Origin of the sequence: Ruegeria sp. HU-ET01832 (genome assembly GCF_040371315.1) — a bacterium.
Classification (GTDB): Bacteria; Pseudomonadota; Alphaproteobacteria; order Rhodobacterales; family Rhodobacteraceae; genus Ruegeria; species Ruegeria lacuscaerulensis_A.
This window is the reverse complement of the sequence record NZ_BAABWL010000001.1, coordinates 1-55757: the sequence shown is the minus strand read 5'-3', so window position 1 is coordinate 55757 and position 55757 is coordinate 1. Positions and strand designations below refer to the sequence as shown.

The following is a 55757-nucleotide window of genomic DNA, read 5'->3' as shown; positions in this document are numbered from 1 at the left end:
TTTTCTTCCTGGTCGATGACGCTTTCCGCGTGGGCGAATACGTCGATGTGGGCGGCACCACCGGCACGGTCGAAAAGATCTCGATCCGGTCCATGCAGCTGCGTCACCACCGGGGCCCAGTCCACACCATCCCCTATGGTGAGATCCAGAAGCTGACCAACTACAGCCGTGACTGGGTCATCATGAAGCTGAAATTCACCGTGCCTTTCGACACTGATCCCAACAAGGTCAAGAAGATCTTCAAGAAGATCGGAGCCGAGATGATGGCCGACGAAACCCATAAAGACGGGTTCCTGCAGCCCTTCAAATCACAAGGCGTATTCGATTTCGACGATGTGGGCATGATCATCAGGGGCAAGTTTATGGCCAAACCCGGCAAGCAGTTCACGCTGCGCAAAGAGATATTCAACCGGGTGAAAGCCTCGTTCAAGGAAAACGGCATCGACTTTGCCCGCCGTGAGGTGCGTGTTGCCATTCCGGGCCTGGAAGACGCCGACCAGCTGACTGAAGAGCAGAAGGCCGCCGTTGGTGCTGCGGCTGCCGACGCAGCGAACCAACAGCAGAACCCGGCCTAAGCCAAAACCTGACTGCAAAATAGGCGGAACCGGCCTCTGGTCGGTTCCGTTTTACTTTGGCGCGTAACGCCTGCGCTGACTTGACCCTTCCCACGGGCGCATCCTTGCCCTACAAGGCGCGCAATCTCGGCCCACTTGGACACAGGACAGAAGATGCAAGAGCCCGCAATCACACCCGATCTGATCGCCGCACACGGGCTGAAGCCCGACGAATATGACATGATCCTTGAGATCATCGGGCGCGAGCCGACCTTCACCGAACTGGGCATCTTCTCGGCCATGTGGAACGAGCATTGTTCGTACAAGTCGTCAAAGAAATGGCTGCGCACCCTACCCACCTCTGGTCCGCAGGTGATCTGCGGTCCGGGTGAGAATGCGGGTGTGGTCGATATCGGCGACGGTCAGGCCGTGGTGTTTAAGATGGAAAGCCACAACCACCCGTCGTATATCGAACCCTACCAAGGTGCGGCGACCGGCGTGGGCGGCATCCTGCGCGACGTCTTCACCATGGGCGCGCGGCCCATCGCGTCGATGAACGCGCTGTCCTTTGGCGAACCTGCCCACCACAAGACCCGCCAGCTTGTGAATGGCGTGGTTGAAGGTATCGGCGGTTATGGCAACTGCTTCGGTGTGCCCTGCGTGGGCGGTGAAGTTCGCTTTCACCCGGCCTATAACGGCAATTGCCTTGTGAACGCCTTTGCTGCCGGTCTCGCCGATAGCGACAAGATTTTCTACTCGGCCGCTTCGGGCGTCGGTATGCCCGTCGTTTATCTGGGTGCCAAAACCGGCCGTGATGGCGTGGGCGGCGCGACCATGGCTTCGGCCGAATTTGACGACACAATCGAGGAAAAACGCCCCACCGTTCAGGTCGGCGACCCCTTCACCGAGAAACGCTTGATGGAGGCGACGCTGGAGCTGATGCAGACCGGCGCAGTGATCTCGATTCAGGATATGGGTGCTGCGGGCTTGACCTGTTCCGCCGTTGAGATGGGCGACAAGGGCGGCCTTGGCGTGCGTCTGGACCTTGAGAACGTGCCCCAGCGCGAAGAGAACATGACCGCCTACGAGATGATGTTGTCTGAGTCTCAGGAAAGGATGCTGATGGTCCTAAAGCCCGAACTTGAAGCCGAAGCCCGTGCCGTGTTCGAGAAATGGGATCTGGACTTTGCCATCGTCGGCGAAACGATTGCCGAAGACCGTTTCCTCATCATCCACAATGGTGAGGTCAAAGCCGATCTGGTACTGTCTAAACTCTCTTCGACCGCACCGGAATATGACCGCCCATGGGTTGAAACACCTGCCGCTGATGAACTGGCCGAAGTGCCGCAGATCGATCCGATTGACGGTCTGCGCGCCCTGCTCGCCTCGCCCAACTATGCAGGCAAGCAATGGGTCTACGAACAGTACGACACAATGGTGATGGCCGACACCGCCCGCACCCCCGGCCTCGGCGCGGGCATGGTTCGCGTGCATGGAACTGACAAGGCACTAGCCTTCACCAGCGACGTGACGCCGCGTTACGTGCGCGCCAACCCGATTGAGGGCGGCAAGCAGGCAGTGGCCGAAGCCTATCGCAATCTGACGTCCGTCGGTGCCACTCCGCTGGCGACCACCGACAACCTGAATTTCGGCAACCCCGAAAAGCCCGAGATCATGGGCCAGTTCGTCGGCGCGATTAAAGGCATTGGCGAGGCTGTCGCCGCGCTGGATATGCCGATCGTATCGGGCAACGTCTCGCTCTATAACGAGACCGACGGTCAGGCGATCCTGCCTACCCCCACCATCGGCGCAGTTGGCCTGCTAAACCACACTGATGAGATCATCGGCAATGAGGTTCGCGAAGGCCATGTTGCGCTGGTCATCGGCGAAACCAAAGGCCATCTGGGTCAATCCGCCCTGCTGGCTGAGGTGTTCAACCGCGAAGACGGTGACGCGCCCCATGTCGATCTGGACGCCGAAAAACGCAACGGCGACTTTATCCGCGCCAACCGCGAGATGATCAAAGCCTGCACCGATCTGAGCGACGGCGGCCTTGCACTGGCGGCGTTCGAGCTGGCCGAGGCGGCTGGCGTGGGCGTCTGCCTCGACGATGCCTCGACCGAGTTCCTGTTCGGCGAGGATCAAGCGCGCTATCTGGTCGCCTGCAACTTTGATCAGGCCGAGGCACTGATGATCGCCGCCGGTCAAGCAGGTGTTCCGCTGGTCTCGGTTGGTCGTTTCACCGGCGAGACAGTCAAGATCGGAGGATCTGAGGCCGCTCTGAACGAATTGACCGCCACCTTCCGCAGCAGCTTTGCCGAAGCCGTGGCCTGATATCGCCTTCGCAAACCAAGATGAAACCCGCGCTTGGACCGGCGCGGGTTTTGTCGTTTCAGGACCACTTGCGCGCCCCGCTTTGGCGCTCTACATCTTGAGAAAGACCTTCAGGAGTGACCTACATGCCGATGAGCGCCCACGAAATCGAACACCTGCTGCGCGAAGCCTTTCCCGATGCGGAAATTCAGGTCGGCGGCAGCGACGGCGTGCATATGTCCGCCATGGTCGTGGACGAAAGCTTTCGCGGCAAAAACCGGGTTCAACAACAGCGAGCGGTCTATGCGGCCTTGAAAGGTAAGATGGACGGCCCAGATGGAGAGTTGCACGCGCTGGCGCTGACTACAAAAGTGCCGGAGTAACATGGAGCATTTGATCGCACTCACAATTGCGATTTCTGTCTTTGTCCTGCTAATCGGACTGTTAGCGTGGAACCACACAAAGACCGGCCGCAAAACAGGACGAGGATCTCTGCCTGCGCAGGACAAACACATTCTGCACTCGTCTTACAATTCGCATGACGGTGCAATTCGTTCAACGCAGACCCATATTCCAAAAGACCCACAAGACTTCGCCAAAGCGATGATGCCGAAGAGCAAAGGAAACGCGAAATGACTGACGTGAAAACCCAGATCGACGAAACCGTCAAAGCCAACGATGTGGTGCTTTATATGAAGGGCACCAAGGAAATGCCTCAATGTGGGTTTTCGTCCCGCGTGGCTGGTGTGCTGAACTATATGGGCGTCGACTATGCCGACGTGAACGTTCTAGCGGATGAAGAGGTCCGTCAGGGCATCAAGGATTATTCCGACTGGCCGACCGTGCCGCAGCTTTACGTCAAAGGCGAATTTGTCGGCGGTTGCGACATCATCACCGAGATGACTCTGTCAGGCGAGTTGGACACGCTGTTTGATGACAACGGCGTCGGTTACAACAAAGAAGCCGCCGACAAGATCCGCGAAGCAAACGCCTGATCACCGGCTGGAGCAATTCTCTAGTATAACCTGCTCGCTGGCGGCATCCCCTGTCGCCAGAAAGCTGACCGTTGCATCCCAACCTTTGGACCGCAGAATATAGGTGCCACCGTTGCCTTCGGATCTGTATTGGATTCCCGATCCACTGATACTTTGCTCTAGCGCGATCAGTTGATTGTCGACCAGCATGGCTGCAGCGCTCGAGCCGTCCGAGGCGTTAAAGAACACCACCTCAAGCGGAACGGCATTGTCGCAGTTGAAGGTAACAGGGAGAACGTCGAGTTCCGCCCAAGCGGTGCTTCCCAACACCGTCGCCACGAAAACAGCAGATATCCGACGCAACATCATCCCGCAGTCTTTTCTTCCACAACCGAGGCAAGCGCTTCGGCCCGCGCCGCTAATTCAGCTAGCGTGTCTGTCACGGAAGGCGGCACAACCGCTACCTCGACCCTTTCGGGTTCAGGCTGTGGCTTGTTGCGCAAAGCCTGAATTTCGGCCTCGGCCTCGGCCAATTTTGCTTGCAGGGAACTAATCTGATCTTCCGACGCGGCCGTTTTGTCAGCAAGCATGAGGCCGGCCATCAGCAGCATTCTGGACTCGGGCATTCGTCCTATTTGATCAGAAAGAACTTGTGCTTCGTCGTCCAACATCTTAGCGGCGGCTTGCAGGAACACTTCTTCCCCGTCCTGACATGAGACGTCAAAACCCCGCCCACCGATTTGAATGGTTACCTCGGGCATTACTCCACCTCTCCTTCAGCCAGCTTGGCTTGCGACAAAAGCGGCTCTAGTCGCGCCAGCACAGCATGCGCTTCGGCCGCGTCCGTGGCCTGAGCGGCTCGGGTCGCTTCCAGTTCGGCTACTGTTGCGCGGTTTAGAAGTTCGGCATCCGGCAAACCGCCCTCGGACGCAGCGCGCAGTTCATCGACCGAATTGCGCAACTGTTCATTAGCCTTGCGCATACGCTGCAGATCGTCATCCAATCGGGACATAGCCGCGCCATGACTGCTGCGTTCAGCGCGCAACATCTCAAGCTCGGCACTTAACTCAGCGACCCGCTCGCTATCAGCCAGTTCCGATTTCAAACGCGCATTCTCGGCCTTCAAGCCCTCTGCCACGCTTGCAGTCGCCTTCAACCGATCGTTCTCCGCCTTCAAAACTGCAAGCTCGTCCTGATCTTCTAAAGCCGCCTTTGCGTCCGCAAGCTCTGCGCGGGCGGCTTCCACCGCGGCCAGTTTCGCGGTTGCTTCAGCCAATTGCTCGCGCAAAGCTCCATTTTCTGGGTGTTCAGCAGGCACCGAACGCAAGCTCTCCATATCGGCGCGCATTGCGTCGACTTCCTGTTCATGACGTTGCTTGAGGGCTCTAAGACGCTCTTCCAATTGCGCATTTGCTACACGTTCGTCATCCAGCGCGGCACGCAACGTTTCATCTTGCGCGCGCGGAGGTTCTGACATTGCACCCATGGCGTCCACGCTTGCACCGATACGTTCCATCGCGACAACAATACGGCGCTGTAATTCTTCGATCTGGCTCATGCCCCTGCCACCTCTTTATCAAGGTTCCGTGTGCTGCGGTTCATCCGAATCAACTTAATTCACGAATTGGTCTAGTCTAACCGAATGGCGCGGAAAATACCCACTGTTTGCTTTCAAATACTTGAGCCGCGTTCTTGAAGCAGTTCACCCTTGTAACCCCCGGTTCTGCTTGCACTTTGAGGACTGAGTGGTATTCAGCGCGCAATCTGCCTGTAATCCAAAGGAATAACGCCCGTGGACCTGACTGCGCTGCGCAATGCAAACCCCGAACATTGGGACAAGGCTGCGGCCATCCGCACATTGACCCTTGATGCCGTCGCCGCCGCCAATTCCGGCCATTCCGGCATGCCGATGGGCATGGCCGACGTCGCGACCGTGCTGTTCGAAAAGCACCTGAAATTTGACGCCTCAGCGCCGAACTGGCCCGACCGCGACCGGTTTATCCTGTCTGCAGGTCACGGCTCGATGCTGATCTATTCCTTGCTCTATCTTACAGGCCACGCTGACGTCACTCTGGACGAGATCAAGAACTTCCGCCAGCTGGGCGCAAAAACTGCGGGCCACCCCGAGAACTTCTTGGTCAATGGCATCGAGACCACCACCGGCCCACTGGGTCAGGGCATCTCGAACGCTGTAGGCTTTGCAATGGCCGAGGAAATCCAGCGCGCGCAATACGGTAAGAAGGTCGTTGACCACTATACCTATGTGATCGCGGGCGACGGCTGCCTGATGGAAGGGGTCAGCCAAGAAGCCATCACCCTTGCCGGACGTCACGAGCTGAGCAAGCTGATTGTTTTCTGGGACAACAACAACATCACCATCGACGGCACCGTGGACATCGCAGACCGCACCGATCAGGTGCGCCGTTTCGCGGCCTCAGGCTGGCATGTGATCGAGATTGACGGACACGATCCGCAGGCCATCGACGCGGCCATCGTGCAGGCGAAAAAGTCGAACAAGCCGACCATGATTGCCTGCGAAAGCCACATCGCATTGGGTCACGCAGCGCAGGACACTTCGAAAGGCCACGGTGCGCTGACCGATCAGGATCAGTTGAAAGCCGCCAAAGACGGCTATGGCTGGCCGCATGGCGCGTTTGAAATCCCCGCCGATGTGAAATCCGCATGGGAAGCCATCGGTGCACGCGGTGCCGCAGAGCGCGCGGCATGGGAAGAACGTTTCGCACAAATCTCGGAACGCAAGCAGGCAGAGTTCAACCGCGCCTACGCATTTGAAGCGCCCAAGAAACTGGCCGGCGCGATCCGCGCGTTCAAGAAACAAGCCTCAGAAGACCAACCGAAACTGGCCACCCGCGCCTCATCGGAGAAAGTTCTGAACGTCGTCAACCCGATCATGACCGAGACCGTGGGCGGTTCGGCCGACCTGACGGGCTCGAACAACACCAAATCTGCTGATATGGGCGTGTTCCTGCCGGAAAATCGCAAGGGCCGTTACATCCATTACGGTATCCGCGAACACGGCATGGCCGCTGCGATGAACGGCATGGCGCTACATGGTGGCATCCGCCCGTATGGCGGCACGTTCATGGCCTTCACCGACTATGCGCGTCCGTCGATGCGCCTGGCAGCGTTGATGAAAATCCCTTCGGTCTTCGTGATGACTCACGATTCGATCGGTCTGGGCGAAGACGGCCCGACCCACCAGCCGGTCGAACATCTGGCCATCAGCCGCGCGACGCCCAACACCTATGTGTTCCGCCCCGCCGACACGGTTGAAACAGCAGAAGCCTGGGAACTGGCGCTGACCTTCAAGGCAAGCCCCTCGGTCTTGTCGCTGACTCGTCAGGGCGTACCGACCGTGCGCAAGGATCACAAAACCAAGAACCTGTCCGCGCAAGGCGCCTATGTTCTGGCCGAGGCCGAGGGCAAACGTCAGGCCATCCTGATTGCCACCGGCTCTGAAGTGTCGCTGGCGATGGAAGCCAAGGCGATGCTTGAAGCCGAAGGTATCGGCACCCGCGTCGTCTCCATGCCCTGTATGGAGTTGTTCGCCGAGCAGGACGAAGCCTATCGCAAGCGCGTGCTGCCCGCTGGTGCCGTACGCGTCGGCATCGAGGCCGCTGTGCGCGCTGGTGGCTGGGATCGCTGGCTGCTGGGCGAGCGTGGCCGTGAAGCCAAAGCCGGGTTCATCGGCATGTCGGGCTTTGGTGCGTCTGCCCCTGCAGGTGAGCTGTATAAGCATTTCGGCATCACTGCCGAGGCCACCGTTGCCAAAGTCAAGGAACTGCTGGGTTAATTCCCGACGTCATTCCAAAGGAAACAGGCGGTCCGCATGGGCCGCCTTTTTTTTGCGCCCCACCCTCGCAGACTGGTGAGGCGTCGTGATCCCACCTGCCCTATTTCGTAGGCCGTAACGTCTTAAGTGCTGGAGGCAATGCAGTTACAGGGAATTATAGAAATGAAGAAACACGCCGTCCTGAGCGCCGTAGCAGTGATCCTGGCTGCCCCAGCATTCGCGGGGGATTTCGCCAGCAAGGAAGAAATTCAAAAAACGATGGCCGACCACACCTATGCAGGCGGTATGCTGTCAGGCGCGTTTACCGAGTATTATGCAGCCGACGGTACCATCAAAGGCGAAGGCTATTCGGGCAAGTGGGAAGCTACAGATAATGGGATGTGCTTTCAGTATGGCGATGATCCCAAAAACTGCTGGGACCTGAAAATTGACGGTGCCGCCGTTACCCTGGTCAAAGATGGTAAGATTGACGGGTCTGGCGTCGTGGTAAAAGGCAACACTAACGGGTTCTAACTCCAATCCGCGCCGCCGAAACTGCGGCGCGGATTTTATTTTTCAGTGGGATTTTAACAGTTTCGTCGCCGGGGGGATTAGTACCATCCCCCAAGCCAGTCCGAATACTCCGTCCATGGCGGCCTTGGCGATCCACTCCACGGCACCCTCGTATTGAGCAGAAACCATATGGCCCACCGCATAGGCCCAGTCGTGAATGTGGTGGCCCAGCCAGCCAAAGCCCAAAACCTCGAGCCCGTGGATGATGATCGACCCGCCGACCCACAGCATTGCGGCGGTCCCAACGATTGAAAGCAGCTTCATCACAATCGGCATGGCTTTGACCAAGCCTCGCCCGGTTCCGCGCCCGATCGGCGTTGGTGCGTTCTGCGCCAGAAACAGGCCCACATCGTCCATTTTCACGATCAACGCGACCGAGCCATAGACCGCAACCGTCACGCCGATCCCGACAACAGCCAGCGTCGCCGCCTGCATCCAAATGTTCGGCGCCTCAATGGCGGCCAGCGCGATGGTCATGATCTCGGCCGACAAGATGAAATCGGTCTTTATTGCACCTTTGACTTTCTGCTCTTCCAGATGGCTTGGATCTCGGATTCTCATATCCTCGTCGATGGCATGGCTACCATGGGGGAAGAGGACATGGAAAATCTTCTCGGCCCCCTCGAAACATAGATAAGACCCGCCCAGCATCAGCAAAGGCGTGATCAGCCAAGGCGCGAAATTAGCCAGCAACAGCGCAACGGGCAGCAGCAGCACGATCTTGTTGAAAACCGAGCCGCGCGCGATGCGCCAGATGATCGGCAACTCGCGCGCCGGGGCGAAACCTTGCACGTATTTCGGCGTCACGGCTGCATCGTCAATGATTACACCCGCCGTTTTGGCCCCCGCCTTGCCAGCCGCTGCAACAACATCATCAACCGACGATGCCGCAACTTTTGCAATTCCGGCAACATCGTCCAGCAATGCCAAAAGACCGCTCATGCCTAGTTCCTTCCTGTAACCAGCCGCAGATGGACCCTACCTGATCTTTCAGCTAGCGCAAGCGTTAGCGATACCGGCCAAGGTTTGCGCTAACACGTTAAAAATATGTCACTTTTACTCTTTTGAGAACGCGCTAGGGCCGCTATATCGCCTGCAACGCAAGCGCATTTTGGAGACGTCATATGACCATCAAGGTCGGCATCAATGGTTTTGGCCGTATCGGCCGCTGCACCCTGTCGCATATCGCGGCATCGGCCCGCAACGACATCGAAGTGATCAAGGTCAACGCAACCGGCCCGCTGGAAACCACGGCGCATCTGCTGAAATATGACAGCGTCCACGGGCGCTTCCCCCGCGACGTCTCGATCGAGGGCAACACCATGGATCTGGGCCGCGGCCCCATGGAGATGTTCTCTACCTACGACATGAACGAGCTGGACTGGGAAGGCTGCGACGTCGTTCTGGAGTGCACCGGCAAGTTCAATGACGGCCTCAAGGCCAAGACGCACCTTGAGCGTGGGGCGCAAAAGGTTCTGCTGTCCGCACCGGGCAAGAATGTAGATAAAACCATCGTCTATGGCGTGAATCACAACAGTCTGGCTGCTGACGATAAAATGGTCTCGAACGGGTCTTGCACCACGAACTGCCTTGCTCCGCTTGCCAAGGTTCTGGACGAAGGCGTCGGGATCGAACATGGCATCATGACCACGATCCACGCCTATACTGGCGACCAGCCCACGCTGGACCGTCGCCACAGCGACCTGTACCGCGCTCGCGCTGCCGCTATGTCAATGATCCCGACTTCAACCGGTGCTGCCAAGGCGCTGGGTGAGGTTCTGCCGAAACTCAAAGGTCGTCTGGATGGCTCAGCAATCCGGGTTCCGACCCCGAATGTATCCGCTGTTGACCTAACATTCCGCGCCGGTCGCGATGTGACTGTGGATGAGGTGAACGCGATTGTCCGTGAAGCCTCGCAAGGTCACATGCAGCGCGTTCTGGGTTACGAACCTGCTCCACTGGTTTCGACAGATTTCAACCATACCGAGGAAAGTTCGATCTTCGCTCCGGACCAGACCCGCGTCGTCAATGACCGCATGGTGCGCGTTCTGGCATGGTACGACAACGAATGGGCCTTCTCAGTTCGCATGGCCGATGTTGCCGTGGCAATGGGCCGCCTTAACTAAGACCCGTTTGAATTCTTGAACCTTTTTGCCCGCTCAGGTTATCTGGGCGGGTGTTTCTGTTCGGGGCCTTGATGACCAATCAAATCGCTATCTGGCTGGGTTTTTTGATTCTGGGCATCATGATTGCCGATGTCGCCGTCTATGGAACCGAGCATCTGCTTTTCCTGGGCAAAAAACTCTACGACTTTCTGGATTGGATCGCATTCTGGCGATGAAATAGGTTTTGCTTGACTTTTTGACTGTTTTAGCTTTGTTAGCGCTAACCTTTTATTGGACGACACGCGACGGAGCGGATCATGACACTCAAGCTTGCAATCAATGGATTTGGACGGATCGGACGTGGCGTCTTGCGCGCCGTGATGGAAAGTGGCCGGACAGACGTTGAAATCGTCGCGATCAATGATCTGGCCAAACCCGAGATGAACGCCCACATGTTTGAATTCGACAGCGTCCATGGCCGGTATTTCAAACCTGTGAAGCTCACCGAAGCTGGCTTGGATGTGGGCGCTGGCCCTATTCGCCTGACAAGCGAGCGAGAGCCTGAAAAACTGGACTGGTCAGATATTGATGTCGTGTTGGAGTGCACTGGAGTGTTTCGCACGCGCGAAGCCGCAGCTCGTCATCTTGAAAACGGGGCAAGCAAGGTGCTGATTTCAGCCCCCGCACGCGGGGATGGCGGCGTCAAAACCGTAGTTTACGGAGTGAATGATCACGAACTGACAGCCGATGATATTATCGTGTCAAATGCATCATGCACGACCAACTGCCTGTCGCCAGTTGCAGCCGCGTTGGACGATGGCCTGGGAATTGTGCATGGCAACATGACAACCGTCCATGCTTATACCGCCAGCCAACCCGTCCATGATACCGCCGGCAAAGACCCCTACCTTTCTCGCGCTGCGGCATTATCGATGATTCCTACGACAACCGGCGCAGCCGCCGCAGTGGGCTTGGTGCTTCCACAACTTCAGGGGAAACTAACGGGACAAGCCATTAGGGTTCCTACCCCGAATGTTTCGGTTGTTGATCTTGTTGCCGAGGTTTCACGCCCGACGACCGAGGATGAGGTAAATGCCTTGTTTGTCGCTGCTGCCGAGAAGATCCCGGGTGTTCTGGCGGCTGAGAAACGCCCCTTGATATCGGTCGACTTCAATCACGATTCCCACAGCTCGACCGTGTCACTTGCAGAAACAAAGGTAACCGACGGGACATTGGTCCGGGTTCTGGCTTGGTATGATAACGAATGGGGTTTCTCCAACCGCATGCTGGATACTGCAATGGCAATGGGTGCGTCAGCTTAAGCGGTTCTGTAAGGCTGTAGCAACGCGGGGCGTAACGAATTTGGATACGTCCCCGCCCAGCCGCGCAATTTCCTTGACCAGCTTGGACGCGATCGCCTGATGGCGCGCCTCGGCCATCAGAAAGACCGTTTCGATTGAATCATCCAGCGCGCGATTCATTCCAACCATTTGAAATTCGTACTCAAAATCAGCCACGGCCCGCAATCCGCGAACTATGGTTTGCGCTCCAACGTCGCGTGCGCAATCGATCAGCAGGTTTTCGAAGGGATGCGCGACAATCACTGTACCGGTCTGTTCGGATAGTTGGGCGCACTCGGCTTCGATCATGGCGACGCGCTCTTCCAAAGAAAACAACGGGCCCTTGTCTCGGTTGATAGCCACACCAATTACAAGCTTGTCGACCATCGCAGCAGCGCGGCGAATAATGTCGATATGGCCCAGTGTGATCGGATCAAAAGTTCCGGGATATAATGCGACCCGCATCGCGCCCTCCTGCGCAATAAAATTTCGGCGCAAGCAAACACAACTCTGCCGCGGGTGCAATAGGGCGCTTTGGCCCTGTCTGAAATTAGTGGCCCATGATCATTGTCTGGAGCGCCTCTTTCTCCATCGCCAATTCCGAAAGCTGTGCTTTGACCACATCCCCAAGTGTTACGATACCTATCAGCTTGCCATCTTCGACGACAGGCATATGGCGGAAACGCCCTTCGGTCATGCGGCTGAGGACATCCTGAACCGAGTCCTGACGCGTCGCAGTTACAAGATCGCTGGTCATGTAAGCGCTGACCGGTTTCGCCAGACAACCACTTCCACTTGCAGCCAACTCTCGCACAATATCACGTTCCGACAAAATTCCAGATGCCGTTTCCCCCCCGTCTTCAGAGACCACAACCGTCCCGATCCGCTTTTCTGCAAGGATTTTTGCCGCATCGGACACAGTGAGATCGGGCGTAACCGTTTCGACCCCTTCCGTAGCCTTTGATTTCAGAATGGCCTGAACCAGCATGTGCGAAACCTCCGAAATAACTCGCTGTTTTACAAAGCGTTGCCGGAATGCCCATATGTGTCAAGGTGAAGCTTCAGCTTCCAGACGCACGACTTCCTCGCGGATTCCGGCAGTCAAAGCCTGTGCGAACCGGTTCAAGCGTTCATTTCGTTGATCACCCTGATGTCGGATTAGAAAATACCTGCGGGTCAGACTAAGCTGATCCGTCAGGATTTTCCGAAGGTTTGGATGGAATGGCAGCGCAAAATCGTGCCCCACACAAACCCCTGACCCGAGCGATGCTTGCCCCAGCTGAACCGATATCGAATTCGATGCAAGGGCAACTCGTTCAACCCCGATATCGACCAGATAGTCGAGTTCCCGGTCAAAAATCATATCCGGGATATAGCCAATAAATCGATGCCTTCTAAGAGCTTCCAGGTTCTCAATTTTGGCTTGCGTATTCAGGTATTCCTGACTGGCAACCAGATGTAGCCGGTAGTCCGTGATCTTTTGCACCAGAAACCGGCCAGCCGTGGGCGCGCTGACCGTTATGGCCATATCCGCCTCACGGCGGGACAGGTTAATCACACGGGGCAAAGACAGAATCTGAATATCCAATTCGGGATTTGCGTCGCAGATTTTCGCGCAGACTTGTGGCAAAAGATACGTAGCGCAGCCATCCGGAGCACCGATCCTGATTTGGCCACTCAGTGTCTTTGATGATCCCGAGACAGAACCGGATGCGGCCCGCATGGCTTCTTCGGCCTTCAAGCCGTGATCAAGCAAGCGTTCCCCGATTGGCGTCAGAACATAACCTTGCTGCGACTTGGTAAACAAAGGCGCATCCAGCGATGCCTCAAGCCGTGCGACTCTGCGCCCTACCGTCGCCGGGTCGATCTTAAGACGCCGACCTGCGGCTGACAGGCTTTCCTCACGCGCGACGGCCAAAAACACCCGCATGTCATCCCAGTTTGGAACCACCGCTCCTCCTTTTGCATTTTTGCAAAATATTTTTGAATTATTGCCTCTATTCACGCGATTTATGCAAGCCTATTCTGCGCCCAAACAACCCGGAGGAATTCGCAATGACCGAACTGTCCCATTTCATCAACGGTGAGAATGTCGCCGGCACATCCGGTCGCTTTGACGATGTGTTCAACCCGGCCACGGGTGAAGTGCAATACAAATGCCCGATGGCCAGCGCTGCCGAAACCACAGCCGCCATCGAAAGCGCAGCTGCAGCGCAACCCGCTTGGGGCGCTACCAACCCGCAAAAACGCGCGCGCGTGATGATGGCCATGGTTGGGCTGATCAACCGTGACATGGACAAGCTGGCCGAAGTCCTAAGCCGCGAGCACGGCAAGACCATTCCGGACGCCAAGGGCGACCTGCAACGCGGTTTGGAAGTGATCGAGTACTGTGTCGGTGCCCCACATATGCTGAAGGGTGAGTACACAGACAGCGCCGGCCCCGGAATTGACATCTATTCGATGCGTCAGCCCCTTGGCGTCGTGGCATCGATCATGCCGTTCAATTTCCCGGCCATGATGCCTTTGTGGCACGTAGGCCCCGCGCTGGCGTGCGGCAACGCCATTGTTCTGAAACCTTCAGAACGTGATCCGTCGGTCCCGTTGATGCTGGCCGAGCTGTTCATCGAAGCAGGTCTTCCGAAAGGTGTGTTCCAGGTTGTGAATGGCGACAAAGAAGCAGTCGACACCCTTCTGGACAGCGAGATCATCCAAGGTGTTTCGTTTGTGGGTTCGACTCCGATTGCGCAGTATATCTACAGCCGCGCCTCTGCGAATGGTAAGCGGGCGCAGTGTTTCGGTGGGGCCAAGAACCACATGATCGTCATGCCCGATGCCGATATGGATAAAGCTGCCGACGCGCTTGTTGGCGCCGGTTTCGGTGCCGCTGGCGAACGCTGCATGGCCGTTTCGGTTGCTGTTCCGGTCGGTGACGACACTGCAGACGCGCTTGTCGAAAAGCTAATCCCGCGCATCGAGAAACTGAAGGTCGGTCCATATACGGCAGGTGACGACGTGGATATGGGCCCCGTCGTGACGGCCGCCGCAAAAGAACGCATTCTGGGTCTGATCAACTCTGGCGTGGAACAAGGTGCCAAGTTGGTCGTCGACAACCGTGATTTCAGCCTGCAAGGCTATGAAGATGGCTTTTTTGTTGGCCCGCACCTGTTCGATCACGTGACGCCGGAAATGGATATCTACAAGCAAGAGATCTTCGGCCCGGTTTTGTCCACCGTGCGTGCAGGTTCGTACGAAGAGGCGATTGGTCTGGCAATGGACCACGAATATGGCAACGGTACTGCGATCTTCACGCGTGATGGTGACACTGCACGTGACTTTGCCAGCCGGATCAACATCGGCATGGTCGGCGTCAACGTTCCGATCCCGGTGCCGTTGGCCTATCACACCTTTGGCGGTTGGAAGAAATCCATGTTCGGTGATCTGAACCAGCACGGCCCTGATAGCTTCAAATTCTACACCCGCACCAAAACCGTCACGGCCCGCTGGCCGTCGGGCATCAAAGAAGGTGGCGAGTTTAACTTCAAAGCGATGGACTAAGTCACCTGCCTACGAAACCGGCCCCAAGCGGGCCGGTTTTTTAACGCTTCACGATAAATTCAGACCTCTATATCTGGAAAAAACCGATCAACAGGAATATTTTCTACACAAACTATTTTTTGAGCAGTTCCTGATCCGGAGGCAAAATTGTCGAAATCCAGAATGACCCGTCGCTCTGCGGTGCTGGGCGTAGCGTCCCTAGTGGCCACACCTGCTTTGGTGCGCGCGCAAAGTTTGGATGCGTTCCCGCAAAACGAAGATGCAATCAGCACTCAGCTTCCGGTTCGCAGAAACGTCTCATCTTTCTCACAACAAAACTGGCAGGATCACTTCGATGAACTCGGTGTGGGTGCGTTGTTGGCAGATATCACAAGCCGCGCGGTGCACTACTGGGGGCCTGATGGGACTTACAAACTGTACCCCAGTTCGGTTCCCATGAGCGAAGAATTGACCAAGCGCGGCTATACCGAAGTCGTACGCAAGCGCGAAAATCCAAGCTGGACGCCTACCGATTCGATGCGCGAGCGTGATCCTGATCTCCCTATTCGAATGGAAGGCGGAGAACCGGGGAACCCACTTGGAACGCGCGCTATGTATTTGGGTTGGCCCGCCTATCTGGTGCATGGCACCCATGATACGCGAAAGATTGGTCGACAAAGTTCTTCTGGTTGTATTGGCCTATACAATCAGCATGTCGAAGAATTGTACCCTCTGGTCCAGGTCGGAACCCAAGTCCGTCTGGTCTGACAAAAAGCCCCGGACCTTCAAGGACCGGGGCTTTTTGTTAATGCTTGGTTTTATTATTCAGGCAGGATCACAGCATCGACGACGTGGATCACACCGTTGCTGGTTTCGATGTCTGCCTGGATGACTTCGGCATCATTCACCTTGACGCCACGCTTGGCATTCACGCTCAGACGGTCACCCTGTACGGTTAGAACCTTGGCGCGTTTTCCGGCAATGTCACCAGACATGACCTTGGCAGGAACAACGTGGTAAGTCAGAATTTCAACCAGTTGGTCCTTATTCTCGGGCAGAAGCAGTGTTTCGACCGTACCCTCAGGCAAAGCTGCGAAAGCTTCGTCAGTCGGAGCGAAGACAGTAAACGGACCGTCACCTTTCAACGTTTCAACAAGACCTGCGGCCTGAACGGCGGCAACGAGGGTTTCGAACGACCCGGCCGAAACGGCGGTATCCACAATGTCAGCGGCTTGTGCCTTGACGGGCAAAGTCAGTGCAAGTGCGGCGGCAGCGCCCATCAGTGTTTGGCGGAACATGGCTGTATCTCCTCTCCAGCGTGTTATGGAAAGGGGTACGGGGCCTCAGCCACAGCGGATCACTTTGAGTTCAATTTTCTTTGATCTGCACCCAGATACTTTGCGCACGACCATCGCCCAGGAACGGCAAAGCCTCGACCGCATCGGGGCGATCCTGTTGCAGGTAATACCCCGGCCAAAGCATTGAAAACGCGCCAGATTGTAGCAAAGCGTGCAGCATGTACTGCTCGCCCCAACCCGGGCAGTCATAGAAGAATCGCTTGGGATATTCATAAGGTAGAAAAACATCATGCACGTGAATCACCACACCGGGTTTCAGTGCAGGGATGATGCGGCAAAACAAATGCGCGACGTCATTGCTCATGCGGACTACATGGCTGGAATCGATGAACAGAACGTCGCCCGCCTCCAACTGATCGAACAGCGCGGGATCCACTTCTTCCAGCCGTCTCTGCTCGAAATGATCTACCACATGGGCGATATCAGCACGCGGATAGGGATCAATCGCGGTGATCTGCGTCTCAAGCCCGCCGTCGATGATTGCCTGCCGGGTAACGCGCGTGGAGTTTCCGCAGCCAACCTCGATCACACGCCGGGGTTTGAATCGGCGGATCATCAAATACAGCGCGTCGGCATCGGGACTATCGTAGTAACCGTTACCGATCCGATACCCCGTCTGATTGCGCTCGGGGTCCTTGAGGGCCGCAAGCGCATCCGCATGTCCGGTGTATTCTGCGATGAGGGGCGCGATATCAAACCCCTCCATTCCAGGTGACAACGCATAAGCAGGACGGGTCAAGCCACCTTCCTGTTCAAATGCCTCAAGCCGGGCGCGCTCGTCGTCTTCTGGTCCTTTGTCGACCAATTTAACTCCAAGCTCCGAAAGCGTGTCGTTGATCTTTGGGAATTTCCTGGGTTTCACGCGAACGCTCCGGGGTTTGGACAGTTGACTGAAGGGTTCTTATCGCCGGCGCCGGGGGCTTCGCAAGCCAAACACTTGGCAAGGCGGTCATTTCCGTATTCACTGTTTGGAATAACCGACGAGGGCGACCATGCAGCAGGAATACACGCTGGGCATTGAAGAAGAGTATCTTCTGGTCAATCGGGACACGTTCGAGCTTTCCGAAGCGCCCGAAGCTTTGATGGAGGCCTGTCAGTCCGATTTCCAAGGTCAGGTCAGCCCCGAATTCCTGCAATGTCAGATCGAGGTCGGCACCCGCCCCCATGCGACCATTGCCGGCGCGCGTGAGGACCTGAAACGCTTACGGTCTTGCGTGGCCAAACGTGCAGCGGACTACAACCTCGCCCCGGTGGCGGTATCGTGTCATCCGTTTGCCGATTGGAAAAAGCAAAGCCATACGCGAAAAGATCGCTATGACGCCCTGCACCATGCACTTGGCGGCGTAGCGCGACGAATGCTGATTTGTGGAATGCATGTCCATATCGGAATTGATGACCCTGCCCTGCGCGCCGACCTTATGCCGCAGCTTTCGTATTTTCTGCCCCACCTTTTGGCCCTTTCGACCTCATCCCCCTATTGGAACGGCGAGGATACGGGGCTGTCGTCCTACCGCCTGACAGTCTTCGACAACCTACCCCGAACTGGCTTGCCCCCGACCTTGGCCAGTTGGGCCGACTATGAGCGCACCACGGGCATTTTGGTCGAACTAGGTGTGATCGAGGATACGTCGAAAATCTGGTGGGACCTGCGCCCATCACACCGCTTCCCAACGCTTGAGACCCGCATAATGGACGTGCAGCCTCGGCTGGAACACGCCTTGTCTTTGGCTGCGATGGTCCAGGCGCTGACCCGGATGCTATGCCGGTTGAAAGCCAGAAACTTACGCTGGCGCAACTATGACCAGTTCCTGATCGGAGAAAACCGTTGGCGCGCACAGCGCTATGGCGTCGGCGAGGGCATGATCGACTTTGGCGACCGCTCGATCAAGCCCATGCCCGAATTGATGGGCGAACTGATGGGACTACTGGCCGAAGACACCGAGGCACTTGGTACAATGACCGAACTGGCGCGGTTGCAACAAATCGCGCAGAACGGAACATCGGCCACACGTCAGCGACGCGTTTATGCCGAGGCATCCGCCCGTGGCGAAGATCCTGGAAAAGCGGTTGTCCAACACCTGATCGAGGAATTTCACCACGACCTTTAATCCCCAAGAGACAGATGCTGGGAATTGCTGGCCGTGAAAAATTTCTGTAAGGATTAGGAAATAAACACTCGTTCAATTCATCCGTCGGCGTGGGAGGGAAGCCATGGATTTCGCTTTGACCGAAGAGCAGACTGCGATCTTCGACATGGCCTATGAGTTCGGGCAGGAGAACATCGCCCCCTATGCTCGACAGTGGGAGGCCGAAGGCACCATCCCCAAAGACCTGTGGCCCCGTGTCGGAGAGCTTGGGTTCGGCGGCCTCTACGTCTCTGAAGACAGCGGTGGTTCTGGTCTGTCGCGTCTGGATGCCACCATGGTGTTCGAGGCGTTGTCGATGGCCTGCCCGTCCGTTGCAGCGTTTTTGTCGATTCACAACATGTGCGCCAAAATGCTGGACAGTTTCGCCGGGGATGCGCTGAAAGCGCGTATCATGCCCGATGTTCTCAGCCTGAATACCGTTCTCAGCTATTGCCTGACCGAACCGGGCTCGGGCTCGGATGCTGCTGCGTTGAAAACCCGCGCGGACCGCAGCAATGAAGGATACACCCTGAACGGGACCAAGGCATTTATCTCGGGCGGCGGGTATTCCGATGCTTATGTCTGCATGGTGCGCACCGGACAGAACGGCCCCAAGGGAATCTCAACGGTCTATGTCGAAGACGGTGCGCCCGGCCTGTCCTTCGGCGCCTTGGAGCAGAAGATGGGATGGAAAAGCCAACCCACAGCACAAGTGCAGTTCGATGATTGCAAAATCCCGGCCGAGAACCTTGTCGGCGTCGAAGGCGATGGATTCAAATACGCGATGATGGGGCTGGATGGCGGACGGCTGAACATCGCCTCATGCTCGTTAGGGGCCGCGCAAGCGGGGCTGAATATGACGTTGCAATATATGTCCGAGCGGCAGGCGTTCGGTCAGTCCATCGACCAGTTTCAGGCGCTGCAATTCCGTCTGGCCGATATGGAGATCGAGTTACAGGCAGCCCGAACGTTCTTACGGCAGGCGGCCTGGAAACTGGATCAGGGCACGCCGGATGCCACCAAGTTCTGCGCCATGGCCAAGAAATTCGTAACCGAGACCGGATCAAATGTTGTGGATCAATGCCTGCAACTGCATGGCGGCTATGGCTATCTGGCAGATTACGGGATCGAGAAACTGGTCCGCGACTTGCGCGTGCATCAGATCCTGGAAGGCACGAATGAAATCATGCGCGTGATCGTGTCGCGCCAGATGCTCGCCAACCGCTGAGGGGGCCATGGCTGAAATCGACATTCGCAACACCGGTCGCGCCGGACGGATCACACTGACCCGGACCAAAGCCCTGAACGCTCTCAGCTATGACATGTGCATGGCCATAGACACTGCTTTGCGCAACTGGCGTGAAGATGACTCGGTTGATCTTATTGTTATGGACGCCGAGGGCGACAAGGCATTCTGCGCTGGCGGCGACATTGCGGAACTGTACGAGACCGGCAAGAACGGTGACTATGCTTACGGCCAGACGTTTTGGCGCGATGAGTACCGCCTGAACGCGCTGATATTTGAATTCCCAAAGCCCGTCGTCAGCTTTCTGCAAGGGTTCACCATGGGCGGTGGCGTTGGCATTGGCTGTCACGGCAGCCACAGGATTGTAGGCGAAAGTAGCCAGATCGCCCTGCCCGAGTGCGGGATCGGATTGGTTCCGGATGTCGGTAGCTCGCTGATGCTGGCGCTCGCACCAGGACGCGTCGGCGAATACCTTGGCATGACCGGTCATCGGATGGGCCCGGATGATGCCATTTTCGCAGGTTTCGCGGATCACTTCATTCCCATGGCGCAATGGTCGGACTTGATCGAACTGTTGGAAGCATCCGGAGACGCCAGCCTTCTGACCACCCACGCCCAAACACCCCCGGACGGCGTGTTGGCCGGATTGCAAACCAAGATCGACGCGCATTTTGACGGCGAAAGGCTGCAAGACATCCTCAATAGCCTCAAAGGCAGCGAAACGGACTTCGCAACCGCCGCGCTTAAATTGATCAACCGGGGTTCGCCGCTGGCTATGGCCTGCTGTATCGAGATCTTGCATCGCTTGCGCACCCCCAGCCTCACCATCCAGAAGGCGCTGGAACACGAGTTCCGCTTTACAAGTCGTGCGATGGAACAAGGTGACTTTCTGGAAGGTATTCGCGCACAGATTATCGACAAAGACCGCACTCCGCGCTGGAGGCACCCCGACCAGAACGTACCCATTGTCGAGGTATCTAGGATGCTTCAACCAATGGGCGCTAAAGCACTGACATTCTAGGAGGATTGAGGAATGAAGATCGGATTTATCGGGCTTGGGAACATGGGGAATCCGATGGCTGCCAATCTGGCGAAAGCCGGTCATGACGTGGTCGGGTTTGATATGGCGGATGTGGATGTTGCAGGCGTGACCCTTGCCTCATCGGGCGCTGAGGCTGCAGGCGGTGCCGACATTGTTATCACCATGCTTCCGAACGGCCAGATCCTGCGGGCCGTGGCGGATGATATTTTGCCAGCGATGAATTCCGGTTCGGTTTGGATTGATTGCTCGACCGTGGATGTCGACAGCGCCCGCGCCGTGGCCGAGCAGGCTGCACAAGTCGGTGTCTTGGCAGTGGACGCACCCGTATCCGGCGGGATCGGAGGGGCTGCGGCCGGTACCTTGACCTTTATGGCAGGTGGCAGTGATGTCGCCTTTGGCAAGGCTGCCCCCCTGTTCGAAATCATGGGACAAAAGGCCGTGCATTGCGGCGGATCAGGCGCAGGTCAAGCCGCCAAAATATGCAATAACATGATTCTGGGCGTGACCATGATTGCCACCTGTGAAGCGTTTGCATTAGCAGACAAGCTGGGTCTGGACCGACAGAAAATGTTTGACGTAGTCAGCACATCCTCGGGATATAGCTGGACAATGAACGCTTATTGCCCCGCACCGGGGGTCGGCCCCTCCAGCCCTTCGGACAATGACTACCAGCCCGGCTTTGCCGCCGAACTGATGCTCAAAGACTTGCGCCTCAGCCAACAGGCCGCGGAAAGTTCAGATGCGGATACGCCACTTGGTCAGGCGGCTACGGCTCTTTATGAGCAATTCGTGGAATCCGAAGACGGTTTGGGCAAGGATTTCTCTGCCATGCTGCCCCGTTTTGAAAAACGAGGAAGAAGTTAACTTTCGCCCGTGGGCGACAAACTGCCCACGGGGTTGACCCGCTCTGATCGGACCGCCATCTATCGGCGTAGATCAGTTCGTGTGCCGGAGGTTTCTATGTCCCGTGTTTTGAAAATAACATTGGTTGCTTCCATGTTTGTCACAGCGCCCGCAGCGGTGATGGCAGGCAATGGTAAAGGCAACGGTAAAAACGCCGACAAGGTCTTTCGCGTGCCCTCGCAACCTGTGATTCAAACCAAAGGCAAGGCTGGGCATTGCCCTCCGGGGTTGGCCAAGAAAAATGTACCCTGTGTTCCACCTGGACAGGCTAAAAAGCTGTATCGCAACGGTGACTTCATCAACAACGATTACCGCTGGATCAATGATCCGTACCGCTATGGCTTGAACCGAGGGTCATATGTCCGCGCCGGGGATTATGTCTACCGGGTCGATCCCGAGACCCGCAAAGTACTGAACTTAATCGGCGCCGTTGCGGATATCCTTAACTAAGTCACACAACCTCTGCGTTAGCTCCCTACTTTTGACGCAATTCAGCGTCATTTCAATTCTCATTATTGCGAGGATTGAATATGCATAGTGACAATTCGATTTTTGAGTTCCGCGGACCGTGGAACGTACCCATTCAGTTAAACCAAAGTCTGATTTTTCTAGTTTTGCTCATAGTGGGGTTCAGTTTTGATCCCGAATCCCTGCCCTATGCGCTTGGTTTTGTGGCCATTTTATTGACCTCAATCCTGTTGCATGAGCTCGGACACGCCTGGGGGTGCTTGATACAGAGTATCCCCGTCAATCGCGTCGTCCTGTATGGCGGTGGCGGGTTTTGCGAACATCGCCGCTCGACCTCATCCTACGAAGACGAATTGATCGTCGCTATGGGGCCGATCGTCAACCTGACCCTGTGGGCATTGTGTTCGTTGTTGGAACCCTTCGTCACCTCGCCCGAACTGGGCTGGGTTCTGGTCGTGACCGCCCAATTGAACCTGTTTTTGGCGGTATTCAACATGTTGCCCCTGATGCCGTTGGACGGTGGCCGTCTGTTTCACGCTGTCCTTAACCGCATGGTCCAACCTGTGACTGCGACACGAATTGCCGGGCTTGTCGGACTGATCGGAGTCGCTCTTTGGTTACCTATGATGGTATTCGCCTACGTAAACTTCGGCTTTGTGTTCCTGTTCTTTCCACCCTTGCTGCGTCATTGGCACATGCTCAGACACGCGCAATACTAGCTTATTCGGCCGCAACCTGTTCCGGGTTCAACATCTGTTTTAGGTACCGACCGGTATGGCTGCGGTCAACAGCGGCCACATCTTCGGGTGTGCCGGTGGCCACGATCTCACCGCCGCCATCACCGCCTTCAGGGCCAATGTCGATGATATGATCGGCGGTTTTCACCACGTCCAGATTATGTTCGATCACTACAACTGTATTGCCCTGATCGACCAGTTCATGCAGCACTTCCAACAGCTTACGGACGTCTTCGAAATGAAGACCCGTGGTCGGCTCGTCCAGAATATACAGCGTCCGCCCGGTCGAGCGTTTGGACAATTCTTTTGACAGCTTCACCCGCTGCGCCTCGCCCCCTGACAGGGTCGTGGCCTGCTGGCCCACCTTGATATAACCCAGCCCAACACGCGCCAGCGCATCCATCTTGTCGCGGATTGAAGGCACGGCCTTAAAGAACTCCTGCGCGTCTTCCACCGTCATATCAAGGACATCGGCAATGGACTTGCCCTTGAACTTGATCTCAAGCGTCTCACGATTGTACCGCGCACCCTTGCAGGTTTCGCAGGTCACGTAGACGTCGGGCAGGAAGTGCATCTCAATCTTGATAACGCCGTCGCCCTGACACGCCTCACACCGGCCACCCTTGACGTTAAAGCTGAACCGACCGGGCTTGTACCCCCGCGCCTTAGCCTCGGGAAGACCGGCGAACCAGTCACGGATCGGGGTGAAAGCCCCGGTGTAAGTCGCTGGATTTGAACGCGGAGTTCGCCCGATGGGCCGCTGGTCAATGTCGATGACCTTGTCCAGATGCTCCAGCCCTTTGATCGTCTCGCAGGGCGCAGGCGTCTGGCGCGCGCCGTTCAACCGCATCGAAGCCGTCTTGAACAGCGTCTCAATCGTCAGGGTCGATTTACCGCCGCCGGACACGCCAGTCACGCAGACGAACTTGCCCAACGGAAATTCTGCCGTGACGTTTTTCAAGTTATTCCCGGTGGCTTTGACGACCTTGAGCTTTTTCTTGTTGCCCTTGCGTCGGTCACCCGGCACAGCAATCTCGCGCGTGCCCGACAGGTACTGGCCCGTCATCGAGGCCGCATCCGCCGCGATATGTTCCGGCGTGCCGTGGCTGACCACCTGCCCGCCATGCACACCCGCGCCAGGGCCGATATCGAACACATAATCGGCCTCGCGGATGGCCTCTTCGTCATGCTCAACGACGATCACCGTATTACCCTGATCGCGCAGGTTCTTGAGCGTCCCCAGCAGCCGGTCATTGTCGCGTTGGTGCAGACCAATCGAAGGTTCGTCCAATACGTAAAGCACCCCCGTCAGGCCCGAGCCGATCTGGCTGGCCAGACGAATACGCTGGCTTTCGCCGCCCGACAGCGTACCACTTGAGCGCGAAAGCGTAAGATATTCCAAACCCACATTATTCAGGAATCCAAGGCGTTCACGGATCTCTTTCAGAATCGCCCGCGCGATCTCATTCTTCTGCACGCTCAGATGGTTCGGCGCGTCCTCGACCCAAGCTAAGGCCTCACGGATCGACATCTGCACGACCTGCCCCACATGCAGACCCGCGATCTTGACGGCGAGCGCTTCGGGCCGCAGGCGGTAGCCTTCGCAAGCCCCGCAAGGACGGTTGTTCTGATAGCGTTCGAACTCTTCACGGATCCACGCGCTGTCGGTTTCGCGATAGCGGCGTTCCATGTTTGGAATCACGCCCTCAAAGCTGCGCGTCACCTGATAGACACGGCCGCCCTCGTCATAACGGAACTGGATTTCCTCATCACCAGAGCCGCGCAGGAACACCTGTTGCACCTTGGCGGGAAGGTCTTTCCACGGGGTGTTCTTGTCGAACTCAAAATGTCGCGCAATGGCTTCGATGGTTTGCAAGAAATAGGGCGACTTACCCTTGCGCCACGGGGCCAAGGCACCGTCATACAGCTTGAGCGTCTGGTCCGGCACCACGAGGCGTTCATCAAAGAACAGCTCGACCCCTAACCCGTCGCAATCGGGGCACGCCCCGAAGGGTGCGTTGAAGGAAAACAGGCGTGGCTCGATCTCGGGGATGGTGAAACCGCTGACCGGACACGCAAAATTCTCACTGAAGGTGATGCGCTCGGCGTCGCCTTCCTTCGGCGCAGTTTCCAGAATCGCGATGCCATCCGCCAAATCCAATGCGGTGCGCAGGCTGTCGGCCAGCCGAGTCTCCATCCCTTCGCGCACGACAAGGCGGTCCACCACCACGTCGATGTCATGGCGGAATTTTTTGTCCAGCGTCGGCGGCGAGTCGAGCTCATAGAACTCTCCATCCACCTTCACACGCTGAAAGCCCTGTTTGCGCAGTTCCAAAAACTCTTTCTTATATTCACCTTTCCGGTCGCGCACGATGGGAGCCAGCAGGTAGCCGCGTGTGCCCTCCTCCATCGTCATGATGCGGTCAACCATATCCTGTACCTGCTGCGCTTCGATCGGCTGGCCTGTGGCGGGGCTATACGGCGTGCCTGCGCGGGCGAACAAAAGGCGCAGATAGTCGTAGATCTCGGTCACGGTACCGACAGTCGAACGCGGGTTCTTCGAGGTCGTCTTCTGTTCGATCGAGATCGCCGGGGACAGCCCGCTGATGTGATCCACATCCGGCTTTTCCATCATGTCCAGAAACTGCCGCGCATAAGCCGACAGGCTTTCGACATAGCGACGCTGACCCTCAGCATAGATCGTATCAAAGGCCAGCGACGACTTACCCGAACCAGACAGCCCCGTGATCACCACAAGCTGATCCCGCGGAATATCCACATCAATGCTTTTGAGGTTATGTTCGCGCGCGCCGCGCACCTCGATATTCTTCAGCTCAGCCATTTTGGCCCCCAAAACGTAAGTGTCCTAGAAATAGGCGAGCGGCGCTGAGTCTCCAACACAAAAGTTAGAACAAAGTGAGAACAAACGAATTATTGCCGAACTCTCCTGACAGAACGAACGCACGGTTTGTAGTGGATGGTTGTTATCTGACTGATCAGGGAAGATTTCGATCAAATAAATGGCGCGGTTGACGGGGCTCGAACCCGCGACCCCCGGCGTGACAGGCCGGTACTCTAACCAACTGAGCTACAACCGCGCATCTATTTTCGTGGCCTTTAACCTGGACCAAGGATGGCAGCGATGGCGCGGTTGACGGGGCTCGAACCCGCGACCCCCGGCGTGACAGGCCGGTACTCTAACCAACTGAGCTACAACCGCCCGCTGCCCGTTCGTTGCTGAACGTTTGGGTGTATTATGGCTACGCTCGGGCAGCGTCAAGCGGCGTTTTGAAGTTTTTTCTGAATTGCGAAATTTAACTGCGAAACCCTGTCGACCTTACTCTGCCTGTTTCAAAGAAAACTGCCGCTTTTTGATCACTGGCGACAAACCAACGGGAGACTCATGATCTCCACAACCTGAACCTGTGTCACCCTCGCCACACAGGCTGAAATTCGGTCTGTTTAGATACACATTCAGGCACCACCTAGATAAAGCGACGACTGCTCATCAGGTCATAGTGTGACCCTTAGCAAACAAAACAAGCAAACGGAGCAGAAACGTGAAAAAACGTATTATTTGCAGCATTTTGGCAGCATCAACAACAATCGGAGCCGCACAGGCCGCGGAAATTTCCGGTGGTTACCTGAATTTGGATTACTCGACATTTACAGACACCGACTTTGGTGATGCCTACAACCTAAACGGCGCTGCAGAATTGGCGTTTAGCCGCGCCTTCAGCGCACAACTCGACCTTGGCGTACAGCGATTCCAAGACCTGAGTGAAACCGCAACCAACTGGACTTTGCACGGCAACTTGCACACCGCCAACAACGCGTCCTTTGGCCTGTTCTACGGCCAGGAGGACCTAGATGATGCGGATTTTGAATTCTACGGGATCGAAGCTGGATTTGATGCTGGACCCGCCGAAATCGAAGGGTACCTGGGACGCCAGGATCTGACCAATGCTTCGGACCTAGATGGCACCTTGTTCGGAATCTCGGCCAAGACCGAGCTGACCGACGCTTGGGAACTGAGCACCAGCTTCGACATCGTCGACAACTTTGGAGGCGCGCTGGACTTCAACCTTTTCGCGATTGGCGCGTCTTACGCGGCGGCTGACAATGCCGAAGTTTATGGCAACCTGGGCGTGGCTCATATCTCGTCCCCGCTTGTTTCAGGCAGCTCAAACGAAGCCTATGTGACTGTCGGCGTTCGCGTAAACTTTGGCAACGACCGTGGCACCACATTCGGTCGTCGCGGAGTGTTGACCCAACTTCCGGGTTTGCCGGGACTGTAAAGCCAAAATGGCACTTGCAGCAGTTTCAAAGTCGCTGTAATACGCCGCCTTACGGGTGATTAGCTCAGTGGTAGAGCGCTTCGTTCACATCGAAGATGTCAGGAGTTCAAATCTCTTATCACCCACCATTTTTTCCTTTTAGCGATTCATAAAAAGGCCCCAGGGCTTTGGTAATCCGAATAGAAAAAGGGCGGAGTTTTCACTCCGCCCTTTCCACAGCACTTTCAATTTAGTGTGTCGTTGCAGAAGCCGCCGAATTATCAGAAGCCTTAGCCGCAGCGGCAGCGGCTTCCTCGGCCGCTTCGTCCCACTCAATCGGCTCTGGTTCGCTGACCAAAGCCTGTTTCAGCACTTCCGAGACATGCGAGACCGGGATGATCTCTAGCCCTTCCTTCACGTTATCCGGAATATCGGCCAGATCCTTTTCGTTTTCCTCGGGGATCAGAACCGTTTTGATGCCACCACGCAGAGCTGCCAGCAGTTTCTCCTTCAAACCACCAATCGGCATCGCATTTCCGCGCAACGAAACTTCGCCGGTCATGGCGATGTCCTTGCGCACCGGAATACCCGTCAGCACGGAAACGATCGATGTGACCATCGCCAGACCTGCCGAAGGCCCATCCTTTGGCGTCGCCCCATCCGGCACGTGGACATGGATATCCAGTGTGTCAAACTTCGGCGGCTTAACACCGATCTGCGGTGAGATTGACCGCACATAGGACGAGGCTGCATCGATGGATTCCTTCATCACATCGCCCAACTTACCAGTGGTCTTCATCCGACCTTTACCCGGCAGTTTCAGCGCCTCGATGTGCAACAAATCGCCGCCAACAGAGGTCCATGCCAGACCAGTGACAACACCGACCTGATCATCCTGCTCGGCCAAGCCGTACCGGAACTTGGGTACGCCTAGGAAATCATCCAGATTGTCTGGCGTCACCGTAACGGATTCAGCCTCTTTCTTGACGATCTTGGTCAGCGACTTCCGGGCAACCTTGGCGATCTCGCGTTCCAGATTCCGCACGCCTGCCTCGCGGGTATAGGTGCGGATAATGGATTGCAGCGCGTCATCGGTCAGCTCAAATTCCTTAGCCTTCAGGCCGTGGTTCTTGACCTGCTTGCTTATCAGGTGCTGCTTGGCGATCTCGGATTTCTCTTCCTCGGTATAGCCAGCCAGTGGAATGATCTCCATCCGATCCAGCAGAGGCCCAGGCATGTTGTAGCTGTTCGACGTGGTCAGGAACATCACGTTGGACAGGTCATATTCGACCTCAAGATAGTGGTCCATGAACGTGCTGTTCTGTTCCGGGTCCAACACTTCAAGCATGGCCGAAGCCGGGTCGCCACGGAAATCCTGCCCCATCTTGTCGATCTCATCGAGCAAGATCAGCGGGTTCGTGGTTTTCGCCTTTTTCAACGCCTGAATGATTTTACCGGGCATCGACCCGATATAGGTCCGACGGTGGCCGCGGATTTCGGATTCGTCGCGCACACCGCCCAACGAGATGCGAATGAACTCGCGCCCCGTGGCTTTGGCGACCGACTTACCCAAAGACGTTTTACCCACACCCGGAGGGCCAACAAGGCACAAGATCGGGCCCTTCAGCTTTTTCGAACGCTGCTGAACCGCAAGGTACTCGACGATCCGTTCCTTGACCTTTTCAAGGCCGTAGTGATCGGCATCCAGAATGTCCTGCGCGCGACCCAGATCCTTTTTGACGCGGGATTTGGTGCCCCACGGCAGCGCCAGAATCCAGTCCAGATAGTTGCGCACCACGGTGGCTTCGGCCGACATGGGCGACATGTTCTTGAGCTTCTTCAGCTCACCTTCGGCCTTTTCGCGCGCTTCTTTCGACAGCTTGGTCTCGGCGATTTTCTCTTCCAGTTCGGCAACTTCATTGCTGCCGTCCTCGCCATCGCCAAGTTCCTTCTGAATGGCTTTCATCTGCTCATTCAGGTAATATTCGCGCTGCGTTTTCTCCATCTGAGATTTGACGCGGGTCTTGATCTTTTTCTCGACCTGAAGAACCGACATCTCGCCCTGCATGAGGCCATAGACCTTTTCCAGCCGCTCACTAACCGAGAGCGTCTCAAGCAGTTCCTGCTTTTGCTCAACCTCAATGCCCAGATGGCCCGAAACCAGGTCGGCCAGCTTGGCAGGCTCGGTGGTTTCACCAACGGCTGTCAGCGCTTCTTCGGGGATGTTCTTGCGGACTTTGGCGTAACGCTCGAACTCATCCGCGACGGTGCGCAGCAGCGCCTCGGTCGTCGTCACGTCACCGGGAATTTCGGTCAGATATTCAGCACGAGCTTCGAAGAAATCTTCGTTTTCCAAAAATTCGGTGATCTGCACCCGCGCCTGACCTTCGACCAGCACTTTCACGGTGCCGTCGGGCAGTTTAAGCAGTTGCAGAACATTGGCCAGCACACCCGACCGGTAAATCCCATCAATCGAGGGATCATCGTCACCTGGGTCAATCTGGCTGGACAGCAAAATCTGCTTGTCGTCCTGCATCACTTCTTCCAGTGCGCGAACAGATTTTTCCCGACCCACGAACAGCGGCACGATCATATGTGGAAAAACCACAATATCGCGCAGCGGAAGCACCGGGTATGAGGAATTCAGAGGCTCTTGCATGCTCAATCCTTATCATTGGCAAGACGGTACTGGTCCCTATAAAGGCAACGCCCGACCGTCTCCTGTTTGGACGCTTAAGGTGGGGTTCAAATACCCCATTTCAACCTCATCGCCGTATGTCGTGATCCAGAATGACCCGAGGTTTTTCGGACTGCAAGGCACCGCGCCGGAATATCCACCGATTTTAACACAACTGACGCAATGTGCGGCATCAAATCGGTTCAATATCGCCCTGAGCGCGCTGCGCGTGGAACTCGGCCTGCCATGCCTCGAATATTCCAGTTGCAATGGCGTCGCGCATTCCCTGCATGATATTCTGGAAATAATGCAGATTGTGCCACGTTAGCAGCATCCCCGAGATCATCTCGTTCGAACGGAACACGTGGTGAAGATACGCGCGGGAATAATTCGAGCAAGCCGGGCATTTGCATTGCTCGTCCAGCGGTCGCGGATCGTCGGCGTGACGGGCGTTTTTGATGTTCACCACACCATACCGCGTAAACACCTGCCCTGTTCGGCCGGAACGCGAGGGCAGAACACAGTCCATCATGTCAATACCGCGAGCGACTGCGCCAACGATATCATCAGGTTTGCCAACACCCATGAGGTAGCGCGGCTTGTCGACCGGCAGCATATCCGGCGCAAAGTCCAGAACATCGAACATGGCCTCTTGCCCTTCACCTACGGCCAGTCCACCGACGGCGTAACCTTCAAAGCCGATGTCCTTCAACGCTTCAGCAGATTCTTCGCGGAAATCCTGCTCTAGCCCGCCTTGCTGAATGCCGAACAGCGCATGGCCCGGACGGTCGCCAAAGGCATCACGGGATCTCTGCGCCCATCGCATCGACAGCCGCATGGACGAGGCAATCCGGTCTCGGTCAGCAGGCAACGCAGGGCATTCGTCAAAGCACATAACAATATCCGAGCCCAAAAGCCGCTGAACCTCCATCGACCGTTCCGGCGTCAACTCGTGCTTGGAGCCGTCAATATGGGATTTGAACGTTACACCCTTTTCGGTCAACTTGCGCAACCCGGCAAGCGACATGACCTGAAAGCCGCCCGAATCCGTCAAAATCGGACGATCCCAATTCATGAATTTGTGCAACCCGCCCAAACGGTCGATCCGCTCGGCGGTGGGACGCAACATCAGGTGATAGGTGTTGCCCAGCAGAATGTCCGCACCCGTCGCACGTACGCTTTCCGGCATCATCGCCTTGACCGTCGCCGCCGTTCCGACCGGCATGAAGGCCGGAGTACGCACTTCACCACGCGGAGTTTGGATTACTCCGGTTCTGGCTTTGCCATCGGTGGCCTTCAGGTCAAAAGAGAAACGTTCGGTCATTCGGTGCCTCGGGGTCGCTGAACCGGGCAGCGTTTGCCCGATCCGCGCGCCCAATGCAACCCGTCAAGGAAGAGAGGCGACGCGCTCGGTAAACAGCTGCACAACCCCTGCCCCATCCACATCGCGGCAAACTCGGATTGGCGGGCGAGAGGGGTCGGGGCGCGTGGCACCGATTTCAGAGCCAATTGTGGTAACTTTTACCCCGGTCTCAACCATGTCGAACATCCCATCATGCGTACAGGCGATCACAGCCGTGGAGTCGTGGAGCCCACACCCCTCAAGACCCCCAATTTCCTTGTAGAAATTGAGATAGAACCGAGAGATATCCCGCAAGAACCCGCCAATATCCGCAGATCGTCTCGCCAACGCTTCGAAATCGGCGGTTTCGTAAAGGGTTTTAAGCGTGACATCTAAGCCGACCAGAACAGTATCCGGAGGCGAAGAGAACACCTCATCCGCTGCTGCAGCGTCGTGGTAAATGTTAGCCTCGGCGTGTTCGGTAATGTTACCTGGGCAAAACACGGCCCCACCCATAATGACCAACCGCTTGATGTTGCGTGAAAACTCGGGGTCCAAGCGCATTGCCGCAGCGATGTTGGTCAGCGGTCCCACGGCACAGACCACCAATTCACCACGATGCGCTTTCGCCATTTCCACAAGGAATGCGGCGGCGTCCAGCGAATGGTTCGTCCCTACCTCTGGAATATCCGTCAAGTCACCAAAGCCTTCGGGACCGTGAACACGCTCGGATGGCGCGTGATCGGTCCTACCCAGCGCGAAAGGCGCACCTTCGGCGACCGGTGCTTCTACAGCCAGTCGATGCAAAAGGTAACGCGCATTTCGGCTGGATTGGTGGACATGCGTGTTGCCGAAAACGGTGGTCAGCCCCAATAGATCAATTTCCGAGGCCGCCGCCGCATAAGATATGGCCATGGCGTCGTCGATGCCGGGATCGGTGTCGATAATAAGTTTCATGCACGTCCGATAGCGCAATCACCAAGGGATGCAAAGCGGCCACATTCGGAAATTTCCCCCTTACATCCGAACGTTCATAGATTTGAATCTAATCCTATACCCGCCATACCTGACTTGAAATTGGGCAAGTCAATCCCCAAATGTATACTATAGTACACAATAATGAGAGGACAGATATGACCGAAGACCAGATTATAGGATTGCTTTCGTCGAACATCATTTTCGTTCTTGGCGCCGTTCTGATTGTCGTTGTTATCTTCAAGGGCATTAAGATCGTGCCTCAGTCGGAAAAATACGTGATTGAACGCTTTGGCCGCCTGCACTCGGTCCTTGGGCCAGGTATCAACTTTATTGTTCCGTTTCTTGATGTTGCACGTCACAAGATATCCATTCTGGAACGCCAATTGCCCAATGCGACGCAAGACGCGATTACTAAGGACAACGTGTTGGTGCAAATCGACACCTCGGTCTTTTACCGCATTCTTGAGCCTGAAAAGACCGTCTACCGCATCCGCGACGTAGATGGTGCGATTGCCACCACTGTGGCTGGGATCGTCCGGGCCGAGATCGGCAAAATGGACCTGGATGAGGTTCAGTCGAACCGTGCACAGTTGATCAACCGCATTCAGGAAAGTGTGGAAACTGCCGTGGATGACTGGGGCATCGAAGTGACCCGTGCCGAGATTCTGGATGTGAATCTGGATCAGGCGACGCGCGATGCGATGTTGCAGCAGTTGAACGCCGAACGCGCCCGTCGGGCACAGGTCACCGAGGCCGAGGGTCAAAAACGTGCGGTCGAATTGAACGCCGACGCCGAGCTGTATGCGGCCGAGCAAACCGCCAAAGCTCGTCGTATTGAAGCTGAAGCCGAAGCTTATGCCACCGGTGTTGTGGCCAAGGCCATTCAGGACAATGGTATCGAGGCCGCGCAATACCAGGTTGCGTTGAAACAAGTCGAAGCGCTGAACGCGCTGGGCGCTGGCAATGGTTCGCAGACAATCGTTGTGCCTGCAAATGCCTTGGAAGCGTTTGGCGATGCCTTTAAGATGCTGAAGGGAGGCAAGTAATGGCAGACCCGTTCTGGCTGACATGGTGGATTTGGTTGGCGGGGGCATTGGCCCTCGGCATCCTCGAGATTGTGCTGCCGGGATTCATCTTTCTGGGCTTCGCAATCGGCGCGGCGATCACTGGGTTGTTGCTGATCATCCCAGGTGTGGCGCCATCCCTGCCGGTTCTGCTGCTGATCTTTGCTGCATTGTCGCTGATAGCATGGCTGGTCCTGCGACGGATGTTCGCCCTGCCCCACGGTCAAGTGAAGACCTTTCGGCACGACATCAACGAATGAACCCACTGGTGCCCGCTTTGGGCACCACGCCACCTCTGGACGCTGCCCATAGCTTTCCCTATATAAAAGCTCAGGAAACAGACCCGAGGCACGAATGACTCACCCCAGCGAACAGTTTGAAGGCACGCCATTGATTGCGCCTTCGACAATTGAGCACCCCCTGTATGACGCAGTGGTCGAGGCCTGCCGGTCAGTCTATGACCCTGAAATTCCAGTTAACATCTATGATCTGGGTTTGATCTATACCATCGACATTTCCGGCGAGAACGCGGTGAAAGTGATCATGACCCTGACTGCACCAGGTTGCCCGGTAGCAGGCGAAATGCCCGGCTGGATCGTCGAAGCTGTCGAGCCGGTTGCGGGCGTCAAGGAAGTCGATGTCGAACTAACTTGGGAACCCCCCTGGGGAATGGAGATGATGTCAGACGAAGCCCGTTTAGAGCTGGGCTTCATGTAAGCACGACCTGATATCTTGCCGAAAAACCGCCCCTCTGACCGGGCGGTTTTTTTATTTGACGTCGCAGGTTGACCTGATCTCGGCGGCTCTTTCGTCCAGCGCTTTGACGTAGTCGCCTGAAAGCATTGATAACCGCTTCTTCTCCGTCCCGGTCACCAGCCCCAACAACGCACCTGCGGGCAATATCGACACGACACTTTCAACTTGCTGGTCCTGTGCATGTTTCTTTTCTGCTGCGATGGCGCGTAAGTCGCCTTCGGCCGTCGCACAGTTTACCGGGTGCCGCTTGCCGTCCACAGCTGCGGATGCAACGCCTACGACCACTATTGCAATCGAGATAAACAGGACCGCCTTCAACACCTTGGAGAGTTTATGCATGTCCATGCACCTTTCGTTATCCACTGCCATACCCTGTTCGCAGGCTAGGCCGACCCATTGTCTGAACGCAAGCATGGGTTCCGTCTGACGGCAACCTTACTGGAAAAGTTAGGTAAGCACGGCTGCTATGTCTTGAGACTGTTTCGCCTAAGCACTAAATTGAAGATAACGCGCGACAACGGAGACCAACATGTTCGGCATTCCCGGGAAACAAGCGGTGACGATCACACCGAAAGCTGCGACCCAGATTGTAAGCCTGATGAAATCAGGTGGACATGCCGGGCTGCGAATCGGTGTCAAGAAAGGTGGCTGCGCAGGCATGGAATACACCATGGACTACGTGGACGAAGCCGATGCCAATGACGAGGTCGTAGAACAGGATGGCGCACGGGTGATGATCGCCCCTATGGCACAGATGTTTCTGTTCGGAACCGAGATCGACTATGAGGTTTCGCTGCTGGAATCCGGCTTCAAGTTCCGCAACCCTAACGTTGTCGATGCCTGCGGTTGTGGCGAGTCGATCAAGTTTGACGAAACGCTCTCGGCCCAGCGTTAAGACGCTTCTTTCAGGTGAACATAGGTTTCGTTGAACCGCGTCGTCAGGTGTTCTCCGGCACGAATAACCTTGTCTGAATTCGGCGGAGCAACATTTGTGTCGTAGGACGGATTGTAGAACAGCGGCACCGAGATCCGTTCCTCAGACCCTCCTACCACCCGGTGCAACGTGGCTTTGACCCGACCGTCGGTCCAGAATTCCAGCATTTCACCAAAGTTGATAATGAAGGTTCCGGGCCGGGCTTCGGCCGGTTCCCATTTTCCGTCAGGCATTTGAACCTCTAGCCCAGCGGTTCCATCTGTGGCCAACAGTGTCAGGCACCCATAATCGGTATGTGCGCCGATTCCAAAATCCTGATGCCCTGCCCAGACGGGGCGCTGAGGGTAATAATTGCCGCGCAGCAAGGCCATGGGCGTTTCAAATGCGCTGTCGAAGCTGGCTGCATCTCGCCCAAGGGCCACAGCGATTGCCCTTAGAACGCGCATCGCGACTGCACTGGCGTCGGTGTAGTAGGTCTGGATGGTATCTTTGAAGCCGGCCGGCGCCTCGGGCCATTGGTTCGGCGCATAAACGCTCAGGTCCTTGGCTGCATAGAGGTTTCCTGCTGGTAGTTCGTATCCGCAGTCAAAAACCTCTTTGAAGTCGGGATTGGCATGCGGGTCGACCTGTTCGGATTGCGAAGCGCCCCACCCTCGGTTTGCCCCCGTCTTAGCCATATCAACGCGCGCTTTCTGGGCCTCGGGTAAGTGAAAGAACTTTCGATAGGCTTCAATGACCGACGTGCACCGTGATGCATCCAAGCCTGTATTGGACACAGTCAGGAAACCCACCTCACCGATTGCGTGCAGCAGGCGGGCCAACTCATCGGGCTCGCGTCGGTCCAGTTTTTCTAGGTCCAGGTTGTTGATCATGAGGGCCTCGGAAATTGCGCGTGAGTTGTGCCGTTTTGGCAGCTAATCCGCAACCAGAATTGTCAGTGTGTCCGCACGGTGCTATCCGATGTGCAAACAATAGCTTAAATGGGGGATCCTATGATGCGGCGCAAGCTTGCGGCAGGGAATTGGAAGATGAACGGAACGGCTGGGGATTTAGCCGAGTTGGAGGCGCTGTCAAGGACCTACCCTTCCCCATCAGTTGATGTGCTGATTTGTCCACCCGCAACGCTGATACACCGTGCTGCGCAAACGGTAGGTGAAGCCGGGATCAAGATCGGCGGTCAGGACTGTCATACCGCGTCATCCGGTGCACATACTGGCGACATAAGCGCCGAGATGCTGATGGATGCCGGGGCATCAATGGTGATCCTTGGCCATTCTGAACGGCGCGAAGATCACGCCGAACAGAACGAAGATGTTCGCGCCAAAGCGCGTGCCGTTATGGATGCTGGCCTAAAGGCCATCATCTGCGTCGGTGAAAGCCTTGAACAGCGCGAAGCGGCCAACACGCTGGACATCATTGGCGGCCAGATGTCGGGCTCGATCCCGGACCAATCCACCGGCGAGAACCTGATCGTGGCCTATGAACCCATTTGGGCCATCGGCACTGGAAAAGTTCCCACATTGGACGAAATCGGAGAAGTCCACGACTTTATCCGTGCGCGTCTGGAACGGCGGTTTGGCGAAGGCGTGGGGCGGTCCGTCCGGCTGCTTTACGGCGGGTCGGTCAAGCCCGGCAATGCGGCGGACATCTTTGCCGTGTCCAACGTGGACGGTGCCTTGGTAGGTGGCGCCAGCCTTAAGGCTGACGACTTTTCCGGCATTATCGACGCATTGCAGAACGCCTGAGACTACGCCAGTTTCATCGTTACCAGACCGGCCACAATCAGGGCGGCTGCGATAAGACGCGGGGCTGTCACGGCCTCGCCCAGAAAAACAACGCCAACGGCAAAAGCACCGATGGCCCCTATTCCGGTCCAAATCGTGTAGGCTGTGCCAAGTGGCAAATCACGCATCGCCAAAGCCAAAAGTCCGAACGATGCGACCATGAAAACACCCATAATGGCGGTTGGCCAAAGACGGGTGAAACCGGCAGATTGCTTCATGGCAACAGCCCAGCCAATCTCGAGAACACCGGCGAACAGAAGAAAAATCCAAGGCATTGGGACACCTCTCATATCTTCGAGTCGTCCCGAACGATACACAGGTTTAGATGAGGTCGTCCTCGGCCCTCAATCTGGGCACTAAAAATCCCTCATTCAAGAGCATTTCTTTCACAAAACTGCAGCCTGACCGTCACATCCCGCCTCTAAAGATGCAGAAATCGCATTTTTAAACCGCGAACTTGAAGTCGCGCAGTGGTCGCAACAAAACGGATGGAAACCTGATGACGGAAACCTCTTGCAAAGCCTGTGTTCTGTGCATGAAATGGGGTACGCCGTTCAGTGCGCATGATGTCAACATGCTGTTCGCGGCTGTCCGGGATCATTTGCCCGTAGACCATGACTTCATTTGCATCACAGATGACACCACCGGGCTTGATCCCGCCATCAAGACGCACGCCCTGTCCTTTCCCCAATTGGATCAGTCGGAATGGGTTCACGGCAAATGGCCCAAATTGCTTATGTTCGACAGGCGGATTGTGTAAGGCTACGAAACAGCGCTGTTCCTTGACCTCGATCTCTTAGTAACCGGTGAACTCACGCCTCTGTTGCTCGGCGTACGTGAACGCGGCGGGCTTTACCTTATGCCTAAGTTTCGCGCCTTCGTGTGGCGCGCGATACCCGCAGCGTTCTGGGATCGTGTTCCGGGGCTTATGAACCTGGTCACGCGCGGCAATTCTTCTGTGGTCGGATTTATACCCAAGCAGCAGTTCCACCTGTACGAGAACTTTGACGCGGCCCGCGACCTGAAAGCTTACAAGAATGATCAGGACTATATCTCAGGACGGGCGTGGCGACGTCGGTGCTACCCGAACGATTGGTGTATCGGTATAATACACCTGGTCCCCTATTGGCCGTTCAATCTGATTTTCCGAAAGTACCGCAACCTGCCAAAACGCCCTAAAATCGCTATCTTGAACGGAAACCCGAAAGCGCTTGAGCTGGTGGGGCAGAATGTCGGAGAATGGGGAACGAAGCGCCGCCGTGGCTTTGGCAGCATTGGCTGGGTTGAGACATATCTTCAGAAATACAGCGTGAAAGAAGAAAGGCCGGACCCAATAGGATCCGGCCTTTTTCTTTAGTTCGTTATGATCTCTGGCCCCATGAAGGTGTTGGGCAAGAACGTCGATATCCACGGTATGTACGTCACCATGATCAAGAAGACGAACAACACGGCCAGGAACGGCAACGCCGCTTTCACAACGCTCATCATCGGCATCCCGGCCACGCCCGAAGTCACGAACAGGTTCAACCCGACCGGAGGTGTGATCATCCCGATCTCCATGTTGACCACCATGATGATGCCCAGATGGATCGGGTCAATGCCCAGCTCGATGGCAATCGGGAACACCAGCGGCGCGACGATGACCAGCAGGCCCGAGGGCTCCATGAACTGACCACCGATCAGAAGGATCACGTTCACCACGATCAGGAAAGTCACAGGACCCAGACCTGCCGACAACATTGCGCTAGCGATGTGCTGTGGCACTTGCTCGTCCGTCAGAACGTGTTTCAGGATCAGCGCGTTGGCGATCACGAACAGCAGCGTGACAGTCAGCTTGCCGGCCTCGAACAGCGTATGCTTGGTGTCCGGGTGAAAGAACGCAGTTACCAGCGCATAAGGCTTTTTGATCAAAGGCAGGTTCTGCCGGCCCTCTTCGGTGCTGAGCGGCCCCATATCTTTGTAGACAAAGCTGGCAATCAGAAAAGAGTACACTGCAGCGACGGCCGCCGCCTCGGTCGGGGTGAAGATACCGCCATAGATACCACCCAGAATGATGACAATCAGGAACAGGCCCCATCCGGCCTCGCGCGCCGAGGCAAAGATCTCGCCCCACCCTTTCCAGTCACCTTTGGGCAGGTTCTTGACCTTGGCCATGACGTAGATGGTGATCATCAGCATCAGACCCGCCATCAGGCCTGGAATGACCCCCGCAAGGAACATGCGCCCGACGGACACCTCAACGGCGGCCGCATAGACGACCATCACGATCGACGGCGGGATCAGGATGCCCAGCGTACCGGCGTTACAGATCACACCGGCAGCGAATTCCTTGGAATAGCCGACCTGACGCATGCCCGCGATCACGATGGAGCCGATGGCCACCACGGTCGCCGGGGACGACCCCGACAGCGCCGCAAACAGCATACAGGCAAACACGCCCGCAATCGCCAGACCACCAGGCAAATGCCCCACACAGGCAATCGAGAAGCGTATGATCCGCCGCGCCACACCGCCCGTCGTCATGAAAGACGACGCCAGAATGAAGAACGGGATTGCTAGCAGGGTGAAATGCCCCTCGAATGCCTCGAACAACGTGCCTGCGACCGAGGCCAAAGAACTGTCAGAATAGATCAGCAGGAACAGGGTCGAGCTGAGGCCAAGCGCCACCGCAATCGGAACACCGATCAACAGCAGGCCAATGACCATTGAGAAAAGAAGAACGACGTCCATCAGTCATGCACCCCTTGTTGTGCGCGGACTTCTTCGATCTCGTCCTCGACTTCGTGGCTGGCGACAAGGCGATCGGCCTCTCCGCGCCAGATTTGAATGGCGGCTTGCGTAAACCGGATCACCAGCAACAGCATGGATACGGGCAGCACCAGATACGGAATGACCTTTGGGATTTTCTCGTACCCTTCGCCATAGTTGATCAGGTCTTCCAGAAAGCGCAGCGGCGCGACCATCGGAATATCGTCAACCTCATAAAAACTCTGACTGCGCGCCCCGGTATCAAACCCGGTTGGGAACCAGCGCCCCGACGTGGGTGGCAGATCCGCAAATACAGCCCAATAGTCATACGACCCCTTCAGCAACAGCAACGAAAAGACCAGACAGCAAGCCACTGCGATCAGAGCCAACACGCGGCGCGGTGCAGGTGGCAACATGTTCAGGATCGCATCAACGCCCAGATGCGCATGTTTCTTGACCGCATAAGACGCGCCAAGCAGCACCAGCCACCCGAACATGAACACGGTCATTTCAAGTGCCCACAGGATATTGGAATTAAAGGCAAACCGCGCGATCACGTTGGCAAACGTCACAGCCGTCATCAGGCCAAGCAACACCGCGATCAGGGTTTCCTCGATATGGTCGATCAGCCCGCCTTGGCCGGGATTCGCACCAGACATCTCTCTGTCCCCACATTTTTAGGATGATTGATTGGGGCGGGCCTGATGCGGCCCGCCCGGCCTGCGCGTCGATAACTCCCCAGTCCCCCGACGCGCGGCGATCCGGATCAGAACCCGGCGTTGATCGCCTGAGCGGCGTCGATTTTGTCTTGGCCTACGTCACCGGCGAATTTGTCCCAAACAGGCTTCATGGCATCGACCCAAGCCTGACGCTGTTCAGCGTTCAATTCACGGATGGTGCCACCAGCGTCGATAACCGACTGCTTGGCCGCTTCGTTGACTGCAAAGGCTTCTTTGTTACGCGTCTCGGTGACTTCACCCAAGATCGTCAGGAATTGATCGCGCACTTCGGGGTCCAGGCTGTCCAGCCAGTCAACCGAGGTCACGACCAGATAGTCGATGATACCGTGGTTGGTTTCGGTGATACCGTCCTGCACCTCGAAGAACTTCTTGCCATAGATGTTCGACCAGGTGTTTTCCTGGCCGTCCACAACACCCTGCTGCAGTGCGCCATACACTTCCGAGAACGCCATCTTTTGCGGGCTACCACCGATCGCTTCCATTTGCGCGACCAGCACGTCCGACGACTGCACGCGGAACTTCAGGCCATTAGCATCTGCGGGTGTTTCCAGTGGCTTGTTGGCGGACATCTGCTTCATGCCATTGTGCCAGAACGCCAATCCCTGCAGGCCGCGGCGCTGCATGCTGTCCTTCATGGCCTGACCGTCGGCCGAGGCTTGGAACGCATCTACTGCATCGATGTTCTTGAACATGAACGGTAGGTCAAATAGCCGGAATTGCTTGGTGAATTTTTCAAACTTGGACAGCGACGGCGCAGCTAGCTGAACATCGCCCTGCAACATAGCCTCAAGGACCTTGTCGTCATTATAGAGGGTCGAGTTCGGGAAAACCTCCATACACATGACGCCATTCATTTCATCGTTCACACGCTGCTCAAGCAGCGACGCTGCAATACCCTTGGGGTGCTTGTCGGTGTTCGTCACATGAGCGAACTTCACCACGATCTCACCATCGTCACACGCTGCCATACCGGCAGTTGCCGTCACAGTCAGAGCAACTGCTGTCGCGGCTGTTGTCAGGAATTTCATCTGTCTTTTCCTCCCAGACTTCTCAGAAACTTCTCAAGAGCGCCGCCAAGGCGCCTTATGCCGGGCAGTGAACCGAATCGCCTGCCACCGCTCAACTTTTTGTTGGGGATGCGCGAGATTCGTTTTAAGTTTTTGTTTTTATTACACGTATCAGCGTTTCAACTAAACCTTCCGTGAACCAACCTGGACGACGTGCGAAATTCCACACAAGGAAATCTGCCTTTGTGCGGATTTTCGCACATATTTCGAATCGTACGATTAGAATCACCCGACAACACCGGCGCCATCGCAGTCCGTACCAGCGGACTGCCACGCCCAACGCCTTGAATTGCATGAAAATGCAGTGTCAGGCGGCGGGAGAACCTACCTTCGGTAATCCTCGGGGCGAATGCCATAACGCGCTAGTTTGTCGTAGAAGGTCTTGCGCGGCAGTTTTAGCGCTTTGGCCGCGTCCGAGGCCTTGCCATTGTGGCGCCCCAAAGACGCAATCAAAAGCGAACGTTCGACTTGGGCCATCTGCTCACTCAGCCCCAGCTCTGCGGCCGAAGCGACCTCGTCCGGCATCCCAAGAACAAACCGCATGGCCGCTGACATCAGGGATCGCGCATTGCCCGGCCAGTCCTGCGTCATCAATGACGCCAAATGTTCCGACGTGATATCCGGTGCAGCAATCCCGGCCTGCTCGGCCGCTTGTGCAACATAGTGGCGAAAGATCACCGGAATATCCTCGGGGCGTTCAGCAAGCGACGGTATCCGAACCCGCATCACGTCCAAACGATAGAAAAGATCGGCATGAAACTGTCCCGCATCAGACAAGCGCGCGAGATCAGCAGTGGTTCCGGCGATGATACGCGCGCCGACCCCTTGCTCGACGATTTCAAGTGCAGCGTACTGAGTTTCGGTCGGCATCGCTGAAATCTCATCCAAAAACAAAGAGCCCCCCGCGGCGTCCTCGCAAACATGTCGTAACTCCTGCACCGTCAACCCCGAGGCAGGGCGCTTGACAAACGGGCCTTGCGATTGCGGAGACATCAAATGCACCACTTCAGCCACCTTTGAAATGCCGCTGCCTGCGGGGCCGGTCACCAGAACCTCTACCCCTGTCCGGGCAACCGTACGAACCCGTTCCCTAAGCCGCTCGGCTTGCGCAGAGAGGCCAAACAGAAGCCGCGCGGCTGGATCTCCTTTTTCCAACTCATGTTTCAAGGCACGCTGTTCCAGAACGAGTCGCCGTGCCGCCTGTGCGCGTTCTAGAACATCGAGTAAGTCCGAGGCAGCGCATGGTTTTTCGAGAAAATCAAATGCACCTGTCCCCATCGCACGAACAGCCATGGGGACATCACCTTCGCCAGTCAACAGGATCACCGGCAGGTCAGCATCAACCTCACGCGCGTAGTTCAACAGGTGAAACCCGTCACGCCCGGGCATCCTGATGTCCGACACGATAACGCCTGCAAAATCAGCCCGAATGTGATCCTTGGCGGCTACGAAAGACCCAGCAGTCACGGGCGCGTAATCCGCCAGCTCCAGGGTTTGGGCCAATGCCTCGCGCACCGCCGCATCGTCATCGACCAAAAGGACCTTTCGTGTCATGCGACCTCATCTTCCCGGTAATACTCAAGCTCGACCGTGAACATCGCCCCTGTCTGCGCGTTGGTTCCACGGATGTTACCACCAAAACTCTGGACCAACCCGTAAGAGATCGAAAGGCCCAACCCCATCCCCTCGGACGATCCCACAGCCTTGGTGGTATAGAACGGCTCGAACAGTTTTTCAGTGTTTTCGATACCTGGGCCAATATCGCGCACCGTAACCGCCAGTTTATCACCGTTTTCTATCGCAATATGGATCAACTTGTCATCCTGCTGGCTCATGGCATCGGCGGCGTTGTTGATCAGGTTCACAAACACCTGAACCAGCCGCACCTCGCCGCCCCAAGCAAAAACAGGAGCAGAAGGCGGCTGCCATTCCAGTTCGACCCCTTCGGACCGCAGGCGCGCATCGGTCAGTTCGACAGCCGTTTCGATCACCTGAACCAAGTCAACCTTACCCATAGGTTCACTTTCGTTTCGGGCAAAGGCCCGAAGATTTTTGATGATACGCGCCATCCGCGCCGCCATGTCCGATATGCGTGTCAGATTTTCAGCCGCACGCCCCTCGCGCCCACGCGACAAAAATGCTGTGCCATTATCGGCAAATTGCTGGATCGCCATGAGCGGCTGATTCAATTCGTGGCTGATCCCGGCGGACATCTGCCCCAATGCGCTTAGCTTTCCGGCCTGTATCAGCTCGGCCTGGGCTTTCTTTAATGCGGTTTCAGCCTCTTGCCGCTCATGAACTTCGCGCCTGAGAGCGGTGTTGGCGGCCGTCAGAGCACGGGTTCGCTGCGCAACACGACTTTCCAGAACGACATTGGCCTGCGCCAGCGTCCTGCGCCGCTCCGTCGCCAGGAACAACAAGGCGCCAAAAGCAAAACAGATCGCAGCTACCGCAGCAGCCTGCAGCCCCGCCAAACGCCGCGCCGGAGCTACATCGACCAAAACCTCGGCCGTCATGTCGATCACAGGCAAATCAAGCGTCAGGTGCAGCGCACGTTCAGGCAGATACCTGCCCCACCCCAATCGCCAAAGCTCGTGCCCACCGATCATGGTCGAGGCGAAATCGGTCGCATCCCCTTCTGGCGGAGACAGGCCCTGCTGACCCTCGGACCGATACCAGAACAGAAGGTCGGACCGGTTCGAGATAAAGACCACCCCGTCGGAATCCACAAAGAAAACGGCCTCGGTACTGCCGCGCCATGTTTGTTCGACATCCTGAACATCGGCGACGACCATCAAGGCCCCTTGCACCCGACCCAATGCATCAAATGTCGGTGCTGCGTAAGAATAAATGCGCGCACCGCTTTCGGGAAGGACCCCGTGCGCACTCCCCAAAGCGCCCTGCAATGCGCGTTCGAACGCGGGGTGACCCGCCAGACTGTCCTGCGCGATCGGCTGTGCAGCGGTTAGAACCCGACCATTGCGGTCCAGATATAACATGTTGACGGCAGCTGTCTTATCGGCCACGTCCAGCAACATGACTTGTGCCGCCTGACGTTGTGAGGGTGTGTCCAGCGTAGTCAGCGCAGGATGGCCCGCCATCAGAACGGCCAATTCCTGATAGACCTGCATCTGAGTGCTTAACCGGTCCGCGGCCAGTTCCAAATCGGCCTCGGCCTTCTCGCTAAGCTGCGATAACGCCTGCCTGAACCCGTAGGACCAGACGCCCGCCGACAGCAGCGCGACCGAGAACAGAAAACCTATGACGACGAATGCTCTGTGCATATCCTAGGGTCTTGCATTCAGCGCGGCCTATGGCAAGTCTGCGCGGCATGAAGAAAATCTCGCAGTCGCCGGTTGATCCCGTATTCGTTCAGGACCCCTATCCATTTTATGACCATGCGCGCAGGTTCGGAGACCTGTTTTTCTGGGAAGACTACAACAAGGTTGCCGCAGTATCGCACAGAGCCGTTCAGACATTACTGAAAGATCGGCGATTTGGGCGCGAGAAGCCAACCGAATTGCAAACCCCCGGCCCCGATCATCTGGCAGCTTGGCAGGCGATCGAGGATCATTCTCTTCTCGAACTGGAACCTCCGCGCCACACGCGATTGCGTAGTCTGGTCATAAGGGCTTTTACGTCCCGCTCTATTGCCGCGATGACCCCAAACATCGAACAACTGTGCCGCGACCTTATCCACGAATTTCCCGACGAACCGTTCGATCTGCTGCAGACATATTGCACGCAAGTGCCAGTGATCACCATTTGCCGGTTGCTGGGCGTACCCGAGCATATGGCCCCTGACCTTCTGCAATGGTCCCACGATATGGTCGCGATGTACCAGGCAAACCGAACCCGCCAGACCGAAGACCGGGCAGCGCAGGCATCAGCGCAATTCACTGAGTTCCTAAGCAATTATATCGACCTGCGCCGCGTGGAGCCGGGTCCAGATCTGATCACAAAGCTGATCGCAGCCGAGGAACGCGGCGAAAAGCTATCGCGGGACGAATTGATTGCGACTTGTGTGCTTTTGTTGAATGCCGGACATGAGGCGACGGTCCATGCGTTGGGAAATGGTGTTAAGACACTGCTTCAGACTGGAACAAGGCCAGACGTATTGGATGAGAACCGGATTGACGGCACCGTTGAAGAGATCCTCAGATATGACCCGCCCTTACACATGTTCACACGCTACGCCTATGAACAGGTTGATCTTTTCGGCCACAGCTTCAAACGCGGCGATGAGGTCGCCTTGTTGCTTGGCGCTGCAAACCGCGACCCTTCCGTTTGGGCCGATCCAAATCAGTTCTTACCCAGCCGCGACGTCGTAACAAATACCAGCTTTGGCGCAGGGCTGCATTTCTGCGTCGGCGCGCCACTGGCGCGCCTCGAGATGCGCATCGCCCTCAAAACCCTATTTGATCATTGCCCGTCCCTGCGCCTAGAGGGCGATCCGGACTATTCCAACACGTACCACTTTCACGGGTTGACCCGCCTGATGGTCACGACCTGACGGATTATTCTGCGACCAGAGCGTTCAGTGGCAGCATTGTGGTCGATTTGATCTCTTCCATGGACAGCAGTGCGGTCACATTGTGAACCCGCACTTCCGAGATCAGCGTTTGGTAGAATTCGTCGTAAGCCCGCGCATTTTTGACCCGAACCTTGAGGATGTAGTCAATGTCACCCGCCAAACGATGCGCCTCTTGCACCTCGGGACGGTCGCGAAGGGCCTTAAGGAATTTGCGCTGCCAGTCTGCTTCGTGTTCGGACGTGCGTATAAGAACGAAGAACGTCGCTTCAAAACCCAATGCCTCGGCATCCAGCAAGACGGTCTGTTGACCGATCACACCGGCCCCCTTCAGCTTGCGGATTCGGTTCCAGACCGGGGTCTTCGAACTGCCAACACGCGCGGCAATTTCGTCCAGTGATTGGCTGGCATCGCGCTGCAGCTCAACCAGAATTTTCCGATCTGTGTCGTCAATTCGCACCGACATCCCAATTTTTCCTTTGTTTCGAAACTCACGTTCTCCAACGCGCCGACGAAAGAACATTTGTTCTTATTTATACACCCATATGGCGCAATACCGGGAATATTTCCTATATTGCAGGTCAAGTCAAACGAACCGGAACCAAACATGCAGAACGCGCATTCACATAACGGAGCAGGACATGTCGACTTTGTCGGCGCGGGTCCGGGCGATCCTGAATTGCTGACGCTCAAGGCGTTGCGTGCGTTTGAATGCGCGGATGTGGTTTTGCATGATCGGTTGATAAGTGCCGAAGTTCTGGAATTGGCCGGCAAGACTGCTGTTCTGGTTGATGTCGGCAAAGCCGGGTTCGGCCCCTCGTGGAAGCAGCAGGATATCGACGCACTATTGGTTGAACATGCACTGAACGGACAGCGCGTCGTCCGGTTGAAATCCGGTGACCCCACCGTGTTTGGGCGTCTGGACGAAGAGATCGAGGCCGTTGAAGCCTCGGGCATCTCATGGACCATCATCCCCGGTATTACTGCGGCGTCCGCAGCTGTTGCTGGGATCGGTCAAAGCCTGACCCGACGTGGCCGAAATTCCTCGGTCCGGTTCTTGACGGGGCACGACATGAAGGGTTTTGCCGATCACGACTGGGCTGCTTTGGCACGCCCAGGTTCCGTCGCAGCAATCTATATGGGTAAGAAGTCAGCCCGTTTCATCCAAGGCCGACTGATCATGCACAGTGCGGATCGAGAAACCCCCGTTACGTTGATCGAAAACGCATCGCGTTCCGACCAACGCGTTATGGCCACCAATTTGGATCGCCTGCCCGCTGATCTGACCGCCGCCGGAATGGACGGCCCTACCCTGACATTCATTGGCCTTGAACCGCGCCAAGCGGCCCAGGCTCTGACCGAATTCAATAAGGAGCACGCCTGATGGCCCGCGCTTTTACCCCCAAAATCGTCACCGCAAATGACTTGCTGGAAGGCGACGTGATCTACCTGACTGAAGATGACCGCTGGTCGCGTGATCTGGCCGAAGCCGAGCTGATCACCGACGAAGCCCACGCACAGGTCCGTCTGCTGGACGCCGCACGTCAGGCCAACAAGATTGTCGGAGCCTATCTGGCCGATGCCGTGGCTGGTGAAAACGGCCCCGAACCCACCCATTTCCGCGAGGACTTCCGCCGCACAGGCCCGTCCAACTATGCCCACGGCAAGCAGGAAACAGCAACGCAGCCCCGGGCCTGAGCTCAGGCCCTCTCTCTCCCCTTTCAAGGCCCCAGGTTCGGGGCTGCAACTAAGGACAGCTAATCATGTATCGCTACTCCGAGTTCGACACAGCATTTTTGGCAGAACGTAACAAGCAGTTCCGCGCACAGGTTGAGCGTCGCATCGACGGCTCGCTGACCGAGGATGAGTTCAAACCCCTGCGCCTGATGAACGGCCTGTATCTGCAGTTGCACGCGTACATGCTGCGCGTCGCCATTCCCTATGGCACGCTGTCCAGCGCACAGATGCGCCAACTGGCCCTGCTGGCCGAGAAGTGGGACAAGGGCTATGGCCACTTCACCACCCGCCAGAACATCCAGTATAACTGGCCCAAGCTGAACGACGTGCCGGATATGCTGGACGCGCTGGCCGAGGTGGGCATGCATGCCATCCAGACCTCGGGCAACACCATCCGAAACGTGACTGCGGACCATTTCGCCGGTGCCGCCGCGGATGAGATCGCCGACCCGCGCCCCTATGCCGAGCTGCTGCGCCAGTGGTCCACTGATCACCCGGAATTCCAGTTCATGCCGCGTAAGTTCAAGATCGCCATCACCGGCAGCGAAAACGACCGCGCCGTGATCAAGGCACACGATATCGGCCTGCAACTGGTCGAGCGTGACGGCGTTCTGGGTGCCCGCGTGATCGTAGGTGGTGGTCTGGGCCGCACGCCGATGATCGGCAAGGAATTGTCGGATTTCGTCGCCTTTGACGATCTGCTGGCCTATCTTGAAGCGACTGTGTCCGTCTGGAACCAGATCGGCCGCCGCGACAACAAATACAAAGCGCGCATCAAGATCACCGTCCACGAAAACGGTATCGACACCATCCGCGCCAAGGTCAACGAGCGCTTCCTGCAGGTTCGCCCGCAGTTCAAGGGTGCCGATATGGCGTTGTTGGAAGAGATCAAAGGCCACTTTGCAGCGCCTGATTTCCGTCAGGGCTCGGTCGCGTCGTTTGAAAGCGCCTATACCAACGATCCGGTCTTCCGGTCGTGGGTTGATACCAACATCGCGCCGCACAAGAACGCGGATCATGCGATTGTCACGATCTCGATCAAAAAGCACGGCGCGACGCCGGGTGATGCGACCGCTGAACAGATGCGCGTGATGGCCGATCTGGCGGAAGAGTTCGCTTATGACGAGCTGCGCATCAGCCACGAACAGAACGTGATCCTGCCGCATGTCCACAAATCGGACCTGCCCTCGATCCACGCCAAGCTGAAGGAATACGAGCTGGCGACCGCCAATATCGGCCTGATCAGCGACATCATCGCCTGCCCGGGCATGGACTACTGCGCATTGGCCACCGCACGCTCGATCCCCGTTGCTCAGGAAATTGCGACCCGTTTCGACGATCTGAAGCTGGAGCATGATATCGGCCACCTGAAGATCAAGATCTCGGGCTGCATCAACGCTTGTGGGCATCACCACGTTGGCCACATCGGCATCCTGGGCTTGGATCGTGCAGGCGTCGAGAACTATCAGATCACTCTGGGCGGCGACGGCACCGAAACAGCAGCCATCGGCGATCGGACCGGCCCCGGCTTTGCCTATGATGAGATCGTTTCCGCAGTCGAGCGGATCGTGAACACCTATCTGGAACAGCGCGACAGCCCCGAAGAAGAGTTCCTGCAGACCTATCGTCGTGTCGGCATGGCTCCGTTCAAGGCAGCTCTGTACCCCGAGGCTCAGGCGAATGCCGCTTGATCTGATCCAGACGGAACTGGGCAAAGACCGCAGCGAACTGACCGAAAAGGTCGAGGCGCTGAACGCCCGGTTCCGGCATCACAGCGCGCATGACGTGATGCATGGTGCCATCGAAGAGATTGAAGACCTTGCCCTGGTGTCCAGCTTCGGGGCCGAGTCAGTTGTGTTGCTGCATATGGCGGCTGTGGTCGACAAGATGACCCCGGTGCTGTTTGTGGACACGCAGATGCTGTTCACCGAAACGCTGGAATACCAGCAGGAGGTCAGCGAACGTCTGGGCCTGAAAAACGTGCAAATCATCCGCGCCGAAGATGAGGATGTGCAGCGCGATGACCCTTACGGCGCGCTGCGTCTGCGGGATACGGATGCATGCTGCAACTTGCGCAAAACCTTCCCGCTGCAAAAAGCCCTGACGGGCTATTGCGGCTGGATCACAGGGCGCAAGCGGTTCCAGTCCGGCACACGGGCCGCGCTTGACTTCTTTGAGGTCGAGGACGGCACCGGTCGGATCAAGGTTAACCCGCTGGCCCATTGGGCGCCCGAGGACGTGCGCGCCTATATGGAAGAAAACAACCTGCCCCGGCATCCGCTGGTGGCCAAAGGATACCCTTCGATCGGCTGTGCGCCCTGCACCTCACCGGTCAATGAAGGCGAAGACCCCCGCGCCGGACGCTGGCGCGACCAGAACAAGGAAGAATGCGGCATCCATTTTGTCGATGGCAAAATGGTGCGCGCCGGAGAGACAACATGAACGTAATCGTAACTGATGAGGGCTTTGCCCCCGACGACTGGACCGATGGGTTTGTCACGCTGGAAGACGCCGCCAACGACGTGGTTGCGCTGGATGTGGCTTCAGACACCGACCCGGATGAACTGTATGACCGCCTCGGCAGCGCCAGAATGGTTCGCGTGGACTTTCCTTCCTCGGCCGATGGGCGCGGGTTTACCATCGCGCGCATTCTGCGCCTGAAAGGCTATACCGGGCGTTTGCGAGCGCGCGGCCATGTGTTGGCCGATCAGTTTGCGATGGCCCGTCGCAGCGGCTTTGACGAAGTCGAGATCGACCAGGCTTTGGCGCAACGCCAGCCCGAAGATCAATGGCTGGCCCGCGCCAACTGGCAGGATAACAATTATCAATCCCGCCTGCGCGGATAACTGAACTTTACGTCAGTCAGTGCGACGTTGGGGCAACTGCCCCTTTTCCTGACGTGGATCAAAGATTAAACGGAGATGTCGGTTTACCCAACCGGCAGTGAAACGATGACAGAGATGAAGCCCGTGACCGAAGCAACCGCCGTAAAGGCCCCCGTTCTGCCGGACGCGCAGACCGTAACCGACGTCAAACATTGGACCGACAGCCTATTTTCCTTCAAGGTGTCGCGCCCTGCTTCGCTGCGTTTCCGCTCGGGCGAGTTTGTGATGATCGGCTTGCTGGGCGACAATGGGAAACCTTTGCTGCGCGCATATTCCATTGCATCGCCGTCCTGGGACGAAGAACTCGAGTTCTATTCGATCAAGGTGCAAGACGGCCCTCTGACCTCGAAGCTGCAGCACATCAAGCCCGGCGACCAGATCATCCTGCGGCCCAAGCCCGTTGGTACGCTGGTCCATGACGCTCTGCTTCCGGGCAAACGTCTGTGGTTCTTTGCCACCGGCACCGGCTTTGCGCCCTTCGCCTCGCTGTTGCGCGAGCCGCAGACCTATGAGGATTACGATGAGGTCATCATCACCCATACCTGCCGCGAAGTGGCCGAGCTGGAATATGGTCGCCAATTGATCGAAAACATCCGTCAGGACGAGATGCTGGCCGAGTTGATGGGCGAAGGTTTCGCCGACAAGATCCGGTATTACCCGACCACCACTCGGGAAGAGAGCCCCAAAATGGGCCGCATCACCGACCTGCTGAAAGACGGCACTGTCTTTGCTGATCTGGGCATCGAAGGTGGCATTAAACCGGAAACCGATCGCGGCATGGTCTGCGGGTCGCTAGCTTTCAATCTGGATATCAAAGAGATTCTGGAGGAGTTCGGCCTGCGCGAAGGCGCCAATTCCGAGCCCAAGGAATTCGTGATCGAAAAAGCTTTTGTAGGCTAAACTGACCGCGCCGGTCACCGGGTTACCCCTGACCGGCGCATAAACCTGCTGTGAAACCACCGAAATTCCATCGTTTTGGCGTGGATCACGCTTGAATCAGGCACCGGAGCGGTCTAAATTTCGGGCTCGAATTTCTGCAATCATCAAAGGAATGAACCCATAGCCCGCAGACCTCACAACGCGCCGCCTCAGAGAGATACCGGCCCGCGCGTCAATGAAAAAATCCGTGCCCCCGAAATCCGCCTGATTGGCGCTGACGGCGATAACGTCGGGGTGGTTCATCCCGCCAAAGCCATGCAACTTGCCGCAGATGCGGGCCTTGACCTGGTCGAGATTTCGCCCAATGCGAACCCGCCGGTCTGCAAGATCATGGATTTTGGCAAGTTTAAGTACGAGACGCAAAAACGCGAAGCCGAGGCGCGCAAAAAACAAAAAGTCATCGAGGTGAAAGAGGTCAAATTCCGACCCAACACCGACACGCATGACTATGACGTCAAAATGAAGAACGTTTTCAAGTTTTTGGAAAAAGGCGACAAGGTCAAAGTCACTCTGCGGTTCCGTGGCCGTGAGATGGCGCACCAGAACCTTGGACGCGAATTGCTGGAACGTGTCGCCGAGGACATCAAGGAACTGGGCAAGGTCGAAAACATGCCCAAGATGGAAGGTCGTCAAATGATCATGATGATCGGGCCGCTTCCTCAGAAGTAATCAGGACCGCGTAAACCCTGAAGAAGCCTCCTTTTTTAAAGGGGGCTTTTATTTTGCGATCTGGCTTTTACCCAATGGAATGAATCGTGCAGGTCAAAGCCCAGCGATATCGTATCAATGATAAGAAGCAACGTCAGGAAACCGGCGTATTCAGGCGAAAGCGCCGAATCTGCGGACAACACCATCGCGATGACTATCACCAAAGGCCCCCAGCACAACAGGTGCGGCAAAGCCATCGCCTTGCTCATCCCTCGAGCGGCTAGCATGATCGGAATATTCAGGGCCATACCGGTTAATGCCAAAACGGCGATTAACTCACCGTGTGGTTGATCCATAAAAGCCAAAGGCGCAAGGTTAACCGGGATTAAAACTACGAGAACCCAAATCTGAACCCATGTTGGAAGACTTCGAAAACTCACCCAAATATCGTTAACCATTACACTCGCCCCAATAAAAAATTCGACTAATACTTTATTGAGTTAAAAAGAAAAATCAGTTCACAAGGGTGTTATAGCACGGTCGAAATCGCTTTGCCCAGCTTCCAGGTTAATTCCTCGATCTGTGTGTCTTCAATGACAAATGGCGGCGCGAGAAGAATGTGGTCCCCCACACGTCCATCGCGAGTACCAGCCATAGGGTAGCAGATCAGACCTTCGGCAAATGCGGCCTGTTTGATCTTTCCAGCCAGTCCTTTCGCCGGATCAAATGGACGCTTGCTGCCCTGATCAGCGACCAGTTCGATTCCCCGGAACAAGCCCCGGCCTCGAATATCCCCGACATTGGGATGCTGACCAAAAGCGTCTTCTAGTGAACGCTGGAGCTTTTGACCCATCTCCCCGGCTCGGGCGGGCAGATTGCGTGAGGTTAGCTCCTGGAGAACGGCCAAAGCTGCCGCCGTTGCAACGGGGTGGCCAACATAGGTGTGGCCGTGCTGAAAGAACCCCGTCCCGTCCCGGATGGCGCTGTAAATCCCATCTGTACAAAGCATCGCGCCTATCGGTTGATAGCCAGCCCCTAGGCCTTTCGCGATACACAATATGTCAGGAACAACTCCGTCGTGATCGCAAGCGAACAAGTGACCCGTGCGCCCCATTCCGCACATCACTTCGTCCAAGATCAAAAGCACACCGTATTTGTCGCAGATTTCACGGATTCGCCTGAAATAGCCGTCAACAGCAGGGACAGCACCCAGAGTTGCCCCGACAACGGGTTCAGCCATAAAGGCCATAACGCTGTCCGGACCCAGGCGCAAAATTTCATCTTCCAACTCGTTGGCGACGCGTTGGCCGTAGTCAAAGCTGCTCTCTCCGTCAGGTTTTTCAGCATATTCGTAACATGGAGCGATATGCGTCATCTCTATCAGCATGGGCGCAAACTGCGCCCTACGCCAGGCATTGCCGCCAGCAGACAGCGCGCCCAACGTATTCCCGTGGTAACTTTGACGCCGCGCAATTACATGCCGTCGATCCGGCTGACCAATCTCAAGGAAATACTGTCGGGCCAACTTTATCGCCGCTTCCGTCGCTTCGGATCCTCCGGATACAAAGTAGACGCGGTCCAGATTTCCCGGCGCATTTTGTATCAACATCTCGGCCAATGCTTCCGCCGGCTCCGAGGTCATGAACCCCGTGTGAGCAAAAGCAATCTTCTCAACCTGATCCTGAACGGCCTTGATGACCGACTGGTTTGAATGCCCCAGACACGACACGGCTGCATCTCCGCAATCCAGGTATCGACGTCCCTGACTGTCGATCAAATACGCCCCGTCACCCGCGACAGCGACCGGCAGTTTCGACTTCGTGTGTCTCGGAAATATGTTGCTCATAACGAACCTTTCTTAAGTGATGTAACCAGAGTCGATACGGACGCCGCATTGTCCGCCCAAACCATTCCGTCTGGCCTGTACAGACTGTTTTCAAACCCGACCCGCACGTCTCCCCCGCGCGAGGACGCCAGACGCAAACAAGCGTGTTCCTGTTTCCCGAATGCGCAGACCATCCAGGGTGACACTCCTAAGGGAAACTGATCCAGATCTTCGAGCGCGGATTCTTGCCCCTGCGTATACCGTCCCAGTACCAGAAGTCGGTCTGTCTGAGCCGATTTGACTGTTCTGTCGGCCTGCCAATAGGACAGCAGAGCTGCATCTTCAGCATCATAAAGGATATGCTGTACGCGCGCTTCCATATCCGCACACACTGCGTACACTTTTGCAGCCAATTCCGGTGATCGAGCGATTTCGCGCACCGAGATTGAGACCCATTCAGGTTGAACCTTGGTAAGACAGTCCAACTGCTCGGCAACGTCGTAAATACCGGCGGCCTCGGTCGTGATCTGGATATCCATGCCGGGAACGGCGCGCCGCAACTCGGTTATCGCTTCGAGATATCGCCCCGGATCCAACGAATGCGCTCCTTGTTCGTCACGCACATGCAGATGGAGACCGTGTGCTCCGGCAGAAAAACATGCCTTTGCCGTCGACACTATATCGTCGATCCCAACAGGAAGTTCTGCGTGGTCTTGCGACGTGCGACGCGCGCCATTTGGCGCGACCAAAACGTAAGGACGGGCTGTGTGCTTCATCGATGCGGCCTTAATTGCTTGAGCTCACTCTAGCTGTGCGCGAGCACGTTTTTAATTTACAATTTTCATAACAAATGTTTTTTTACACTATGCCAGATACACCGACCCAAATTACGCATAAGCTGCGAGACAACATCTCATCAATGCCACCGGGCCTTCAGGCGGCGGCTAAGTATATTATCGATCACCCCGGCGACTTCGCGTTGGACTCTATTAGGGTTACGGCAAGTAATGTCGGTGTCAGCCCGAACGTCTTGATTCGGTTGGCTCAGCGCATGGGGTATGACGGCTTTGAAGCGTTCCGCACACCCTTCCGCAAAACCCTGGTCACCGACCAAGAATCCCAGCTGGGCCAAGAGTGGCTGGACACCACAGAATCCGAAAGTGAACTGGACCGGGCACAAGCGAAGTTCGCGCACAATTCGTTGAATGTCGTGACCCGCTCTCTGAGACTTATGCAGCCTGCGATGGTTTCAAAAGCCATTCAATACATCACAGAATCAAACAGATGTTTTGTGACAGCAACACGGGCAAGCCATGCCTTAGCCTACTATTTTTCATACGCGGGTCGCATGGCGCATCCTGGCATACAGCTTGCTCCGCGACATTCGGGGTCCGTCATCGATGACCTGTTGGACTCGAATGATCGGGACTGCCTGATCGCCATCACGTTTCATCCCTATTCCGCCGAAACAATCGCCGCGATGCGCTTTGCGACACAAAGGGGGCTGAAAGTCATTTTGATTTCCGAAAGCGACGTGATCGCCCCAGGCATCGAACCTGACGTTGTTTTTCAGGTCAGCACCCGATCTCAGCATCACTTTTCCAACTTCGCGGGTGCTACGGCGGTTCTGGATTGCCTTTTGGGGCATCTATTTGAAACCGGTGGCGAAGATGCGCGCAAAAGAGTGGAGCGCTACCAAAAAGCGCGCGAAGATACTGGTGCGTATTGGCAACCGTCCAAACTCCCGCGACTTCGTCGA

Annotated in this window: 59 protein-coding genes and 3 tRNA genes (1 of these 62 running past the window's edge); 35 read left to right on the top strand and 27 right to left on the bottom strand. The window is 56.4% G+C overall.

Features of this window, described 5'->3' with window-relative positions; translation table 11 throughout:
- The 4 genes from ABWV79_RS00310 to grxD all read left to right on the top strand — a co-directional run.
- Window positions 1–575: the final stretch of a mechanosensitive ion channel domain-containing protein gene (locus ABWV79_RS00310; RefSeq protein WP_353389612.1), read on the top strand. The gene continues 1675 nt to the left of window position 1, outside the view; 575 of the gene's 2250 nt are visible here — the last part of the coding sequence; its start codon lies off the left edge, out of view; it ends in the stop codon at window positions 573–575.
- Window positions 576–728: 153 nt separating this feature from the next.
- A complete protein-coding gene (gene purL / locus ABWV79_RS00305; RefSeq protein ID WP_353389610.1) occupies window positions 729–2888 on the top strand; it encodes a phosphoribosylformylglycinamidine synthase subunit PurL in 2160 nt (719 codons plus the stop codon).
- Between the two features lie 125 nt (window positions 2889–3013).
- Window positions 3014–3250, top strand: a complete 237-nt coding sequence (locus tag ABWV79_RS00300) for a BolA/IbaG family iron-sulfur metabolism protein (RefSeq protein ID WP_170354080.1) — start codon at window positions 3014–3016, stop codon at window positions 3248–3250.
- Between the two features lie 249 nt (window positions 3251–3499).
- Window positions 3500–3862 carry a Grx4 family monothiol glutaredoxin gene (gene grxD, locus ABWV79_RS00295; RefSeq protein WP_170354079.1) on the top strand — a complete coding sequence of 121 codons (363 nt, stop codon included), beginning with the start codon at window positions 3500–3502 and terminating at the stop codon, window positions 3860–3862.
- On the opposite strand, the gene ABWV79_RS00290 is transcribed toward grxD, so the two are convergent.
- The 3 genes from ABWV79_RS00290 to ABWV79_RS00280 are packed head-to-tail and all read right to left on the bottom strand — an operon-like array spanning window position 3863 to window position 5399.
- Window positions 3863–4210, bottom strand: a complete 348-nt coding sequence (locus ABWV79_RS00290; protein WP_353389607.1) for an MliC family protein — start codon at window positions 4208–4210, stop codon at window positions 3863–3865.
- Window positions 4207–4602 (bottom strand): cell division protein ZapA, encoded by a 396-nt coding sequence (locus ABWV79_RS00285; protein ID WP_170751061.1) that lies wholly within the window; start codon window positions 4600–4602, stop codon window positions 4207–4209. The genes ABWV79_RS00290 and ABWV79_RS00285 overlap by 4 nt, the downstream gene beginning before the upstream one ends.
- Window positions 4602–5399 (bottom strand): hypothetical protein, encoded by a 798-nt coding sequence (locus ABWV79_RS00280; protein WP_170354076.1) that lies wholly within the window; start codon window positions 5397–5399, stop codon window positions 4602–4604. Before ABWV79_RS00280 ends, ABWV79_RS00285 begins: the two co-directional genes overlap by 1 nt.
- Before the next feature lie 234 nt (window positions 5400–5633).
- On the opposite strand from ABWV79_RS00280, the gene tkt reads away from it, so the two are divergent.
- Window positions 5634–7655, top strand: coding sequence for a transketolase (tkt, locus tag ABWV79_RS00275; RefSeq protein WP_353389605.1), 2022 nt, complete (start codon window positions 5634–5636; stop codon window positions 7653–7655).
- Between the two features lie 162 nt (window positions 7656–7817).
- On the top strand, window positions 7818–8168 hold the full coding sequence (locus ABWV79_RS00270; protein WP_209196934.1) for a hypothetical protein: 351 nt from the start codon (window positions 7818–7820) through the stop codon (window positions 8166–8168).
- A gap of 42 nt (window positions 8169–8210) precedes the next feature.
- Here ABWV79_RS00270 and ABWV79_RS00265 read toward each other — a convergent pair whose 3' ends face one another.
- The gene (locus tag ABWV79_RS00265) at window positions 8211–9149 is read right to left on the bottom strand and encodes a DUF808 domain-containing protein (protein WP_353389603.1); all 939 of its coding nucleotides are present in this window, start codon (window positions 9147–9149) and stop codon (window positions 8211–8213) included.
- A gap of 182 nt (window positions 9150–9331) precedes the next feature.
- Here ABWV79_RS00265 and gap (ABWV79_RS00260) point away from each other — a divergent pair, with 182 nt between their 5' ends.
- The 3 genes from gap (ABWV79_RS00260) (at window position 9332) to gap (ABWV79_RS00250) (ending at window position 11634) form a co-directional block, all read left to right on the top strand.
- Window positions 9332–10333 (top strand): type I glyceraldehyde-3-phosphate dehydrogenase, encoded by a 1002-nt coding sequence (gene gap, locus ABWV79_RS00260; protein WP_353389601.1) that lies wholly within the window; start codon window positions 9332–9334, stop codon window positions 10331–10333.
- A 71-nt stretch (window positions 10334–10404) separates the two neighbouring features.
- On the top strand, window positions 10405–10548 hold the full coding sequence (locus tag ABWV79_RS00255; RefSeq protein ID WP_170354071.1) for a hypothetical protein: 144 nt from the start codon (window positions 10405–10407) through the stop codon (window positions 10546–10548).
- An 81-nt stretch (window positions 10549–10629) separates the two neighbouring features.
- Window positions 10630–11634: a type I glyceraldehyde-3-phosphate dehydrogenase gene (gap, locus tag ABWV79_RS00250; protein ID WP_170354070.1), complete on the top strand. Its 1005-nt coding sequence runs from the start codon at window positions 10630–10632 to the stop codon at window positions 11632–11634.
- Here the strand turns inward: gap (ABWV79_RS00250) and coaD are convergent.
- The 3 genes from coaD to ABWV79_RS00235 all read right to left on the bottom strand — a co-directional run bounded on the left by coaD (window position 11626) and on the right by ABWV79_RS00235 (window position 13582).
- The gene (gene coaD, locus ABWV79_RS00245; protein WP_170751048.1) at window positions 11626–12117 is read right to left on the bottom strand and encodes a pantetheine-phosphate adenylyltransferase; all 492 of its coding nucleotides are present in this window, start codon (window positions 12115–12117) and stop codon (window positions 11626–11628) included. The two genes, gap (ABWV79_RS00250) and coaD, sit on opposite strands and share 9 nt — an antisense overlap.
- Before the next feature lie 85 nt (window positions 12118–12202).
- Window positions 12203–12640, bottom strand: a complete 438-nt coding sequence (locus ABWV79_RS00240; protein WP_170354068.1) for a CBS domain-containing protein — start codon at window positions 12638–12640, stop codon at window positions 12203–12205.
- Between the two features lie 60 nt (window positions 12641–12700).
- The gene (locus ABWV79_RS00235) at window positions 12701–13582 is read right to left on the bottom strand and encodes a LysR family transcriptional regulator (RefSeq protein WP_502949845.1); all 882 of its coding nucleotides are present in this window, start codon (window positions 13580–13582) and stop codon (window positions 12701–12703) included.
- 125 nt (window positions 13583–13707) lie between these two features.
- On the opposite strand from ABWV79_RS00235, the gene ABWV79_RS00230 reads away from it, so the two are divergent.
- Window positions 13708–15207: a CoA-acylating methylmalonate-semialdehyde dehydrogenase gene (locus ABWV79_RS00230; protein WP_170354066.1), complete on the top strand. Its 1500-nt coding sequence runs from the start codon at window positions 13708–13710 to the stop codon at window positions 15205–15207.
- Between the two features lie 162 nt (window positions 15208–15369).
- Entirely contained in the window at window positions 15370–15954 is a 585-nt protein-coding gene (locus ABWV79_RS00225; protein ID WP_353389596.1) for a L,D-transpeptidase, read from the top strand.
- A 53-nt stretch (window positions 15955–16007) separates the two neighbouring features.
- Here ABWV79_RS00225 and ABWV79_RS00220 read toward each other — a convergent pair whose 3' ends face one another.
- A complete protein-coding gene (locus ABWV79_RS00220) occupies window positions 16008–16484 on the bottom strand; it encodes a fasciclin domain-containing protein (RefSeq protein ID WP_170354064.1) in 477 nt (158 codons plus the stop codon).
- Window positions 16485–16554: 70 nt separating this feature from the next.
- A complete protein-coding gene (locus tag ABWV79_RS00215) occupies window positions 16555–17406 on the bottom strand; it encodes a class I SAM-dependent methyltransferase (RefSeq protein ID WP_353389594.1) in 852 nt (283 codons plus the stop codon).
- Between the two features lie 130 nt (window positions 17407–17536).
- Here ABWV79_RS00215 and ABWV79_RS00210 point away from each other — a divergent pair, with 130 nt between their 5' ends.
- The 6 genes from ABWV79_RS00210 to ABWV79_RS00185 all read left to right on the top strand — a co-directional run bounded on the left by ABWV79_RS00210 (window position 17537) and on the right by ABWV79_RS00185 (window position 23048).
- Window positions 17537–18652, top strand: coding sequence for a carboxylate-amine ligase (locus tag ABWV79_RS00210; protein WP_170354062.1), 1116 nt, complete (start codon window positions 17537–17539; stop codon window positions 18650–18652).
- A gap of 103 nt (window positions 18653–18755) precedes the next feature.
- Window positions 18756–19898 (top strand): acyl-CoA dehydrogenase family protein, encoded by a 1143-nt coding sequence (locus tag ABWV79_RS00205; protein WP_353389592.1) that lies wholly within the window; start codon window positions 18756–18758, stop codon window positions 19896–19898.
- A gap of 7 nt (window positions 19899–19905) precedes the next feature.
- The gene (locus ABWV79_RS00200; protein ID WP_353389590.1) at window positions 19906–20937 is read left to right on the top strand and encodes an enoyl-CoA hydratase/isomerase family protein; all 1032 of its coding nucleotides are present in this window, start codon (window positions 19906–19908) and stop codon (window positions 20935–20937) included.
- Between the two features lie 12 nt (window positions 20938–20949).
- Window positions 20950–21822 (top strand): 3-hydroxyisobutyrate dehydrogenase, encoded by an 873-nt coding sequence (mmsB, locus tag ABWV79_RS00195; protein WP_353389588.1) that lies wholly within the window; start codon window positions 20950–20952, stop codon window positions 21820–21822.
- Between the two features lie 132 nt (window positions 21823–21954).
- Window positions 21955–22311: a hypothetical protein gene (locus tag ABWV79_RS00190; RefSeq protein ID WP_353389586.1), complete on the top strand. Its 357-nt coding sequence runs from the start codon at window positions 21955–21957 to the stop codon at window positions 22309–22311.
- Window positions 22312–22391: 80 nt separating this feature from the next.
- Window positions 22392–23048, top strand: coding sequence for a site-2 protease family protein (locus ABWV79_RS00185; RefSeq protein ID WP_353389585.1), 657 nt, complete (start codon window positions 22392–22394; stop codon window positions 23046–23048).
- A 1-nt stretch (window position 23049) separates the two neighbouring features.
- Here the strand turns inward: ABWV79_RS00185 and uvrA are convergent, their stop codons facing one another.
- From uvrA to ABWV79_RS00170, 3 genes are all read right to left on the bottom strand, one after another.
- Window positions 23050–25908 carry an excinuclease ABC subunit UvrA gene (gene uvrA, locus ABWV79_RS00180; RefSeq protein ID WP_353389583.1) on the bottom strand — a complete coding sequence of 953 codons (2859 nt, stop codon included), beginning with the start codon at window positions 25906–25908 and terminating at the stop codon, window positions 23050–23052.
- A 179-nt stretch (window positions 25909–26087) separates the two neighbouring features.
- Window positions 26088–26164: transfer RNA gene (locus ABWV79_RS00175), tRNA-Asp, on the bottom strand.
- A 45-nt stretch (window positions 26165–26209) separates the two neighbouring features.
- Window positions 26210–26286 (bottom strand) — tRNA-Asp (locus ABWV79_RS00170).
- 340 nt (window positions 26287–26626) lie between these two features.
- On the opposite strand from ABWV79_RS00170, the gene ABWV79_RS00165 reads away from it, so the two are divergent.
- A complete protein-coding gene (locus ABWV79_RS00165; protein ID WP_353389582.1) occupies window positions 26627–27364 on the top strand; it encodes a porin in 738 nt (245 codons plus the stop codon).
- Window positions 27365–27417: 53 nt separating this feature from the next.
- Window positions 27418–27492: transfer RNA gene (locus ABWV79_RS00160), tRNA-Val, on the top strand.
- A 101-nt stretch (window positions 27493–27593) separates the two neighbouring features.
- Here the strand turns inward: ABWV79_RS00160 and lon are convergent.
- The 3 genes from lon to ABWV79_RS00145 form a co-directional block, all read right to left on the bottom strand.
- Window positions 27594–30002, bottom strand: coding sequence for an endopeptidase La (lon, locus tag ABWV79_RS00155; protein WP_353389580.1), 2409 nt, complete (start codon window positions 30000–30002; stop codon window positions 27594–27596).
- 211 nt (window positions 30003–30213) lie between these two features.
- The gene (tgt, locus tag ABWV79_RS00150) at window positions 30214–31344 is read right to left on the bottom strand and encodes a tRNA guanosine(34) transglycosylase Tgt (RefSeq protein WP_353389578.1); all 1131 of its coding nucleotides are present in this window, start codon (window positions 31342–31344) and stop codon (window positions 30214–30216) included.
- A 63-nt stretch (window positions 31345–31407) separates the two neighbouring features.
- Window positions 31408–32319: a nucleoside hydrolase gene (locus ABWV79_RS00145; RefSeq protein ID WP_353389576.1), complete on the bottom strand. Its 912-nt coding sequence runs from the start codon at window positions 32317–32319 to the stop codon at window positions 31408–31410.
- A 176-nt stretch (window positions 32320–32495) separates the two neighbouring features.
- Here ABWV79_RS00145 and ABWV79_RS00140 point away from each other — a divergent pair, with 176 nt between their 5' ends.
- From ABWV79_RS00140 to ABWV79_RS00130, 3 genes are all read left to right on the top strand, one after another.
- Window positions 32496–33386 carry an SPFH domain-containing protein gene (locus ABWV79_RS00140; protein ID WP_170751003.1) on the top strand — a complete coding sequence of 297 codons (891 nt, stop codon included), beginning with the start codon at window positions 32496–32498 and terminating at the stop codon, window positions 33384–33386.
- Window positions 33386–33664: an NfeD family protein gene (locus ABWV79_RS00135; protein ID WP_170354040.1), complete on the top strand. Its 279-nt coding sequence runs from the start codon at window positions 33386–33388 to the stop codon at window positions 33662–33664. The genes ABWV79_RS00140 and ABWV79_RS00135 overlap by 1 nt, the downstream gene beginning before the upstream one ends.
- A 94-nt stretch (window positions 33665–33758) precedes the next feature.
- Entirely contained in the window at window positions 33759–34121 is a 363-nt protein-coding gene (locus ABWV79_RS00130; RefSeq protein ID WP_170354039.1) for an SUF system Fe-S cluster assembly protein, read from the top strand.
- Between the two features lie 51 nt (window positions 34122–34172).
- On the opposite strand, the gene ABWV79_RS00125 is transcribed toward ABWV79_RS00130, so the two are convergent.
- On the bottom strand, window positions 34173–34499 hold the full coding sequence (locus ABWV79_RS00125) for a hypothetical protein (RefSeq protein ID WP_353389573.1): 327 nt from the start codon (window positions 34497–34499) through the stop codon (window positions 34173–34175).
- 190 nt (window positions 34500–34689) lie between these two features.
- On the opposite strand from ABWV79_RS00125, the gene ABWV79_RS00120 reads away from it, so the two are divergent.
- Window positions 34690–35055 carry a HesB/IscA family protein gene (locus ABWV79_RS00120; RefSeq protein WP_170354037.1) on the top strand — a complete coding sequence of 122 codons (366 nt, stop codon included), beginning with the start codon at window positions 34690–34692 and terminating at the stop codon, window positions 35053–35055.
- On the opposite strand, the gene ABWV79_RS00115 is transcribed toward ABWV79_RS00120, so the two are convergent.
- Window positions 35052–35966: an isopenicillin N synthase family dioxygenase gene (locus ABWV79_RS00115; RefSeq protein ID WP_353389571.1), complete on the bottom strand. Its 915-nt coding sequence runs from the start codon at window positions 35964–35966 to the stop codon at window positions 35052–35054. The two genes, ABWV79_RS00120 and ABWV79_RS00115, sit on opposite strands and share 4 nt — an antisense overlap.
- Before the next feature lie 123 nt (window positions 35967–36089).
- Here ABWV79_RS00115 and tpiA point away from each other — a divergent pair, with 123 nt between their 5' ends.
- The gene (gene tpiA, locus ABWV79_RS00110) at window positions 36090–36839 is read left to right on the top strand and encodes a triose-phosphate isomerase (protein WP_353389569.1); all 750 of its coding nucleotides are present in this window, start codon (window positions 36090–36092) and stop codon (window positions 36837–36839) included.
- A gap of 2 nt (window positions 36840–36841) precedes the next feature.
- On the opposite strand, the gene ABWV79_RS00105 is transcribed toward tpiA, so the two are convergent.
- Entirely contained in the window at window positions 36842–37153 is a 312-nt protein-coding gene (locus ABWV79_RS00105) for a DMT family transporter (RefSeq protein WP_170354031.1), read from the bottom strand.
- A gap of 224 nt (window positions 37154–37377) precedes the next feature.
- Between ABWV79_RS00105 and ABWV79_RS00100 the strand changes: the two genes are divergently transcribed.
- Both ABWV79_RS00100 and ABWV79_RS00095 read left to right on the top strand, forming a co-directional pair.
- Window positions 37378–37638, top strand: coding sequence for a hypothetical protein (locus ABWV79_RS00100; protein ID WP_353389567.1), 261 nt, complete (start codon window positions 37378–37380; stop codon window positions 37636–37638).
- Window positions 37639–37737: 99 nt separating this feature from the next.
- Entirely contained in the window at window positions 37738–38235 is a 498-nt protein-coding gene (locus ABWV79_RS00095; RefSeq protein WP_353389565.1) for a hypothetical protein, read from the top strand.
- On the opposite strand, the gene ABWV79_RS00090 is transcribed toward ABWV79_RS00095, so the two are convergent.
- The 5 genes from ABWV79_RS00090 to ABWV79_RS00070 form a co-directional block, all read right to left on the bottom strand.
- On the bottom strand, window positions 38232–39608 hold the full coding sequence (locus ABWV79_RS00090; protein ID WP_353389563.1) for a TRAP transporter large permease: 1377 nt from the start codon (window positions 39606–39608) through the stop codon (window positions 38232–38234). The genes ABWV79_RS00095 and ABWV79_RS00090 overlap by 4 nt on opposite strands.
- The gene (locus ABWV79_RS00085; protein WP_170750993.1) at window positions 39608–40285 is read right to left on the bottom strand and encodes a TRAP transporter small permease; all 678 of its coding nucleotides are present in this window, start codon (window positions 40283–40285) and stop codon (window positions 39608–39610) included. The genes ABWV79_RS00090 and ABWV79_RS00085 overlap by 1 nt, the downstream gene beginning before the upstream one ends.
- A gap of 107 nt (window positions 40286–40392) precedes the next feature.
- Window positions 40393–41394, bottom strand: a complete 1002-nt coding sequence (locus ABWV79_RS00080) for a DctP family TRAP transporter solute-binding subunit (RefSeq protein WP_170354021.1) — start codon at window positions 41392–41394, stop codon at window positions 40393–40395.
- Between the two features lie 363 nt (window positions 41395–41757).
- The gene (locus ABWV79_RS00075) at window positions 41758–42987 is read right to left on the bottom strand and encodes a sigma-54-dependent transcriptional regulator (protein WP_353389560.1); all 1230 of its coding nucleotides are present in this window, start codon (window positions 42985–42987) and stop codon (window positions 41758–41760) included.
- Window positions 42984–44717 (bottom strand): sensor histidine kinase, encoded by a 1734-nt coding sequence (locus ABWV79_RS00070; protein WP_353389558.1) that lies wholly within the window; start codon window positions 44715–44717, stop codon window positions 42984–42986. Before ABWV79_RS00070 ends, ABWV79_RS00075 begins: the two co-directional genes overlap by 4 nt.
- A 47-nt stretch (window positions 44718–44764) precedes the next feature.
- Here ABWV79_RS00070 and ABWV79_RS00065 point away from each other — a divergent pair, with 47 nt between their 5' ends.
- Entirely contained in the window at window positions 44765–45946 is a 1182-nt protein-coding gene (locus tag ABWV79_RS00065) for a cytochrome P450 (RefSeq protein ID WP_353390778.1), read from the top strand.
- Between the two features lie 4 nt (window positions 45947–45950).
- On the opposite strand, the gene ABWV79_RS00060 is transcribed toward ABWV79_RS00065, so the two are convergent.
- The gene (locus ABWV79_RS00060) at window positions 45951–46430 is read right to left on the bottom strand and encodes an Lrp/AsnC family transcriptional regulator (RefSeq protein WP_170354013.1); all 480 of its coding nucleotides are present in this window, start codon (window positions 46428–46430) and stop codon (window positions 45951–45953) included.
- A gap of 141 nt (window positions 46431–46571) precedes the next feature.
- On the opposite strand from ABWV79_RS00060, the gene cobA reads away from it, so the two are divergent.
- The 7 genes from cobA to infC all read left to right on the top strand — a co-directional run bounded on the left by cobA (window position 46572) and on the right by infC (window position 52194).
- Window positions 46572–47348 (top strand): uroporphyrinogen-III C-methyltransferase, encoded by a 777-nt coding sequence (gene cobA / locus ABWV79_RS00055; protein ID WP_353389556.1) that lies wholly within the window; start codon window positions 46572–46574, stop codon window positions 47346–47348.
- Entirely contained in the window at window positions 47348–47662 is a 315-nt protein-coding gene (locus ABWV79_RS00050; protein ID WP_170354009.1) for a DUF2849 domain-containing protein, read from the top strand. The genes cobA and ABWV79_RS00050 overlap by 1 nt, the downstream gene beginning before the upstream one ends.
- Window positions 47663–47727: 65 nt before the next feature.
- Window positions 47728–49392 carry a nitrite/sulfite reductase gene (locus tag ABWV79_RS00045; protein ID WP_353389554.1) on the top strand — a complete coding sequence of 555 codons (1665 nt, stop codon included), beginning with the start codon at window positions 47728–47730 and terminating at the stop codon, window positions 49390–49392.
- Window positions 49382–50143 (top strand): phosphoadenylyl-sulfate reductase, encoded by a 762-nt coding sequence (locus tag ABWV79_RS00040; RefSeq protein ID WP_353389552.1) that lies wholly within the window; start codon window positions 49382–49384, stop codon window positions 50141–50143. Before ABWV79_RS00045 ends, ABWV79_RS00040 begins: the two co-directional genes overlap by 11 nt.
- Window positions 50140–50547, top strand: a complete 408-nt coding sequence (locus ABWV79_RS00035) for a DUF934 domain-containing protein (protein ID WP_353389550.1) — start codon at window positions 50140–50142, stop codon at window positions 50545–50547. Before ABWV79_RS00040 ends, ABWV79_RS00035 begins: the two co-directional genes overlap by 4 nt.
- Window positions 50548–50652: 105 nt before the next feature.
- Entirely contained in the window at window positions 50653–51486 is an 834-nt protein-coding gene (locus ABWV79_RS00030; RefSeq protein ID WP_170354002.1) for a ferredoxin--NADP reductase, read from the top strand.
- Between the two features lie 117 nt (window positions 51487–51603).
- Entirely contained in the window at window positions 51604–52194 is a 591-nt protein-coding gene (gene infC, locus ABWV79_RS00025) for a translation initiation factor IF-3 (protein ID WP_331251861.1), read from the top strand.
- A 35-nt stretch (window positions 52195–52229) separates the two neighbouring features.
- On the opposite strand, the gene ABWV79_RS00020 is transcribed toward infC, so the two are convergent.
- The 3 genes from ABWV79_RS00020 to ABWV79_RS00010 all read right to left on the bottom strand — a co-directional run bounded on the left by ABWV79_RS00020 (window position 52230) and on the right by ABWV79_RS00010 (window position 54774).
- Window positions 52230–52631, bottom strand: coding sequence for a hypothetical protein (locus tag ABWV79_RS00020; RefSeq protein ID WP_353389548.1), 402 nt, complete (start codon window positions 52629–52631; stop codon window positions 52230–52232).
- Window positions 52632–52702: 71 nt separating this feature from the next.
- Entirely contained in the window at window positions 52703–54019 is a 1317-nt protein-coding gene (locus tag ABWV79_RS00015) for an aspartate aminotransferase family protein (RefSeq protein WP_353389546.1), read from the bottom strand.
- Window positions 54016–54774: a beta-keto acid cleavage family enzyme gene (locus ABWV79_RS00010; protein WP_353389544.1), complete on the bottom strand. Its 759-nt coding sequence runs from the start codon at window positions 54772–54774 to the stop codon at window positions 54016–54018. The genes ABWV79_RS00015 and ABWV79_RS00010 overlap by 4 nt, the downstream gene beginning before the upstream one ends.
- A gap of 74 nt (window positions 54775–54848) precedes the next feature.
- On the opposite strand from ABWV79_RS00010, the gene ABWV79_RS00005 reads away from it, so the two are divergent.
- Window positions 54849–55757, top strand: a 909-nt coding sequence (locus ABWV79_RS00005; protein WP_353389542.1) for a MurR/RpiR family transcriptional regulator, incomplete at its 3' end; no start/stop codon positions are given.

Coding starts and splice junctions, on each gene's coding strand:
- purL (WP_353389610.1), top strand. CDS start 729: ATGCAAGAGCCCGCAATCACACCCGATCTGATCGCCGCACACGGGCTG.
- ABWV79_RS00300 (WP_170354080.1), top strand. CDS start 3,014: ATGCCGATGAGCGCCCACGAAATCGAACACCTGCTGCGCGAAGCCTTT.
- grxD (WP_170354079.1), top strand. CDS start 3,500: ATGACTGACGTGAAAACCCAGATCGACGAAACCGTCAAAGCCAACGAT.
- ABWV79_RS00290 (WP_353389607.1), bottom strand. CDS start 4,210: ATGATGTTGCGTCGGATATCTGCTGTTTTCGTGGCGACGGTGTTGGGA.
- ABWV79_RS00285 (WP_170751061.1), bottom strand. CDS start 4,602: ATGCCCGAGGTAACCATTCAAATCGGTGGGCGGGGTTTTGACGTCTCA.
- ABWV79_RS00280 (WP_170354076.1), bottom strand. CDS start 5,399: ATGAGCCAGATCGAAGAATTACAGCGCCGTATTGTTGTCGCGATGGAA.
- ABWV79_RS00270 (WP_209196934.1), top strand. CDS start 7,818: ATGAAGAAACACGCCGTCCTGAGCGCCGTAGCAGTGATCCTGGCTGCC.
- ABWV79_RS00265 (WP_353389603.1), bottom strand. CDS start 9,149: ATGAGCGGTCTTTTGGCATTGCTGGACGATGTTGCCGGAATTGCAAAA.
- gap (WP_353389601.1), top strand. CDS start 9,332: ATGACCATCAAGGTCGGCATCAATGGTTTTGGCCGTATCGGCCGCTGC.
- ABWV79_RS00255 (WP_170354071.1), top strand. CDS start 10,405: ATGACCAATCAAATCGCTATCTGGCTGGGTTTTTTGATTCTGGGCATC.
- gap (WP_170354070.1), top strand. CDS start 10,630: ATGACACTCAAGCTTGCAATCAATGGATTTGGACGGATCGGACGTGGC.
- coaD (WP_170751048.1), bottom strand. CDS start 12,117: ATGCGGGTCGCATTATATCCCGGAACTTTTGATCCGATCACACTGGGC.
- ABWV79_RS00240 (WP_170354068.1), bottom strand. CDS start 12,640: ATGCTGGTTCAGGCCATTCTGAAATCAAAGGCTACGGAAGGGGTCGAA.
- ABWV79_RS00235 (WP_502949845.1), bottom strand. CDS start 13,582: ATGCGGGTGTTTTTGGCCGTCGCGCGTGAGGAAAGCCTGTCAGCCGCA.
- ABWV79_RS00230 (WP_170354066.1), top strand. CDS start 13,708: ATGACCGAACTGTCCCATTTCATCAACGGTGAGAATGTCGCCGGCACA.
- ABWV79_RS00225 (WP_353389596.1), top strand. CDS start 15,370: ATGACCCGTCGCTCTGCGGTGCTGGGCGTAGCGTCCCTAGTGGCCACA.
- ABWV79_RS00220 (WP_170354064.1), bottom strand. CDS start 16,484: ATGTTCCGCCAAACACTGATGGGCGCTGCCGCCGCACTTGCACTGACT.
- ABWV79_RS00210 (WP_170354062.1), top strand. CDS start 17,537: ATGCAGCAGGAATACACGCTGGGCATTGAAGAAGAGTATCTTCTGGTC.
- ABWV79_RS00205 (WP_353389592.1), top strand. CDS start 18,756: ATGGATTTCGCTTTGACCGAAGAGCAGACTGCGATCTTCGACATGGCC.
- ABWV79_RS00200 (WP_353389590.1), top strand. CDS start 19,906: ATGGCTGAAATCGACATTCGCAACACCGGTCGCGCCGGACGGATCACA.
- mmsB (WP_353389588.1), top strand. CDS start 20,950: ATGAAGATCGGATTTATCGGGCTTGGGAACATGGGGAATCCGATGGCT.
- ABWV79_RS00190 (WP_353389586.1), top strand. CDS start 21,955: ATGTTTGTCACAGCGCCCGCAGCGGTGATGGCAGGCAATGGTAAAGGC.
- ABWV79_RS00185 (WP_353389585.1), top strand. CDS start 22,392: ATGCATAGTGACAATTCGATTTTTGAGTTCCGCGGACCGTGGAACGTA.
- uvrA (WP_353389583.1), bottom strand. CDS start 25,908: ATGGCTGAGCTGAAGAATATCGAGGTGCGCGGCGCGCGCGAACATAAC.
- lon (WP_353389580.1), bottom strand. CDS start 30,002: ATGCAAGAGCCTCTGAATTCCTCATACCCGGTGCTTCCGCTGCGCGAT.
- tgt (WP_353389578.1), bottom strand. CDS start 31,344: ATGACCGAACGTTTCTCTTTTGACCTGAAGGCCACCGATGGCAAAGCC.
- ABWV79_RS00145 (WP_353389576.1), bottom strand. CDS start 32,319: ATGAAACTTATTATCGACACCGATCCCGGCATCGACGACGCCATGGCC.
- ABWV79_RS00140 (WP_170751003.1), top strand. CDS start 32,496: ATGACCGAAGACCAGATTATAGGATTGCTTTCGTCGAACATCATTTTC.
- ABWV79_RS00135 (WP_170354040.1), top strand. CDS start 33,386: ATGGCAGACCCGTTCTGGCTGACATGGTGGATTTGGTTGGCGGGGGCA.
- ABWV79_RS00130 (WP_170354039.1), top strand. CDS start 33,759: ATGACTCACCCCAGCGAACAGTTTGAAGGCACGCCATTGATTGCGCCT.
- ABWV79_RS00125 (WP_353389573.1), bottom strand. CDS start 34,499: ATGCATAAACTCTCCAAGGTGTTGAAGGCGGTCCTGTTTATCTCGATT.
- ABWV79_RS00120 (WP_170354037.1), top strand. CDS start 34,690: ATGTTCGGCATTCCCGGGAAACAAGCGGTGACGATCACACCGAAAGCT.
- ABWV79_RS00115 (WP_353389571.1), bottom strand. CDS start 35,966: ATGATCAACAACCTGGACCTAGAAAAACTGGACCGACGCGAGCCCGAT.
- tpiA (WP_353389569.1), top strand. CDS start 36,090: ATGCGGCGCAAGCTTGCGGCAGGGAATTGGAAGATGAACGGAACGGCT.
- ABWV79_RS00105 (WP_170354031.1), bottom strand. CDS start 37,153: ATGCCTTGGATTTTTCTTCTGTTCGCCGGTGTTCTCGAGATTGGCTGG.
- ABWV79_RS00100 (WP_353389567.1), top strand. CDS start 37,378: ATGACGGAAACCTCTTGCAAAGCCTGTGTTCTGTGCATGAAATGGGGT.
- ABWV79_RS00095 (WP_353389565.1), top strand. CDS start 37,738: ATGCCTAAGTTTCGCGCCTTCGTGTGGCGCGCGATACCCGCAGCGTTC.
- ABWV79_RS00090 (WP_353389563.1), bottom strand. CDS start 39,608: ATGGACGTCGTTCTTCTTTTCTCAATGGTCATTGGCCTGCTGTTGATC.
- ABWV79_RS00085 (WP_170750993.1), bottom strand. CDS start 40,285: ATGTCTGGTGCGAATCCCGGCCAAGGCGGGCTGATCGACCATATCGAG.
- ABWV79_RS00080 (WP_170354021.1), bottom strand. CDS start 41,394: ATGAAATTCCTGACAACAGCCGCGACAGCAGTTGCTCTGACTGTGACG.
- ABWV79_RS00075 (WP_353389560.1), bottom strand. CDS start 42,987: ATGACACGAAAGGTCCTTTTGGTCGATGACGATGCGGCGGTGCGCGAG.
- ABWV79_RS00070 (WP_353389558.1), bottom strand. CDS start 44,717: ATGCACAGAGCATTCGTCGTCATAGGTTTTCTGTTCTCGGTCGCGCTG.
- ABWV79_RS00065 (WP_353390778.1), top strand. CDS start 44,765: ATGAAGAAAATCTCGCAGTCGCCGGTTGATCCCGTATTCGTTCAGGAC.
- ABWV79_RS00060 (WP_170354013.1), bottom strand. CDS start 46,430: ATGTCGGTGCGAATTGACGACACAGATCGGAAAATTCTGGTTGAGCTG.
- cobA (WP_353389556.1), top strand. CDS start 46,572: ATGCAGAACGCGCATTCACATAACGGAGCAGGACATGTCGACTTTGTC.
- ABWV79_RS00050 (WP_170354009.1), top strand. CDS start 47,348: ATGGCCCGCGCTTTTACCCCCAAAATCGTCACCGCAAATGACTTGCTG.
- ABWV79_RS00045 (WP_353389554.1), top strand. CDS start 47,728: ATGTATCGCTACTCCGAGTTCGACACAGCATTTTTGGCAGAACGTAAC.
- ABWV79_RS00040 (WP_353389552.1), top strand. CDS start 49,382: ATGCCGCTTGATCTGATCCAGACGGAACTGGGCAAAGACCGCAGCGAA.
- ABWV79_RS00035 (WP_353389550.1), top strand. CDS start 50,140: ATGAACGTAATCGTAACTGATGAGGGCTTTGCCCCCGACGACTGGACC.
- ABWV79_RS00030 (WP_170354002.1), top strand. CDS start 50,653: ATGACAGAGATGAAGCCCGTGACCGAAGCAACCGCCGTAAAGGCCCCC.
- ABWV79_RS00020 (WP_353389548.1), bottom strand. CDS start 52,631: ATGGTTAACGATATTTGGGTGAGTTTTCGAAGTCTTCCAACATGGGTT.
- ABWV79_RS00015 (WP_353389546.1), bottom strand. CDS start 54,019: ATGAGCAACATATTTCCGAGACACACGAAGTCGAAACTGCCGGTCGCT.
- ABWV79_RS00010 (WP_353389544.1), bottom strand. CDS start 54,774: ATGAAGCACACAGCCCGTCCTTACGTTTTGGTCGCGCCAAATGGCGCG.